Origin of the sequence: Prescottella defluvii, assembly GCF_000738775.1 — a bacterium.
Classification (GTDB): domain Bacteria; phylum Actinomycetota; class Actinomycetes; order Mycobacteriales; family Mycobacteriaceae; genus Prescottella; species Prescottella defluvii.
Genome location: NZ_JPOC01000003.1, coordinates 113,190 through 166,723, shown reverse-complemented (window position 1 = coordinate 166,723; position 53,534 = coordinate 113,190). Strand labels below are relative to the sequence as shown.

Sequence of the window (53,534 nt, the reverse complement as noted above, 5' to 3'; positions counted from 1 at the left end):
GTGCCGGGGATTCCCGTTCGTGCTTCCGGCGGTGGTCCGATAATCGGGGTATGACTCTCACCGTGCGCCGCTCCGGGCCCCAGGACCGCGAGGCGATCCTCGCACTGATGAACGCGTCGCGTGGCGACGGACTGTCCGCCGCGGAGCGCGCCGAGCGCGGCTTCGTGCAGGGGAGCATGGGCGAGGACGACCTGGCCCGCTTCCAGGAGGGCACCGGGGTCTTCGTCGCCGAGGAGGACGGCACCCTCGCCGGGTTCGCGATGACGTCCGAGCCGGGTGCGGCGACGTCGGGTCCGCCGCGGTTGGCGGTCGACGCGGTGGGGGAGGGGAGCGGACGCCTGTTCCTGTACGGGCCCGCTGCAGTCGATCCGAGGTTCCAGGGCCGCGGGGTGCTGACGAAGCTGCTCGCCGCGCTCAGTCGTGAACTCCGCGACCGCTTCGACCTCGGTGTGGCGTTCGTCGAGGCCGCGAACGCGAAGTCGCTTGCCGTGCACCGGCATTACGGGATGACCGAGGCGGCGACGTTCGTCTTCGCCGGCCGGGACTACTTCGTCTTCACGTTCGCCCCTGCTGTGTTCGCGGACCGGGACTGAGGTCAGCAGCCGTCGTCGGCGGTGAGCTTGCCCAGTATCCGGCTGAGCTCGTTGCGGTCGCGCGCGTCGAGCGGGGCGAAGAAGTCCGCGGCCTGGGCGTCGCGGGCGGCGGACATCTCGTCGACCAGTCTGCGGCCGGTCTCGGTGAGCTGCACGCACACGGCGCGGCGGTCGACGCCGTCGGCGACGCGTTCGACGAGGTCGCGCTTCTGCAGTCGGTCCACGACCTCGGTCGCCGAGCGGGGCGCGATGCGCAGGGCCTTCGCGACGTCGCCGAGCCGGGGGCGGCCGTCAGCCTCGCGGTCGATGGCCCGCAGCGCGCGGAACTCGTGCGGGGAGAGTCCCCACGGTTCGAGCGCGGTGAACCAGCGTCGGCGCAGCCCTCGCGACGTGGACATCACGAGGTCACGGAGCTGCTCGGCCGATACGTCCGTCATGCTGTCGGAGCCTACCTCACTTGACAGTTACCTCATGTTGAGGCAACCTCAGTAAAGGCTTGCCCCGACATCTGAGAGGGGTGGTGCAATGACAAGCCCTCCATTCGGCGGACCCGGCGGTGGTCGTCCCACGCGTGCCCGCAAGGTCGATCCCGCCGACCGCGCCCAGCTCGAGGAATCCCCGGTCAGCCTCCGTCGGATCGGCGCGCTGTTCGCGCCGTACCGCTGGCAGATCGGCGTGGTGATGGCGCTCATCGTGGTGTCGTCCACGATCTCGCTGGCCAACCCGTTCCTCGTCCGCGAGGTGATCGACCGCGCGATCCCGGAACAGAACGTGAGCCTGCTGGTGTGGGCCGTGCTCGGCATGCTCGCCATCACGGTCGCCGGGTCGGTGCTGGGCGTGATCCAGACCTGGATCTCGACGACGGTCGGCCAGCGGATCATGCACAACCTCCGCACCCGGGTGTTCACGCACCTGCAGCGGCAGTCGCTCGGCTTCTTCACCCGCACCCGCGGCGGTGAGATCCAGTCGCGGCTCACCAACGACATCGGCGGCATGCAGACCGTCGTGACGTCCACGGCCACGTCGATCGCGTCCAATGTGACCACGGTCGTCGGCACCGCGATCGCGATGGCGGTGCTCAGCTGGCGCCTGTCGCTGCTGTCGCTGATCGTGCTGCCGCCGGCGATCTGGCTCACCCGCAAGGTCGCGCTCATGCGCCGCGAGATCACCGCGCAGCGGCAGAAGGCGCTGGCGGACATGCAGACCCAGATCGACGAGAGCCTCTCGATCAGCGGTATCCAACTGGGCAAGACGCTCGGGGCCGGACCGGCGATGTCGGAGCGGTTCGCCGACACCTCGCACCGGTTGGTGGATCTCGAGGTCCGCTCCCAGCTGTCCGGGCGGTGGCGGATGGCGACGATGAGCATCGTCTTCTCCGCGATTCCCGCATTGCTCTACCTCGCCGCCGGGCTGCCCGCGACGTCCGGTGGGATGACGATCGGCACGCTGGTGGCCTTCACCGGACTGCAGACGACGCTGTTCCGTCCGCTGATGGGACTGCTCGACGTCGGTGTGTCCGTGACCAGTTCACTGGCACTGTTCAGCCGGATCTTCCAGTACCTGGATCTACCGGTGGAGATCGACGAACCGGAGAATCCGGTGCCGATGCCGCGGGAGAGGGTCGACGGCGGTGTGCGTTTCGACGGTGTCGGTTTCCGCTACGGCAGCGCCGACCGTGACGCCCTGGCCGATGTGACGATCGAGGTACCGGCCGGGTCGTCGCTCGCGCTGGTCGGCGAAACCGGCTCCGGCAAGACCACTCTCGCGTCACTCGTGGCGCGACTGCACGATCCGACGTCGGGGCGGGTCACGATCGACGGCGTCGACCTGCGCGACATCTCCCTCGCCGAACTGTCCGAGCTGGTGGGCGTCGTCTCGCAGGAGACGTACCTGCTGCACGCGACGATCCGGGAGAACCTGCGGCACGCGCGCCCCGACGCGAGCGACGCCGAGATCGAGGCCGCGGCGAAGGCCGCGCAGGTGCACGAGCTGATCTCGTCGCTGCCCGACGGCTACGACACCGTCGTCGGCGCGCGCGGGCACCGGTTCTCGGGCGGCGAGAAGCAGCGCATCGCGATCGCACGAACCCTGTTGCGGGATCCGCGGATCCTGGTGCTCGACGAGGCCACCAGCGCGCTGGACAACGAGACCGAGCGGGCCGTGCAGGCCGCGCTCGACGTGGTCAGCCGCGGCCGGACCACGATCACGATCGCGCACCGGCTGTCCACGATCCGGGACGCCGACCGGATCGTGGTTCTCGACCACGGCCGGGTCGCCGAGCGCGGCACCCACGAGGAGTTGCGCGCGCTCGGCGGCCGGTATGCGGCGTTACTCGCCCGGGGTGACGGCGCTGGCGGCGACGCCGGCGCGACGGCCGAAGAAGGTGCCGTCACCGAGCGACGTGCCGCTGATGTAGCCCCACGAGTGCAGGCCCGACGTCGCGCGTCCGGCCGCGAAGAGCCCGGGGATCGCGTCGTCGTCGAGGTCTAGGACCCGGCCGTCGACGGTGGTGCGCAGGCCGCCGATGGTGAACACCTCGGCGCCGCCACCGCCGGTTCCGCCGTCGCCGTACTCCGGCGGGGCCATGCCACGCTGGACGTCGATGGCCGCGAACGGCGACTGCAGCGGACGCAGCCAGCGCGACGACTTGCGGAAGTAGGGGTCCTCGCCGTGCTCGGCGAAGCGGTTGTACTCGCCGACCGTGTTCTGCAGTGCGCCCTCGGGCATTCCGATCTCGCGCTCGAGCTCCTCGAGCGTCTCGGCGACGAAATGCGGCTGCACGCCCCAGCGTTCGTCGACCGGGACCTCCTCGTACGCCTGCTCGTCGAGGATCACCCACACCTGCAGGTTGTGCTTGAACAGTGCCGCCTGCCCGACCAGGCCGGGGTAGACGTCCTCGTTGATGAACCGCTGGCCGACGCTGTTGACGATCATGCCGCGCACCATCATTCCGGGCACCAGCGAGATGCCCACCTGGCCGGCGGACATGTGCTTGACCGCCGCGCCGACGGCCTGCGCCATCACGATGCCGCGTCCGTCGTCGCCGCCGTCGCTGTTGACGCCCAGACCCACCAGCTGCGGCGCGTGCTGCGCGAGCATCTCCTTGTTGTCGGCGAACCCGCCGGTCGTGATGATCACGCCGCGTCGGGCACGGTAGGTGACGGTGTCGTTGAAGTGCCGGGCGACGACGCCGACGACGCGGCCGTCCTCGACGATCAGGCGCAGCGCGGTGGAGTCGGTGTGGACCGCGATGTCGGTTTTCGCGACGGCCTCGCTCAGCACCGCCATGAGCACCTTGCCGCCGAAGCCGTCGGACGTGACGCGGTGCCCGCGCGGGGCCGGTTCGGCGAGCTCGTAGAACGGATAGGCGTTCTCGCCCATCCACATCAGGCCGTCGTCGGTGGGCGGTACCCACGTGGGGGAATCCCACAGCGACGGCTTGAACGGCACGCCGTGGTCGACGAGCCACTGGTAGTGCGCGACGCTCTCGCGGCTGTAGAGGCCCACCTTCTCCTGATCGGCATCCGGGCCGAGCGCGGCGAGTAGGAACTTCTCCATCGCCTCGGCGGTGTCGGCGAAGCCGCACGCCTCCTGGATCGGGGTGCCGCCGCCGAGATACATCTCGCCGCCGGACAGCGCCGACGATCCGCCGCCACCGCTCTGCCGCTCGAGCAGAACCACCTCGGCGCCCGCGGCGTTCGCTTCGAGTGCGGCGGACGCGCCGGCGCAGCCGTAGCCGATGACCAGGACATCGGTCTCGTGGTCGTAGGTGTCGATGTCGGCGGCGTCGATCGGGGCGACGGGTACGCGAGCGCTCATAGGGAGCTCCTGTCCTCGGGGTCGGCTTACTTGTGGTGCCCGTCACACTAGGTTGGATGTTCGTGGCCGGGGAGGTGGTGTCCGGCCAGCGGGAAGATGGCCCCGGATTCCAATTCGGGTGGGCCGCTGAGGGTCTCCACGACTACGATCGGGCCGGTTTCGTCTCGAGCCGCAGGGGCAGGGATCGGTGACGGCGCACGAACAGGCTCGGCACCCAGCGTGCGCCGCCGTCGGCGATCGTGAACGACGTGGTGCGTTCGAGTAGTGCGGTCAGGGCTGCGAGGGCCTCCATTCGCGCCAGTGCCGAGCCGATGCAGAAGTGCACACCCCTGCCGAACGCGAGATGGCCCTTGAGGTTCGGGCGGTCCAGGACGACCGCATCGGGGTTTTCGAACGCGGACGGGTCGCGGTTGGCTGCACCCCACAGCAGCAGGAGGTGACTGCCCGCGGGGAGGTGCACGCCGCCCAGCGTGGTGTCCTCGACCACGTTCCGGTGGTGTCCGCGGAAGGGTGACTCGAGCCGCAGGGCCTCGTCCAGGAAGGGGTCGATCAACGACGGGTCCCGGCGCAGTCGGTCCTGCAGCGCGGGATCGGTGGCGAGGATCCGGGCGCCGTTGGCGATCAGCCCCGCGGTGGACTCGCCGCCGGCGCCGACCAGTTGCACCAGGATCAGCACCGCGACGTCGTCGGTGAGTTCACCCTCGTTGCAGGCATGGGCGAGGACGCCGAGCAGGTCTGTCCGCGGATCACTTCTGGCCGCGGTGAATTCGGTGTGCAGGTAGCCGGCGAGTTCGGCCGCGGAGGTCACCAGCTCGCCCAGTCGGTCGCCGGTGACCACCCCGCCGAGCAGCTCGGTGCTGTCGTACGCCCACGACAGCAGCCGGGGAACATCGCTCTGCGGCAGCCCGATCAGGCTCGCGACGAGTCTGAGCGGCAGGGTGTCGGCCATGTCGCCGGCCCATTCGAAGGCGCCGTCCGGCCCCAGTCCGGTGTCCCACAGTTCGTCCACGAGTGCGCGGACGGAGGGGCCGAGGGTGCGGATGCGCTTGGCGAGGGTGGCGAGGACCAGCGTGCGGTGCGCGGCGTGGGTGGGGTCGTCCGCGGTCGCCAGCACGTGCACGGCCCGTCCGCCGCCGTCCATGTCGAACGTGACGGGTGGGCCGTCCGGTTGCTGCACCAGCGCGCCGGTCAGGTTCGACGAGAAGTGCTCGGGACGGCCCAGCGCCTCGGTCACCAGTGCCCACGACGACACCAGGTGGAAGTCGGTGCCCGGGATCCGGTGGACGGGTGCGTGGGTGCGGAGGTCCCGGTACAGCGAGTACGGGTCGTCGAGGTGTTCGGCGGCGAGGACGTCGATGCCGTCCGGCGGTGTCGTGGTCACGAACCGTCCTTTCGATGGCGTGTGGAACGTGTTGCAGTGATGCCACGGTTCACGGCGTCGCCGGGCACTGTCAAGAGGCCGCCGGAAACTGAGAAAATGACGGTGAACTGCAGATATGCGGTGTCTCAGGTTGCAGTCGGCGGCGCGTTGTCCGCGCAGGTGAGCGCACCGGAAGGGGCGTTCTCGTTGTAGACATCCCAGCAGTTCTGTCTCAAGATGAGACGAAACGACGTCGGCGATCGGTGGGTGGGTGGAGTGACGGAGCGGGACGACTGGCTGACGGGCGGGAACCGTCGCGCACTCGCGGTCGAACGGATCACGGCGGCCGCGACCGAGTTGTTCGTCGAGCGCGGGTTCGATCAGGTCGGGGTCCACGACATCGCCGAGCGCGCCGGCTGCTCGCGCGCAACTCTCTACCGCTACGTCGGCGGCAAGCCCGCACTGGTGTCGGCCGTCGTGGCGTCGGCGGCCGCATCGGTCGCCGAGGAGGTCACCCGTGCCGTGCAGCATCTCGTCGGGCCCGCACGGGTCGTCGAAGCGATCCTGACCGCCGTCGCGGCGGTCCGTGCGGATGCGACGCTGTCGGACTGGTTCGCCCACACCCGTACCGCGGCGGCCGACGACTACCTCGCGTCCTCGCCCGATCTGGGCCGGGTGGCGACCGCCCTGACCGGCACAGCCGAGGACGAGGCGGGCGGGCAGTGGATCGTCCGGGTGGTGCTCACCCTGCTCGCGTGGCCCGCCGCCGACACGCGCATGGAGCGACAGTTGGTACAACGCTTCGTCGCACCGGCATTCGCCACCTAACATCAGCAGGCATGAGCCACTGCGTCTTCTGCGCCATCGTTGCCGGCGAGGCCGAATCGAGTCTCGTGTACGAGGATGCGGACACGCTTGCGTTCATGGACATCCGTCCGTTCACACCAGGTCACCTGCTCGTGGTGCCGAAGAAGCATGCATCGGATCTGGCCGAGTTGGATCCCGAAGACGGAGGACGATTGTTCCAGGTGGGGCAGCAGATGGCGGGGGCGTTGCGGGACAGTTCGGTGGCCGCGGAGGGGGTGAACTTCTTCCTCGCCGACGGTGTGGTGGCAGGTCAGGAGGTGTTCCACGTGCATCTGCATGTCGTGCCGCGGACAGTGGGGGACGGGTTCGGGCTGCGCGGCCGGCCCACGGTGCCGCCCCGGCCCGACCTCGACTACCTCGCCGGATCGATCCGTGGTCGGCTGGGCTCGCGCGATGCCTGACGTGACGACGGCTCCGTTTCTGCATCAGCGTTTTCCCGAACTCGCGGCGTCGCTGCCCCATGTCCGGCTCGGGGAGGTGCCCACCCCGGTCCGCAGGCTCGACGGGCTGGGAACGCGAAACCGGATCTGGGTCAAGGACGACAGCACCTTCGGCTCCGGTGGCTGGGGTGGCAACAAGGTCCGCAAACTCGAGTGGATCATCCCCGACGTCCTGGCTCGGAAGTCGCGGCGGATCGTCACGGTCGGCGGCCTCGGCACCAACTGGGGCCTGGCGACCGCGTTGTATGCCAAGGAGTTCGGCATCGAGACCGCGATCGCACTCATCGATCAGCCCGTCGACGACCATGTGCGGGCCCAACTGGCCAGGCTGCAGCGCTCGGACGCAACCCTGCACTTCACCCGGAACAAGGTCCGGACGCTCGCGTGCGCACCGTGGTTGATGCTCAGGCACATTCGCGGCGGACGGCTGCCGTACTACCTGCCTCCCGGTGGCTCGTCCCCGATCGGTGCACTCGGATACGTCGAGGCCGCACTGGAGTTGGCCGCGCAGGTCGAGGCCGGGGAGATTCCGGAACCGGCTCACATCGTCGCCCCGGTCGGATCGGGCGGCACCGTGGCGGGGCTGCTGTTGGGCCTGCAGTTGGCGGGCCTGCGCACCGGTGTCGTCGGCGTCGTCGTCAACGACACCCTGCCGCTGGGCGCCGCCGAGATCCGGGATCTCGCGGGCCGGGCCGAATCGCTGCTGCGCCGCCGCGGCGCGCAACTGGGTGACGTCGACCTCCGCTCGGCCGGCCTGACCGTGACCCGGGAATACCTCGGTCCCGGTTACGGGTACGCCACCGCGGAGGGGCGGGCCGCGCAGCGCGTCGGGACCGAGTACCGCGTGCCCCTCGATCCGGTGTACACGGCGAAGGCCTTCGCCGGTCTGCTCGAGATCGACGCGAAGACGCGAGTCGACGACGGACCGATCGTCATGCTCGACACTTTCGGGCCGCGTCCGGACTGACCGCTACCGTGGGCGGCATGAGGTGGTGGCTCCTTTCCGGTGCGGTCGTGTGCGAGGTCGTGGCGACGTTGTCGCTGCGTGCCGCGGTCGACCATCCGGCGTGGTACGTCCTGGTGGCAACGGGCTACGTCGCGTCCTTCGGGTTCCTGTCCGCGGTCCTGCGACTCATGCCCGTCGGTGTCGCGTACGGAATCTGGGGTGCCTGCGGCATCACCATCACCGCGGTCGCGGCGGCACTGCTCTTCGGTGACGCGCTGACGGTCCTCATGGGCATCGGCATTGCGCTCGTCATCGCCGGGGTCCTGGTCGTCGAACTCGGCTCCCAGTCGGCGGAGGAGGCGCGTGCGGGCGCCGACGCGGAGGCCCGGGAGTCGGTGCGGTGACCTGGGTTCTGCTCGTCGCGGCGATCGTCGTCGAGGTTGCAGGAACGTTGTGCCTCAAGGTTTCCGACGGTGGCCGGCGCAGGTGGTGGTTGTTGCCGACTGCGGTCGCCTACGTCACCGCGTTCGGCCTCATCGCCGTCGTGCTCGATCGAGGCATGGCGGTCGGTGTCGTGTACGGCATCTGGGTGGCGTGCGGGGTCGCGTTGACCGCGATCCTGGGTCGCCTCATCTTCCGTGACCCGCTCACCCCTCGGATGGGTCTCGGTATCGCGCTCATCATCGCCGGTGTGCTGGCGATCGAACTGGGTGCGGCGTCGGCCGCGTAGTCGCCTGGCCTTCTGTCTCGGTCAAGACCGAGATGCGTGGACACATGTCCGGAAAGTGTCGACCGGCGGCTGTCCGGCGTGGTAGAACATGTTCCAGTTTGTAGCTGGTTCGTGGTGGTGTGGCCGAGTGACGCGTGCTGTGCCGGCCACGCTCACCGAAGGAATTTCATGCACTGGTACACCGGGGACGCCGTCTACGACACCATCCTGACCTGCGCGTTCGCCTTCGCGGCTTTCGTGATCGTCGGCGGGTTCTTCGCGCAGAGCTCGTATGGCCGATTCTCTTCCACCAACCTGGGTTTCAACCTGAACCCGAAGTTGGGGTGGTGGCTCATGGAGATCCCCGCAACCGTCGTCTTCGCGGTCTTCTACCTGAGCGGGCCGAACCGCTTCGAGCCCACCTCGCTGGTGCTGGCCGCGATCTGGTTGCTGCACTACGCGAACCGCGGCTGGTTCTTCCCGCTGTCGATCCGGCAGGTGCCGGGCAAGCGCAGCACGTTCAACGCCTCGGTGATCGTCATGGGCATGATCGTCACCTCGATGCACGGCTACCTCAACGGCGCGTTCTTCAGCCACGACTACATGCACCAGTACGACACCGCGTGGCTCACCGACCCCCGGTTCCTGATCGGCCTGGTCGTCTACCTGTGCGGGTTCGCGCTGCTGGTGAGCTCCGAATCGATCGTCCGCAACCTGCGGGACAAGAGGAACCCGGGCGCCGCGGAGTACCGGATCCCGATGGGCGGCGGCTTCCGATTCGTCTCCAGTCCCGCCTATCTCGGTGAATTGATCGCGTGGGCCGGGTTCGCCCTGCTGACATGGTCGCTCGCGGGAGTCGTCATCTTCCTCATCACCGCCGGCAACCTCATCCCGCGGGCCCTCGCCACGCACAAGTGGTATCGGGACAAGTTCGTCGAGTACCCGGCCGACCGCAAGGCGTTGATTCCGGGCCTCGTCTGATCGCTCGTCCGAGTCGCGTCCGCCGAATTCCTCAGTTCGCGTACAACGCGTCGATCTCGCGGGAGTACTTGGAGTCGATGGGCTTACGCCGCAGCTTCATCGTCGGGGTGAACTCCTCGCCACCCGGTTCCCAGATCATCGGCAGCAGGGTGTACTTCTTGATCTGCTCGACGCGGGAGAGTTTCGCGTTGGCCGCCCCAACCGCGCGGTCGATCTCGGCGCGCACCAGGGGGTTCGACGCGAGATCGCCGGGCGAACCGTTCTCGATGCCGTTACGGGTCGCGAAGGCGGCCGCGGCGTCGGGATCCAGCGTCAGCAGGGCGACGACGTAGGGCCGGTCGTTGCCGATCACCACCGCACCGCCGATCAACGCGCTGGCCGCGCGGACGGCGCCCTCGATGTTCGACGGCGACATGTTCTTGCCGCCGGCATTGATGATCAGTTCCTTCTTCCGGTCCACGATCGTGACGTAGCCGTCGGCGTCGATGGTCCCGATGTCGCCGGTGTGAAGCCAGCCGTCGGCGTCGATGGCTTCGGCCGTCTTGGTGGGGTTGTTCCGATAACCCTTCATGACGACCGGCCCCCTGACCAGGAGTTCGCCGTCCTCCGCCAGTTCGAGCGACGCGCCCTCGACAGCCTGCCCGACGGTGCCGATCCGGACAGCGCCCGGTCGGTTGATCGTGACTGCGCCGGCGGTCTCGGACAGTCCCCACGCCTCCAGGCACGGGATGCCGAGCCCGAGTACGAACTCCAGTGCGTCCGGTGACAACGCGGCAGCCGCCGATATCGCCACGCGTGTCTCGTCCAGTCCGAGTTTCGCGCGGACGGAGCCGAGTACCAGCTTGTCCGCGACGGCATGCTGAATGCGCAGCGACTGCGGGATCGGCGTCCGGTCGGACTCCAGCCGTGCCTTGCGGCGCCCGAGGCCGATGGCCCAGTGCGCCAGACGTCTCTTCGCCGCGCTCGGTTCGTCGGCGAGCGCCTGCTCGATCGCGGCCTTGATCTTGTACCAGATCTGCGGCACGGCGACGAGTACCGTGGGCCGAACCTCCGGTAAGGCCGTCACCGCCTGCTTCGCGTCCTCGAGCGTGGTGATCTGGAGACCGTTGACGAGGTTGGCGTAGTGAAAGAGTCGGTTCGCGATGTGCGCATCGGGCAGGTAGGACACGTATCTGTCTTCCGGCTCCCAATCCACGATAGTTCGCATGGCGTCGTACTCGGCGACGATGTTCGCATGCGTGAGCTCGACGCCCTTCGGTGGCCCGGTGGTGCCGGACGTGTAGATGACGGTGAGCAAGTTGGACGGTTCGACGGCCCGCCACGACGCCTCGAAGTCGAAGTTCGAGTCATCGTTCGCCTCGAGATCCGCCAGGCTCGACGTGCCCAAGGGTGAACCGTCCACGCAGACGATCCGTTCGACGGCGGCACCCTGCGATGCCTCCTGCACGACGGGAAGGAACTTCTTCTCGCAGAACATGATCCGGTTCGCAGCGTTGGTCAGTACGTAGTTCAACTGCTCCGCGGCGAGCGTGTTGTACACCGAGAACGGGGTCGCACCCGCGTGCAATGCGCCGGTGTCGACCAGATGGAACTCGGGCCGGTTGGTCAGCATCAGGCCGACGGTGTCACCATGGCGGACACCCAGTTTAGCCAGGCCCGCGGCGACGCGGCGAACCCGCTCGGCGTACTGGCGCCAGGTGATCGTGACGGCATCGCCGGGGGTGCGGAGCGCGACGGCGTCCGGGTGCCTTGCCGCAGTGGCCTGGAACGCCTCGCACAGGGTCCGCGGTGTCGCTGTCGTACCGGTAGTCATGGTGAGCCTCCTGGATATCGTTGCCGCCGACGGCAACCCGTCTCAGGCCCGGAACATCGTGCGGAGGACCTTGGCTGCCCGGTCGGTGTAGGGCGGGTATGCGAACCGGGGGTCGGGCTTGAACGGTTTGATCAGCACGGCTTTTCGATTGCTCAGTGCCTCGAAGCCCCATTTGCCGTGGTACCGGCCCATCCCGCTGGATCCGACACCACCGAGTGGGAGCTGGGGCGCCAGGACGTGGACGGTGAGATGGTTGACCACCGCGGATCCGGAACTCACTTCGGCGAGCATCCGTCGGCGGGTCCGTGCCGACTTCGTGAACACATAGGCCGCCAAAGGTTTCGGTCGCGCGTTGACGAACGAGATCGCGTCGTCCAGTGAATCGACGGTGAGCACCGGCAGGATCGGCCCGAAGATCTCCTCCTGCATCACCGGTTCCCGGGGATCCGGGTCGACCAACACGGTGGGCTCGATCGTCAGCGTGGCGGGATCGCAGCCGCCCCCGACCGCGATCGTGGCCTCGGTGTTCGCAAGGTATCCCGCCAACCTGTCGAACTGGCGCGAGTTGACGATGCGCAACCCGCGCCACGTCGACTCCGGCCGGAAGTCGTCGAGGCTGTCGATGATTCGCTCGACCAACTCGTCCCGAACAGGGCGTTCGACCAGCACGTAGTCGGCCGCGATGCAGGCCTGGCCCGAGTTGAGCACCTTCGTCCAGGCGATGCGCCGAGCGGTGACCGCGAGGTCCGCGTCGGCCATGACGATCGCCGGGCTCTTGCCGCCGAGTTCCAGGGTCACCGGGGTCAGGGACTGCGCGGCCCCGGCCAGGATCTTCCGGCCGATCTCGGTGCCGCCGGTGAAGACCGCGTGATCGAAGCCCTGGGCGAGCAGGTCCTGAGTGGTGTGTCCGTCACCCTCGACCACCACGACGGCTTCGGCGTCGAGATACTCGGGGAGCAGCCTGGCGAGCAGATGCGACGACGCGGGGGTCAGCTCCGAAGGCTTGACGGCCGCGCAGTTTCCCGCGGACAGCGCGGAGACCAGTGGCCCCAGGGTGACGAGCAGTGGAACGTTCCAGGCTCCGATGACGAGCGCCACTCCGAGCGGCTCGTACTGCACCCAGCCCAGAGCGGGCATCTGATGCAACGGCATCGGACACGGTCGGCTGCGCATCCACCGGCGCACCCGCTTGCGTGCATACCGGGCCTCGATCTTCAGGTCGAGAATGTCGGACATCCAGGATTCGAAGGCGTCACGCCCGAGATCCTGCGCGAGGGCGCCGGTGATCTCGTCCTCGCGCTCGTCCAGCATGCGCTCGATCCCACGCAGTTGCTCGATTCGCCACTGCGCGGTTCTGGTGCGACCGCTCGCGTGAATTTCTCGCAGCCCGGCGACGACTCCGGCGGTGGTATCCGAATCGATGGCGCCGGTCTCTACCCGGTCGGTGGTCATGACGGCCTCAGCTCCGATGTGCGGCGGCACAGCTGTGTCGATGCGGCCGACGCACGACGGGGGTCGGCCGTTTCACGTGGCGCGGTTTCGCCCCACTTGCCTCTGACCAACACTGGTCGCTGATCGAGTGACCGTCAAGCCCTCGAGCTCAGTCGTTGTGCGCGCGATCTGCATGCCCGAGATCCCGGCCCGGCACGACCGCGTCACGCACCAGCTTCTTGAGTGTCACGATGTCGGGGAAGCCGCTGTCGCGCTTGCGATCCCACACCAATCGGTCGCCTGCGGTGATCTGGAAGATACCACCGGTACCGGGAATCATTGCCACCTCGCCCAGTTCGGTGCCGAAGGTGCTCAGCAATTCCTGTGCCATCCATCCGGCGCGGAGCAGCCAGTTGCATTGCGTGCAGTACGTGATGGTGACGCGGGGCGAGGCGAAGGTCATTCCTCCAGGGTCGCAGACGACCGCCGCGCTCCGTGCCACTCGGTGACGGGACGGCCCTCGACGAGATGCTCGTCGACGAATCGATCGACCCGGCCGGCGTGCAGTTCGGAGTACCAGGCGTTGTCCGGATACACCACCGCGACCGGGGCCTGCGAGCACGGGAACAGGCACCCGGTCTGCGTGACGAGGACGTCGTCGTCACTCAGACCGCGGGCCTCGAGCGCGAGGTCCAGTGCCTGCGCCGTCTCCGGTCCGCCGCGGGCCGAGCAGCGCGGGCCACGGCACACCAGCACGTGCCGTGCGAAGCCGGGCACCTCGTCCCATGCGGGTGAGGTCAGGGGAGCGGTGGTCGTGCGGGCCGGGGTGGTGGGTCCCGAGATCGCGGCGTCGAGCAGGTCGGTGTAGTTCGTGGTGTCGGAGAGCGAATTCGCCATCCGCACGTCGGGAATCCGTTCCCCGGACTGCTCGCGCAACCAGTGCCCGACGACGCGGCGGAACCACGCATCGATCTTCCGGTCGAGCACGGTCTGGGCGCTCACCACGACCACCTCGGTCGCGCCGGACGCGGTCGCCTCGTCGAGTGCCGTGGTGACCGATCGCCCCGACCCGCCGAGGACGGCGGTCACGAAGACGGTGTCCGGGTACCGGTCCTGCAGGGCGTGCAGCGCCCCGAGCACCTGGTCGCGCGGATCGGCGCCGCGGTCGGTGGGGGCGGTGACGACCACCCACCGCGCATGTTGGATCGTGTTCATGAGAAAGACCTTTCGGCGGTCGCGTCGACGGTGCCGCACAGCACCACCATCGGACGGCCCGTTCGTGGATGGGGTTGCACCAGGGCGTCGAGGCCGTAGACGTCCGCGAGCAGTTCCGCGGTGAGGACCGACTCGGTCGGGCCCTCGGTGACGACCCGGCCGTCGCGCAGCACCACCAGGTGGTCGCAGTACATCGCGGCCAGGTTCAGGTCGTGCATCGCGGCGACCGTGGTGAGCCCGCGGGCGCGGATCAGTTCGAGCAGTTCCAGTGACGCCGAGACGTCGAGGTGGTTGGTCGGCTCGTCCAGCAGCAGCACGCAGGGCCGTTGCGCGAACGCCCGGGCCAGCTGGGTCTTCTGCTTCTCGCCACCGGACAGGCTCTGCCACAAGCGGTGCCGCAGATGGGTGATGCCGGTGGTCGCGAGGCAGTCGGTGACCAGGTCACCGGTCCCGAGGGCGGCGGGACGTGCCCAGCCCCCGCGGTGCGGGATGGCGCCGAGTGCGACGATCTGCTCCACCGTCAGATCCAGTTCGGTGGCCGAATGCTGCTCCACCAGTGCGACGGTGCGGGCGAACTCGCGGCGGTGCATCGCGGTCGTCACGTCGTCCCCGAGCAGCACCCGCCCGTTGTCCGGGCGCTCGAGTCGGGCGATCGTGGACAGCAGCGACGTCTTGCCCGATCCGTTCGGCCCGATCAGCCCGGTGAACTGCTTCTCCGGTGCCGAGCAGGTCACCCGGTCGAGGATCCGGGCGCCGCCCGCCGACCAGGTGACGTCCTCGACGCGGATCTCGGGGGAGTGGTGGCTCATGCGCGTGCTCCCCGGCGTCGGAGCAGCCACACGAACGCCGGCACCCCGACGACGGCGGTGACGATGCTGATGGGCAGTTCCCGACCGGGCAGGACGGTGCGGGCGACGATGTCGGCCCACACCAGCAGCAGCGCCCCCAGCAGGGCCACCACCGGGAGCAGTCGCGCGTGCAGTGGGCCGACGAGCATCCGGGCGGCGTGCGGCACCACGAGTCCGACGAAGCCGATGACACCGGCCTGCGCCACCAGCGCCGCCGTGCACAGCGACGCCACCGCGTACAGCACCCACCGGGACCGTTCGACGTTGGTGCCGAGGCTCGCGGCGGCACGCTCGCCGAACGCGAACGAGTCGAGCACGCGGCTGTACCCCAGCACGATCGCCAACGTCACCGCGACGACGACCAGGATGCCGACCAGGCCCGACCAGCGCACGCCGGCCACCGACCCGAGGGTCCAGTTCAGTACCCGATGGGCGGCGTCGCGGTCGCCGAGCAGCACCAGCGCCGACGTCAGCGCCGCAGCCAGCTGGCCCACTGCGATGCCGGCGAGAACGAGCCGTCCGGGGAGCAACGCGCCCGACCGCGACGTCGCGATGAGGAACACGAGCAGCAGGCTGGCGAGGGCGCCGACGAACGCAGCCGACGAGACGGCACCGAACCCGAAGGCGCCCACCGCCGTCACACCGGTGGTCAGGGCCAGGACCGCGCCCAGCGACGCGCCCCCGGACATGCCGAGCAGATACGGGTCGGCCAACTGGTTGCCGGTCAGCGACTGCAGCACCGCGCCGCACACGGCCAGTCCCGCGCCGGTGGCCGCTGCCGCCAGCACCCGCGGCATCCGCAGGTCGACGACGATGTGCATCGTGAGCAGGTCGGTGCCCGGGCCGATGCCCAGTCGTCCGGCGATGGCCTCGACGACGGTGCCGATCGACAGATCGGCGGCACCGATCGCGACCCCGGCCGCGCAGCTCGCTGCGAGCAGCGCGACCAGGATCACCGCCCAGCCGGTGCTGGTCGTCGCGGTCGCCCGGGCCGGCGCCCGGGTCGTCGAACTCATGCCCCGCTGCCGCCCAGCTGCCCGGCTACCAGCGCCGCCCCTTCGATCAGTCGGGGACCGGGGGTGCTCGCCGAGAACGGCACCACGACGAACGCGTCGTCACGCACCGCCTTCAGATCCTTCAGCGCGGGGTCGCTGCGGAGGTAGGTCTTCTTCTCCTCGGCCGTGTCCCACGACGCGTCCGCGAGGACGATGATGTCCGGGTTGGCCGCCAGCACCGTCTCCCAGCTGCCGTCGAGCCACGCGCCGTCGGCGTTCGCGAAGACATTGGTGCCGCCGACCGCATCGATGATCAACTGCGGACCGCCCGCATTGCCTCCGACGTACGGGGTGTCGGTGTTGCTGTCGTACCAGAAGATGCTCTTGCCCGTCGCGGGCGCGGCGGACTCGATGCCGGCGAGCGTCTCCCGCATCTGCGCGACGACGGCGTCGGCCTCGGATTCGCGACCGAACAGCGTCCCGTAGTCGGTGATCTCGGTGCCGATCGAATCCCACGACACCGCGGGGCGGGTCGACTTGTCCTTGCAACCGAACGGGGAGACGTAGGTGGCGATACCGAGTTCGTCGAACGACTCGTGGGAGCCGACGGCCTTGTCGTCGAACGCGCTCGAGTACGACGCGAGCACCAGGTCGGGCTTGACCTTGAGCAGCGCCTCCCGGCTGGGGTAGTCCTTCTCGTCGAGCGCCGGGACCTGCGCGTAGGCGGCGGCCCACTGCGGGGCGATGGTGTCGTCGAGGTAGGCCGTGCCGGCCATCCGGTCCTGCGCGCCGATCGACAGGGCGGTCTCGGTGGCACCCTGGTTGAGGGTGACGCCGCGTTCGGCGGGCCCGTCGAGGGTGACGGTGCGCCCGCAGTTCTGCAGGGAGATCGCGGCGGTGTCGGCGTCGGAATCCGACGATCCGCCACACGCGGACAGGATCAGGACGGAGGCGGTGGTGACCGCCGTGGCCGCGAGAACTCGCGGTGAAATATGGGTGCGCAAAGCGACCCGCCTTCCATGACTCGTGGAAAACGTGCAGTTGTGCGTCACGGCCGGTCTCCTGGCTCGGCAGGGATAGCCGTCGGCTACGCCTTCCCGGATGCGTGCGCATCCAGTGGCTGGGGTCGAACCCCTAGTAGTCGACGTACCTGCCCACAGTGGCGAGTACCGCGCCGGCTTCAACCGGACTTCCCGAACACCGTGACAACATCGTGAAGAATAGACGACCGGTCAGGCGGCGTTGTCCGCCTTGTCGGCCTTCTCGGCTCGCGGCATCAGCGCCGACGACACGGCCATCAGGACGGCGATCCCGAACAATCCGAGGAACACCAGGTGGATCGCGTCGGCGAGGTCGCCGGGATCCGGCTCGGCGGTGTCGCCGACCCGCGAGTTGACGAGCGCGCCGAACACCGCGACGCCCACGGCGCTGCCGATGGAACGCGCGAACATGTTGGTCGAGGTCACCACGCCGCGCTCGGACCAGTCGACGCTGGACTGGGCGGCGATCAGCGTGGGCGTGGCGATCAGGCCCATGCCGGAGCCGATGACGAAGCACGTCGCGCCCACGTGCCACACCGGCGAACTGTCCGAGAGCAGCAGCAGCAGCGCGGTGCCGACGATCGCGAGGCCGCTGCCGACCAGCGCGGTCGTGCGGAAACCGACGCGCAGGTACAGCCGCCCGGCCTGGGACGCGGCGATGGGCCAGCCGATGGTGAGTACCGCCAGGGCGAAGCCCGCGACGAGCGCGCCGGTGCCGAGCACGCCCTGCACGAACGTCGGCACGTACGACGTGAGGCCCATCAGGATCGCGCCCACCGACAGCGACACCAGGCTGCTCGCCACCAGCACCCGGCGGGTCAGCATGTGCAGCGGCAGGATCGGATCGGCGACGCGGCGCTCGACGAGCACGAACCCGGCCAGCAGGAGCGCGCCGACCACGAAGACGCCGACACCCATCGGCGACAGCCACTCCCACGCCTGCCCGCCCTCGAGCAGTCCGAGGATCATCAGCGTCGCACCGCCGGTGAGCAGGATCGCGCCGGGGTAGTCGATGCGCCGCCGCACCGCGGTCGTCGTCTCGACGAACTTGCGGTGCAGCATCCATGCCGCGAGTGCGCACAGTGGAATGTTGATGAGGAAGATCCAGCGCCAGGACACGTACTCGGAGAACACGCCGCCCAGCGTCGGGCCGAGGACCGCGGATGCGCCCCACACGCTCGCGATGTAGCCCTGCACCTTCGCGCGTTCGGCGACGGTGTAGATGTCGCCGGCGATCGTGAGGGCCATCGGTTGGACGGCGCCGGCGCCCAGGCCCTGGATCGCGCGGAAGACGATCAGCGCCGGCATGCTCCACGCGACTCCGCACAGCACCGAACCGATCGCGAACAGTGCGATACCGAGCAACATGATCGGTTTGCGGCCGAAGGCGTCGGACAGCTTGCCGTAGATCGGTACCGAGACCGCCTGCGCCAGCAGGTACACCGAGAACAGCCACGGGAACTGCGAGAAGCCGCCGAGATCGCCGACGATCGTGAGGACCGCGGTCGCGATGATCGTGCTGTCGAGCGCGACGAGGGACGTGCTGAGCATCAGTGACAACAGAATCGGGCCGCGTTCCGAGCGCAGTCCCACCGATGTCGTGGCCGTGTCGGTCGTGCCGGTCACCATCACCCTCCCGACGATCGATGCCGGGACGATCCGTCGACGGTGTCCGGGCCCACACTATTTCCGAAACAAGGCTAACGATCCCCGGCGAGTTCGTATGCCCCGGCCCTGGGGAGCACCGCCGCTGCCAGCGCCATCGCGACGGCCGTCCCCAGCGCGACGAGGAATACCAGGTTCATCGCCTCGGCCAGTTCGGCGGTGCCCGGGCTGTCGGTCATCCCCAGGCTCGCGTTGGCGAGCGCACCGAAGACGGCAAGGCCGACCGCGCCGCCGATCGATCCTGCGAACGACACCGTGGAGGTGGCGACGCCGCGCTCGGCCCACTCCACGCTCGACTGCGCGGCGATCAGAGACGGCCCCGACACCAGGCCCATGCCGATTCCGATCACGAAGCACAACCCGGAGACGTGCCACACCGTGGACTGCACGGACAGTTGCGTGGCGATCACGGTGCCGCCGATGACCAGCACCGCACCGGCCAGCACGGTCGCTCGGAATCCGTGCCGCAGGTACAGGCGACTCGATTGCGCGGCGGCGACGGGCCAGCCGAGGGACAGGGCGACCAGTGCGAAACCGGCTATCGAAGCGTCGACGCCGAGGACGCCCTGGGTGAAGGTCGGGATGTACCCGGTCAAGCCGGTCACGAGCGCCCCACCGAACAGCGACACCAGGCACACCGCGACGAGCGTGCGTCGGGTGAGCAATTGCAGCGGCAGGATCGGATCGGCGACGCGCTGCTCCACGAAGACGAACGCGGTGAGCAGAGCCGAGGCACCGGCGAACACCGCGATGCTGACGGGGGAGGTCCACGCCCAGGTGTCCCCGCCCTCGATCAGGCCCAGGATCAGCAGTCCGGCGCCCGTGCTCAGCAGCGCTGCACCGGTGTAGTCGATTCGCCGCCGGGCGGTCGGGGGCCGGTCGGTGAAGTTCCGGACCAACATCCATCCCGCGAGGGCGCACAACGGTACGTTGACGATGAAAATTGCTCGCCAGGAGATGAATTCGGAGAAGAGTCCCCCCATGGTGGGACCGAGTACCGCCGAGACGGCCCACACGCTGCCGAGGTAGCCCTGCACCTTGGCGCGTTCGGCGACCGTGTAGACGTCGCCGGCGATGGTCTTGCCGATCGGCGTGATGGCGCCGGCAGCGATCCCCTGCAGGATCCGGAATGCGACGAGCGCGGACATGCTCCACGCGACTGCGCACAGGACGGAGCTGACGGCCAACAGGCCGATGCCCCACAGCATGACCGGCCGGCGTCCGAGGATATCGGCGAGACGCCCGTAGATGGGAACGGTGATTGCTTGCGCAAGTAGATAACCCGAGAACAGCCACGGTATCTCGGTGAACCCGCCGAGATCGTCGACGATCGTGAGGAACGACGTCGCGAGGATGGTGCCCTCGAGGGCGACCAGCGACGTCGTGAGCATGAGGGATGCCAGGATCGGGCCGCGCTGCGAGCGTAGTCCGACCCCTCCCCGATCAACTGTGGTGGCCATCCACACTCCCGACTGTGTGTATCGATCCGCACTGATTCCTGGGTTGACGAGCCAATTTCGGGAGTATTGCACGGTTTGTGCTGGTCGGCCGGGTAATCATCGGCGGCGCGCATTCGAAACTCGTTGTGCTGCTGCCGGTTCTCGGCCGGCCGGTGCGGATCGATGCGGGCGGCCTCGCGCCGGCACTCCGGTCCGGCTCGCACGGTCGACGCCCGGGTCTTCTCCGCGGCCCGTCCCTGCGTCTCGGGACCCTGGGACGCGGAGTGTCCGGCCGGTACCGACCGGGCGGTCGCGTGCTGTGGGGTGCGCCGATCTGCGGGACCGATAGGGTAGCCAACGTGCGCCCTTCACTCGATTCCTACACCCACTTGGCCGGCGGCAAGGTCCGCGATCTGTACACGATCGACGACGAGCACCTGCTGCTGGTCGCGAGTGACCGGATCTCGGCCTACGACCACGTACTGACCACCCCGATCCCCGACAAGGGACGCGTGCTCACCGCGATGAGCGTGTTCTTCTTCGAGAAGCTCGGTGGCACCAACCACCTGGCGGGCGATCCGCTGGACGAGCGCATCCCCGAGGAGGTCCTCGGGCGTGCCCTCGTGGTCCGCAAGCTGAACATGGTGCCGGTCGAGTGCGTGGCCCGCGGCTACCTCACCGGCTCGGGCCTGGCGGACTACAACGCCACCGGTGCGGTGTGCGGCGTGGCGCTGCCCGAGGGCCTGGTCGAGGCGAGCCAGCTGCCCGAACCCATCTTCACGCCCGCCAGCAAGGCCGACCTCGGTGACCACGACGAGAACATCGACTTCCAGGCTGTCGTCGACAAGGTCGGCCGGGACCTCGCGGTGAAGTTGCGCGAGGACACCCTGGACATCTACTTCCGTGCGGCCAGCTTCGCGCGGGAGCGCGGCATCATCCTCGCCGACACCAAGTTCGAGTTCGGTCTCGACGCCGACCACAACCTCGTCCTCGCCGACGAGGTGCTGACGCCGGATTCGTCGCGGTACTGGCCGGCCGACGGGTACGAGCCGGGCAAGGTGCAGCCGAGCTTCGACAAGCAGTTCGTCCGCAACTGGCTCACCAGTCCCGCGTCGGGTTGGGACCGTGCGTCGGACACCCCGCCCCCGCCGCTGCCGCAGGAGATCGTGGACGCGACCCGCGCCCGCTACATCGAGGCGTACGAGCGCATCTCGGGTCTGTCCTTCGAGGATTGGGTGGGCTGAGATGAGCGCGCTGACTCCGCCGGTCGCCAAGCGGGTGCCCCTCGAACGGACCCATCACGGAGACACGTTCGTCGACAACTACGAGTGGCTGCGGGCCAAGGAGGACCCCGAGGTCATCGCGTACCTCGAGGCGGAGAACGCGTACACCGCGCAGCAGCTCGAGCACCTGGATCCGTTGCGGGAGAAGGTGTTCCAGGAGATCAAGTCACGGACGCAGGAAACCGACATGTCGGTGCCGACGCGGCTGGGCAACTGGTGGTACTACGCGCGGACCGCCGAGGGCAAGCAGTACGGCGTCAACTGCCGGTGCCCCATCTCCGGACCGGACGACTGGACGCCGCCGGAACTGTCGGCCGACACCGCGATGCCGGGCGAACAGGTGCTGCTCGACGGCAACATCGAGGCGGAGGGCCACGAGTTCTTCTCCATCGGCGCCTTCTCGGTGAGCCACGACGGCACGCTGCTGGCGTACTCGGTGGACGTCGTCGGCGACGAGCGCTACACGCTGCGGTTCAAGAATCTCGAGACCGGTGACCTGCTCGCCGACGAGATTCCGAACACCGCGCCCGGTGCGACGTGGGCCATCGACCACCAGCACATCTTCTATCTGACGGTCGACGAGTCGTGGCGACCCGACACCGTGTGGCGGCACAAGCTCGGTACCACGCAGGACCAGGACGTCCAGGTCTTCCACGAGCCTGACGAGCGGTACTGGGTGGCGGTCGGGTCCACGCGCAGCGAGAAGTACCTGATGATCTGGCTCGGGTCCAAGGTGACCACCGAGGGCTGGATCCTCGAGTCGGCGAACCCCGAGGGCGAGTTCCGGGTGATCCTGCCGCGCCGCGAGGGCGTCGAGTACTCCGCCGAGCACGCCGTGGTCGCCGGCGAGGACCGCTTCCTGATCCTGCACAACGACGTGGTCGACGGCCAGAAGGCCGAGAACTTCGTGCTGGCGCAGGCTCCGGTGTCCGATCCCGGCGCGATGGAGATCCTGGTCCCGCACCGTCACGACGTCCGACTCGAGGACATCGACACGTTCGCCGACCACCTCGTGCTCAGCTACCGCCGGGACGTGCTGACCCGGTTGGCGATCTGGCCGCTCAGCGCCGACGGTTACGGCGAGTTGACGGAGATGGAGTTCGACGAGGAACTGTTCTCGGTGGGGCTCGGCTCCAACCCGGAATGGGACCAGCCGACGCTACGCCTGGGATACACGTCGTTCATCACGCCGTCGCGCGTGTACGACTACGAACTGGCGACCGGTGCACTGCTGTTGCGCAAATCGCAGCCCGTGCTCGGCGGGTTCGACCCGGCCGACTACGAGCAGCACCGCGAGTGGGCCGTCGCCGACGACGGCACCCGCATCCCGCTGTCGATCGTGCGGCGCAAGGGGATCGGCGGCGATCCGGCGCCGACGCTGCTGTACGGGTACGGGTCGTACGAGGCCAGCATGGATCCGGCGTTCTCGGTGGCGCGGCTGTCGCTGCTCGACCGCGGCATGGTGTTCGCGGTCGCGCACGTGCGCGGCGGCGGCGAGATGGGCCGGCACTGGTACGAGAACGGCAAGACGCTCACCAAGAAGAACACCTTCACCGACTTCGTCTCGTGCGCACGGCATCTCATCGCAGAAGGTCGTACGACGCCGGCGCAGCTCGTCGCCGACGGCGGCAGCGCGGGTGGTCTGCTGATGGGCGCGGTGGCCAACCTGGCGCCCGAACTGTTCGCGGGCATCCTCGCGAACGTGCCGTTCGTGGATCCGCTCACCTCGATCCTCGACCCGGATCTGCCGCTGACGGTGATCGAGTGGGACGAGTGGGGCAACCCGCTCGAGGATCCGCAGGTGTACGAGTACATGCGCTCCTACAGTCCGTACGAGAACGTCGAGGCCAAGGACTACCCGGCGATCCTCGCGATCACCAGCATCAACGACACCCGCGTGCTGTACGTCGAGCCCGCGAAATGGGTTGCGGCGCTGCGTGCGACGAAGACCGGTGACGCACCGCTGCTGCTCAAGACGGAGATGAGTGCCGGCCACGGTGGCGTCAGCGGACGCTACGAGAAGTGGAAGGAAGTCGCGTTCGAGTACGCGTGGGTGCTCGACACCGCGGGTGCCGCGTAGCGATCGGACATCCCTGCGGGGCGGTCACCGGTAGGTGACCGCCCCGCAGTCGTCTCATACCGGAACGGGCATGGCCAGTGTGGACAGCACGTGCGCAGTCGGGGCCACGACCGCGCAGCGTGCCGCGGCGTAGTCGAGGGCCTGCCGGTGCTCGGCCGCGGAGAAGTCGGCCAGACCGTCCGCGACGAGGAACATCTCGACGTCCTGCATGAAGCCGTCGAGCGCGGTGGTGAGGCAGCCGATGTGCGCGTACACGCCGGTCACGATCAGCTGATCGCGATCGAGGTCCGACAGCCGCTGTCGCAGGTCGGTTTTCGCGAAGGCGCTGTAGCGCCACTTGGTGAGGAGCACGTCCTCCGGTTCGGGGGCCAGCTCGGCGATGATCGCCGTCTCGACGGGATCGGACGACAGGCCCGGACCCCAGAAGTCGCTCAGCAGCGCGCGGTGCTCGGGATCCTGGTCGCCGGGTTGAGCGGTGTACACGATCGGCACACCCGCGGCCCGGCACGCCGTGCGGATCGCGTCGACGTTCGAGATCATGGTGCGCGCCGGATCGGCGGTGCGGTCGAACGCACGGATGAAGTATTCCTGCGCGTCGTGGACCAGCAGGACCGCGCGGTCCGGGTCGATGCGCCACGGGGCCCGGTTCGCGGGCAGTTCGGTGGGCATCGGGTAGGAGACGGAGCGGGGCAGGGACATGGGTGTCCTTAACTGTCGTTGGCGGGCTTCGTGGTGAAGGTCGATTCGAGAGCTCGACGTAGTTCGGTGCGGCTGACCTTGCCGACGCCGGTGACGGGGAAGTCGGTCACGAACGCGAACCCGTCGGGGATCTTGTAGGCGGCGAGGCCGCGCTCGCGCAGGAACGCGCGCAACTCGACGGCACGCGGAGGGGTGGCAGTGTCCTCGCCGTCCTCGCCGACCACGAAAGCGAACGTGCGCTCGCCCAGGTACGCATCGGGTTTCGGGACGACCGCGACGTCGCGCACCGCAGGGTGGGCCAGCAGGTGGTTCTCGATCTCCTCGGCCGCGACCTTCTCGCCGCCGCGGTTGATCTGGTCCTTCGCCCGGCCCTCGACGACGAGGTGCCCGGTCTCGGTGAGCCGCACCCGGTCCCCGGTGCGGTAGAAGCCGTCCGGGGTGAACGACGCCCGATTGTGCTCCGGCGCAGCGTAGTAGCCGCGGATCGTGTACGGGCCTCGGGTGAGCAGGTTCCCGACGGCACCGACCGGGACCGGCCTGTCCTCGTCGTCCACCACCCGGACCTCGTCGTCGGGGCTGATCGGCTGGCCCTGTGTCGTGACCACGACGTCGTCGGGGTCGTCCACTCGGGTGTAGTTGACCAGGCCCTCGGCCATTCCGAAGACCTGCTGCAGCGCGCAGCCGAGTTCGCCCCGCACCCGGCGGGCGGCCTCGGCGCTGAACTTGGCGCCGCCCACCTGCAGCACTTCGAGGCTGGACAGGTCGAACTTCTCGCGGGCGGGCGACGACATCCACGTCAGCGCCAGCGGTGGGACGAGCGACGCGATCGTGATCCGCTCCCGCTCGATCAACTCGAACGACGTCGACGGAGTGGGATCCGGGGCCAGGACCACTCGGCCACCGGAGTGCAGGACGCCGAGGATGCCCGGCGAGCTCATCGGAAAGTTGTGTGCGGCAGGCAGGCTCACGAGCATCCGGGTGTCGGGGGACAGGGCGCAGATCTCGGCAGAGGCGCGCACCGAGTACAGGTAGTCGGCGTGGGTGCGGGGGATCAGCTTGGGCACCCCGGTCGTGCCACCGGACAGCTGCAGGAAGGCGATCGAGTCCGGAGCGGGCGAGAACGGCCGGGGCCGTTCGGTCTCAGTGCGCAGTTCGGCCAGCGGGACGAACCCGGTTCCATCTCCGGCGTCACCGACGACGACCACCACGGGCGGACGCTCGGACCCGGCAACGATCTCGCGGGCCAGGGTCCGGTAGTCGAATCCGGCGTGCCGGTCGGCGATCACGTAGGCGGCGGCGTCGGTGAACTCGCAGAAGTAGCCCACCTCCGCCCGGCGGTGCGCCGGCAGCGCGAACACCGGCAGTGCGCCGATCGTGAAGACCGCGAACAGCAGCTCGACGTACTCCGGCATGTTCGGTATCTGCAGCACCACCCGGTCTCCGGGGCGGATGCCGAGGCGTAGCAGCCCGGCGGCGAGGACGCCGGCGTTGTCGTTAAGTTCGCGGTAGGTGAGGGTGCGACGGACGCCGCCCTCACCGGTACCCGTCACCGCCGTGTGGTCGGGGTACTGCGCGGCCCGGGCCGGAAGGAACCCGGCGAACGTCTCGTCGGTCCAGTACCCGGCGTTCCGGTAGCGCTGGGCGAATTCCGGGGGATACGGTTCGACGCCTGCCAGGGGGGTGCGCCGCAGAGCGGTGGTCAACTCGCTCTCCTTTCGGGTGTCGTGGCCGGTTCGATGCTCACGCGCGGAGCGTGGCCCCGCCGTCCACATAGAGGGCCTGCATGGTGATGTGCCGGGCGCGTTCGGACAGCAGGAACTCGACGGAGTCCGCGATGTCCGCGGCGGCGGCGATGCGCCCGAGGGGGATGCCGACCTTGAATTCCGCGAGGTTGCCCTCGATCGCGCCGCGCGCGCCGGCGTCGTCGGTGGGATCGGGCCACAACCCGCGTTGCATGTCGGTGTCGGTGGAGCCGGGGGCCACCACGTTGACCCGGATGCCGTACTGCGCCAACTCGAGACCGGTGATCCGCGCGATCATCGTTGCGGCGGCCTTGGACGCCCCGTACGCGCCCATCCCGGCGCGCGGGACACCTGCGGCGTTGGAGCCGACGACGACGATCGCACCGCCGTGCCCCTCGCGCATCGACGTGCCCACCGTGCGCAGGACGTTGAGCAGGCCGGTCACGTTGACGTCGAACACCCGCTGCCAACTGTCGGGCGCACTGTCGAGAACCGACCCGGTCTCGAGGACCCCGGCGACGTGGGCGAGGCCGCGCAATGGGCCGTGCTGCGATTCGACCGCGGCGACGGTCTCGGACACCGCGGACGCGTCGCGGATGTCGACGCAGTGGGCCGCCACGCACGCCGGACCCACCAGGGCCCGCGTCTCGGCGGTGGCGTCGGTGTCGCGGTCGAGGAGCGCGACCCGCCAGCCCCGGTCGGCCAGTGTCATCGCGGTGGCGCGGCCGATTCCCCGGCCCGCGCCGGTGACCAGGCACAGGTTCATCGGCCGACTCCCAGGGCGTCCAGGACGGTGGTGAACTTGGTGGTGGTCTCGGCCAGTTCGTCCTCGGCGACGGAGTCGGCGACGATGCCGCCGCCGGCGTACGCGGTCAGTCCGGTGCCGTCGGCGTCGATCCGGGCGCACCGGATGGTCACCATCCATTCGCCGTCGCCGCGTTCGTCGCACCAGCCGACGGCGCCGGCGTAGAAGCCGCGGTCGCTCTCCATCTCGCGGATCACGTCGAACGCGTCGACGGTGGGGGTGCCGCAGATGGCCGGGGTGGGGTGGACAGCGAGGGCGAGATCGAGGGCCGTGATCGACGGATCGCGCAGGACGCCGTGGATCGGGGTGCCGAGATGCCACAGCTGCGGGGTGTGGGTGAGTGTCGGTCGGGTGGGAATGTCGAGGTCGCTGCACAGCGGGTCGAGGCGACCGCGTATCGCGTCCACGACGTACCGGTGTTCGCGCAGGTTCTTGGCGGACGTGCCGAGCGCGCGGCCCGACTCCCAGTCGGCGAGCGGGTCGTCGAGGCGCGGCGCCGATCCGGCGAGGGGATGGCAGCTCACGGCGGATCCCTGCTTGCGGATCAGGACCTCGGGGCTCGAACCGACCAGCCACTGGTCGGAGTGTTCGTCGCCCGCCGCCGACAGGTCCACGCAGTACCCGTTGCCGGCCGGATCGTTCGCGATCAGATTCTGCAACAACCCTTCCGGCTCGAGCGGGCCGTGGGCCCGCAGCCGCAGCGCACGGGCGAGCACGACCTTGAGGAGCGGGTCGTGCTCGTCCCGCAGTCGCGTCAGGGCGGCACGGACACGGGCGACGTGCTCGCCCTCGGCGGGGAGATGCTGTTCGACGCTGCATGCGGGGAGCGCTGCCGCCGACATACTGCGCCAGGGCTTCTCGGTGCGCCACAACAGGGCGGGTTCGACGAGCGCCGACGGCGCGTCGGAGGCGAACGGGATGGCCCCGGTGAGCGCCGACACGTCACCCGCGCGCAGGGCCCGCGCGGCCTCCGTGGCGTCGTCGAACCGACGCAGGACACCTTCCGCGCGGATGCTGCCCTGAGGCCGGGAGAGTGTGAAGGGGGCCGCGGTGGTCCGTCCGGCCCGATACGGCGCGGGAGCTGCGGCGACCGGTGCAGGCATGTGCACTCACCTTTCGGTAGCGGTGGCGGGGATCGATCGGACGTGATGCGCCGACTCGTAAGAACATATACGGTTAGCCTAACCTTTGGTGCTCTTCGGTTGCGGTTGGTCCGATCCGGATGCCGCGTGAAGTGTTACAGCGCAAGTGGATTCGCATCCAGGACAGGAGATCGTCAGTGGCTTCGACCGGCCCGGTGGCCTCGGCATTCCCGTTGACTCGAGCCCAGGCCGGCGTGTGGTTCGCTCAGCAGTTGGACCCCGGCAACGCGATCTTCAACACCGCCGAATGTATCGAACTCCACGGTGACGTGAAGGTCGAGCGCCTCGTGGCCGCCGTTCGGGGTGCCGTCGGGGAGGCCGAAGTACTCACTGCCGCAGTGGAGATCGAGTCCGACGGATCGGTGTTGCTGCGTCCCGGTGCGCACACGCTCGGGCCGGTTCCCGTCGTGGACCTGTGCGATCGCGACGATCCGTGGGGCGCGGCGCAACTCCGCATGTCCGCGGACCACGGCCGGGTCATCGATCCGCGCACCGAATCCTGTGTACGGGCCCAGGTTTTCGTACTGGACGACCGTACAGTCCTGCTGTACCTGTGCATTCACCACCTCGTGATCGACGCGTACGGATTCGGGTTGCTGATGCGCCGGATCGCCGACATCTACACCGCCGAGGTGCGGGGCGAGGGGCGTCCTGCCTGCAAGTTCGCGCCGCTCGGCCCCGTCGTCGCGGAGGAGCGGGCGTACCGGGAATCGGGAGACTTCGAGGTCGACCGGGCGTTCTGGACCGGCTACCTCGACGACGTCGAGAGCGCCGTCACGCTCGCCGAGAGCGGGGCGGGGATCGCCCGCCGATCACGGGGAATCCGCCTGACCCTCGACGCCGACCGGCAGCGCGGGCTGTCCGCCGTCGGCAAGGCCGCCCGGGCGAGCTGGGGAGACGTGATCACCGCCGCGGTGGCCGCCTACCTGCACGGAGCGAGCGGGCGCGGCGACGTCGTCGTCGGCTTCCCGGTGATGAACCGATTGGGCAGCGCGTCGATGGCGGTGCCGATGTCGGCGGTCAACGTCGTGCCCCTGCGGCTCGCGCCGACCCCGGGCCGGACCGTCGCCGACCTCGTCGAGCAGGTGCGGGATGCGATCGGTCTGTGCCGCAGCCACTATCGGTACCGCGGCGAGGACATCCAGACCGATCTGCGGCTGCCCGCGGGATCGGCCGGTGTGGTGGGGCCGTCGATCAACGTCAAGCCCTTCGGCGACCGGTTGCGGTTCGACGACCTGCATGCCGCGGTGCACTCGGTGGCACGTGGACCGCTCCAGGACCTCATGGTGACCGTGCGCCCGCTCGACCACGTGGGCGGACTCGAGGTGTGGGTCGACGTCGACGCCGAGCGCTACACCGAGACCGAACTGGCCGTCCATGCGCGCCGGATCGCGCACCTGATCGAGTCGGTCGCGGGCCTCGCCGAGCCGCGGGTACCGCTCGCGCGACTGCCGATCCTGCTGCCCGACGAGCGGGCCGCGCTGCTCGCCGCCTCGGCGGGGCGGACCCTGCCCGTCCCGGCCGGGGCGACGCTGCCGGACCTGCTGCAGGCCCAGGTCCTGCGCGACCCGCACGCGCCGGCGGTACGCGACGACGTCACGGCGTTCACGTTCGGGGAACTGGCATCCCGGGCCAGGCGGCTGGCCCGGGTCCTGCTGACCCGGGGGCTCGGTCCGCACCGCCGGATCGCCGTTGCGCTGCCGCGCGGCGCAGACACGGTGGTCGCGCTGTTCGCGGTCCTCGAGGCGGGTGGCACGTGCGTCCCGATCGACCCCGACCATCCCGCCGAACGGATCGGGCACGTGCTCGCGGAGACGGCGCCGGGATGCGTCATCACCGGCGGTGCTGTGGCGCAGCGCATTCGATCCGCCGCGTCCGAAGCTGGACTGGACGACGTCCTGCTCCTGGATCGCCTGGATTCGGGCTCGGGGGAGGACGGGCCGCTCACCGCCGCCGAGCGCGGGCACGATCTGCACGACCTCGACGTCGCCTACGTCATCCACACGTCCGGGTCCACGGGCCGGCCCAAGGGAGTGGAGGTGCCACACCGTGGCGCGGTCAACCTCTTCCACAGCCACCGCGACCGGGTGTTCTCGCGGGCCTGCCGGGTGGCGGGCCGGGACCGGCTGCGGGTGGGGCACGCGTGGTCGTTCGCCTTCGACGCGTCGTGGGGCCCGCACCTCTGGATGCTCGGCGGGCACGAACTGCGTGTGGTGGACGAGCCGACGCAACGCGACCCCGAGCGTCTCGCATCGCTCGCGCGGGACGAGGGCTGGCACTTCGTGGAACTGTCGCCGTCGCAGCTCGAGTACATCGTCGACGCGGACCTGCTGCCCGGCGACACCGTCCCGACACTCGGCTTCGGCGGCGACGCGGTGAGTGCGAACCTGTGGCGGCGGCTACGGGAACGCGGTGGCACCGCCTTCAACTTCTACGGCCCCACCGAGGGCACGGTCGACGTGGTGGTCGCGGAGATCTCCGACGCGGCCGACCCGGTGATCGGCACACCCGTCGCGAACCTGTCTGCCTACGTGCTCGATACGGGTCTGAACCCGGTGCCGGACGGGGTGGACGGCGAACTGTACGTGGCCGGTCCCGGTGTGGTGCGCGGCTACCTCGGTGCCCCGGGACCGACGGCGTCGCGGTTCGTCGCGAACCCGTTCCGTACCGGCCCCGGCGACGACGGCCGGATGTACCGGACCGGGGACGTGGTGCGCCGGACGCGCGACGGGCAGATCGTCTACCGCGGCCGCAGCGACCACCAGGTCAAGATCCGTGGCTTCCGGGTGGAACTCGGTGAGGTGGAGGCGGCACTGACACGTCTGCCCGGCGTGACCCGAGCCGTCGCGGTGACCCGGCCCGACCCGTCGGGATCGGCGCAGCTGGTGGCGTACGTCGTCGGCGGCGACGGCGATCATGCGGCCGCCCGGACCCGGGTCGCGGACTGGCTTCCGTCGTACATGGTGCCGGCCGCGTTCGTGTTCCTCGATGCACTGCCCCTGACATCCAACGGCAAGCTGGACCGGAAGCTGCTGCCGGAACCGGACTTCGGCGCCCACGCCTCCACCCGCGGTCCGTCCACCGAACTCGAGCGGGTGCTGTGCGCGCTGATCGCGGACGTGCTCGGACTCGACACCGTCGGAGTCGACGACGACTTCTTCCTGTTCGGCGGTCACTCGCTCGCGGCAGCGAAACTGATCGCACGGGTGCGCGATGCGGTCGGTGTGGAGCTGCCGATCCGCGTGGTCTTCGACAACCCGACCGCCGCCGGCCTCGCGGGGCACTGCGGCGTCGCCGCTGGTCGGACTCGACGTCCCGCGGTGCACCGCGCCCCGCGCGGCCCGCTGTCGCCGCTGTCGGCGGCACAGCAGCGACTGTGGTTCCAGTTCCGGCTCGAGGGACCGAGTTCCACCTACAACATTCCGGTCGCGCTGCGGCTGCGTGGTGTCCCGGACGTCGATGCCCTGCGCGCTGCGACCGGTGCGGTGCTGCGCCGGCACGAGGTGCTGCGCACCGTGCTCGAGGACATCGACGGGGTGGGCATGCAGCGGGTGTGCCGTGTGCCGGAGACGGTTCCGTTCGACGTGGAACACGTCCCCGCCGACCGCCTGGACGCCGTCCTCGCCGATGCCGCACGGTACCCGTTCGATCTGGACCGGGAATTCCCGATCCGGTTGCGACTGCTGGTGACCGGCGACCACTCGGTGCTGCTGGTGCTGGCGCACCACATCGCGAGCGACGAGTTGTCGACGCCGCTGCTGATGCGCGACCTCGGTGCCGCGTACGGAGCCGCCCGCACGGGGCGGCCACTCGACCGGGTCGACCTGCCGGTGCAGTACGCGGACTTCGCGGTGTGGCAACGTGAACTGCTCGGCGCCGCCGACGACCCCGAGAGCGTGGCCTCCGTCCAGCACGGCTACTGGAGCGCGCGCCTGGCGGGCATGCCGGAGGAGCTGGCGCTGCCCACGGACCGGCGCCGACCGTCGACGTCGACGTTCGCAGGTGGACTCGTGGAACGCAGCGTGTCCGCCGGTACGGGCCGCGGGCTGCGTGAGGCGGCACGGTCGGCGGGCGGATCGATGTTCATGTTGACGCACACCGCGGTCGCGGTGGCACTCGCCGGCAGCGGCGCCGGCGAGGACGTCGTGCTGGGCACGCCCACCGCAGGCCGGCCCGCCGCCGAACTCGACGAGTCGGTGGGATTCTTCGTCAACCTGGTGGTCCTGCGCACTGACCTGTCGGGCGATCCGACGCTCGCCGAACTGGTCGCACGGGTGCGTTCGGGTGATCTCGAAGCGTATGCGCACCAAGACCTTCCGTTCGACCGTCTGGTGGACGCGCTCAACCCGGAGCGTTCGGCGGCCCGGCACCCGCTGTTCCAGGCGCTGGTGCAGCACCGGATGCCGCCGGTGGTGACCGAGTTCGCGGAGCACGACCCGAGCGTCGTCACGATCGACACGGGCGCCGCGATGTTGGATCTGACCTTCGACGTGATCGAGGCGCCGGACGGGGGTCTGCGCGTGCGGATCGAGTTCGCACACGACCTGTTCGACGCCGCCACCGTGGACGCGCTCGCCGCTCGCGTGGTCCGGGTGTTCGAGATGCTCGCCGGTGATCTCGACACCCGACTGTCCGCGGTGGATCTGCTCGGCCCGGACGAACGCCGTCGGCTGAGCGCCGGTGGGCTGGTCCCCGTCTCCGCCCCCGGACTCGACGATCTCGCGACGACGGCGGAGGCGTTCATCCGTCAGGTGACGCTGACACCGGATGCGGTCGCCCTCGCCGACGGGGACGACCGGATCACGTTCGCGGACCTGCGGCGCCGGGTCGACCGGTTGGCCCGGCATCTGATCGCCCGGGGCGTCCGCCCCGAATCGGTCGTGGCCCTGCGGCTTCCGCGAGGCACCGACATCGTGGTCGCGGCGCTGGCGGTGTGGCAGGCGGGCGGGGCCTACCTGCCTATCGACCCGGCCTACCCGCCGGAACGCATCGCGCACATGCTCGCTGACGCCGCACCGGTCCTGGTCCTCGACGAGGCCGGGCTGGCCGCCGTCGATCCCACGCTGCCCGACGGCCCGATCACGGCCGGCGAGCGACGCGGAATTCCCCGCCCCGACAACGCCGCGTACGTCATCTACACCTCCGGGTCGACGGGCACGCCCAAGGGCGTCGTGGTGCCGCACCGCGGTGTGCTGAATCTGATGGCGACGCAGCGTCGCCGGACGTTCGGTGCCGCCGACGAGCGCCCGCTGCGGGTCCTGCTGACTTACGCGCTCGCGTTCGACTCCGCGATCGACCCGCTGCTGTCGATGCTCGCCGGGCACACCCTCCACGTGCTCGATGCCGACCTGGCCGCGGACGCGGCCGGCATCGTCGACTACGTGCGCCGCCACCGCATCGACGCGGTCGACTGTGTGCCACTGCTGATGTCGGAACTGCTCACCGCGGGTCTGCTCGATCCGGCGTCCGCGCATCGACCGTGCCTGCTGTCCGTCGGCGGCGAGGCCGTCTCGGCCGAGCTGTGGGCGTCGCTCGCGGCGTCGGGCGAGGCCCGCGCCACCAACATGTACGGGCCCACCGAGTGCACGGTGGACGCGACGATCGGCGACATCGGCGGCCCGAAGGTGCACATCGGCGGTCCCGTCGACGGTGCCCGCGTCCACGTGCTGGATTCCCGAATGCGCTTGGTGCCGAGTGGTGTTCCCGGCGAACTCTACGTCGGTGGACCCGGCGTCACCCGGGGGTATCTCGACCGTCCCGGACTGAGCTCCGGTCGATTCGTCGCCGATCCGTTCGGGTATCCGGGCGAACGGTTGTACCGCACCGGGGACCGGGTGCGCTGGATCGCCGACGCCTCCGGACCGGTCCTGGAATACCTCGGCCGCACCGACGACCAGGTGAAGATCCGCGGCTTCCGGATCGAACTGGGCGAGGTGGAGGCGGCGCTCGCGTCCCACCCGGCGGTGGTGGCCGCCACCGCCGTCGTCCGCGAGGACGACCCCGGCCGTCGGCGGCTGGTCGGCTATGTCGCGGTCTCCGGGACCGTGGACGGGGAGGGCCTGCGCGCCCACTTGGCGTCGCGACTGCCCGAGCACATGGTCCCGGCCGCCGTCGTGGTGCTCGACGCGTTGCCCGTCACCCCCAACGGCAAGGTGGATCGCCGGGCGCTGCCGCCACCGGACTTCACGGCGTCCGGCAGTGCGCGCGATGCCGCCGGCGACCTGGAACGTCGCCTGTGCGCGGTGGTCTCCGACGTCCTCGGGCTCGACGACGTCGGCCCCGACGACGACTTCTTCTCCCTGGGTGGCGATTCGATCGTCTCGATCCAGCTGGTGTCGCGGGCCCGTGCGGCGGGCGTGCGCTTCACGGCGCGGGACGTATTCGAGCACCGGACCGTCGCGGGACTGGCACGGGTCGCCGAGATCGAGTCCGATGCCACCCCGATCGACCCCGCCGCCGGGTGGGGGACGGTGCCGGCCTCGCCGATCGTGCACGATCTGCTGGACCGAGGCGGGCCGTACGCGCGCTTCGCGCAGTCCCGGCTGCTGCGCGCGCCGTCCGGGCTCACGGTGCACACCCTGACCGAGGCGGTCCAGGTGCTCCTGGACACCCACGACGCGCTGCGCGCCTCGTTCGACGATCGGGAGAGGACGTTCGAGATCCCCGGTCCGGGAACGGTGGCCGCCGCGGGGGTGGTGTCCCGAGTTGACATCTCCGGGCTGGTCGGCGAGGACCGTCGCCGGGCGGTGCACGACGCGACCGAGGAACTGTACGGCGCGCTCGATCCGTCCGCCGGCGCGATGGTGCGCGTGGTGCTGTTCGACGACGGCGACACCGACCCGTTGGTGGCGGTGGTGATCCACCACCTCGTGGTGGACGGCGTGTCCTGGCGGATCCTGGTGCCGGACCTCGCCGACGCGTGCGCGGGCAAGCCCCTCACCGCGGTGGGGACGCCGCTACGCACGTGGTCCCGCGGGCTCGTCGACGCCGTGGCCGACCGCCGCGGAGAACTGCCGCTGTGGCGCACCGCGGTCCGGGCGCCGGAGCGGGTGACGATCGGCACCCGGCCGGTGGACCGGCTGCGCGACACCATGTCCCGAACGGCGACCGTCGAGGTGTCGGTGCACACCGAGGTCACGGAGGCGCTGCTGACGACGGTGCCGGAACGCTTCAACGCCCGGGTCGACGATGTCCTGCTCACCGCGCTCGGCCTGGCCGTGGCCCGGGTGTACGGCCGCGGTTCGCTCCCGGTTCACCTCGAGGGGCACGGTCGGGAGGAGCAGGCGGTGTCCGGGGCGGACCTCGCGCGGACCGTCGGGTGGTTCACCACGCTGTACCCGGTGCTGGTCGACGTCTCCGACGTGGACGTGGTGGCGGCGTTCAGCGGTGACGGTGAGGCCGGGGCGGCGCTGAAAACGGTCAAGGAGCAACTCCGCGCAATCCCGGACAGCGGAATAGGTTTCGGGATGCTGCGTCATCTCGATCCGGAGTCGGCGGCGGAGCTGGGTGGTACCGAGCCCGAGATCGGCTTCAACTACCTGGGGCGCTTCACACTCGGTGAGGACGCCGGCGGCGTGTGGACCAGCGCGCCGGAGGCGGGCGCCTTGGGGGCTGCATCGGACGGTGCGATGCCGGTCAGTCACGCCGTCGAGATCGGTGCCGTCACCGAGGACACGGCGGACGGCCCCGTGCTGCGGGCCACGTGGGGCTACAGCCCCGACGTGGTTCCGGCTTCGACCGTGGACGCGTTGGCGACGGCGTGGGCCGAGGCGCTGCACGCGCTCACCGGCCACGCCGCGACGGTGGACGCGGGCGGGTTGACGCCGTCGGATCTGACGCTCGCCGACATCGATCAAACCGAGATCGACGAGTTCGAGATGGAATTCCTGTGATTCCGCCCCGCGAGCACGCCCTTGGAACGACGCAGAACTTCGGTTAGCCTAACCAACTAATCTGAGCGACCGCTCGGCACGACGAAGCTATTCGAGTACGTAGGAGTCACTGATGCAGGTGAAGACGCGCTGGACACACCGCGCCGCCACGATCGGCGCCGCGGCGCTGCTGTCGACCGGACTGGTGGCATGCGGCAGCGGCGGCGACACGAACTCGGGGAACGAGTCCACCGGGGCCGGGACGACCCGCACGTTCCAGGCCGCCAACGGTGCGATCGAGATCCCGGCTGATCCGAAGAGCATCGTGGCGTGCGGCTACGCCGTCCTGCCGCTGATCCAGTCGGGTGCCGACCTCTCCGGCATCTGCGAGTGGACGCGCGAGGACGACAACATGGACGACGCCACCAGGAAGGCCTACGACGCGATCCCGAAGGTCGGTCCCGACGGCGCGATCAGCGAACTGAACTACGAGGCCGTCACCGCCGCGAACCCGGACCTGATCATCCTGGGTGTCCCGGCCCGCGCGCAGTCGGAGGTCGACATGGCCAAACTGCAGGCCATCGCGCCCGTGGTCTTCCTCGGGCCCACCACCCCCGCCGAGTGGCGCACGCTCGGCGAGCAGTTCGCCGCGGCCGCGAACGTCAGTGACTCCTACGGCCAGTCCATCGAGCAGTACGATGCGCGCGCCCAGGAGATCTCGGACAAGTACCGCGACAAGCTCGGAAGCCTGAAGTTCGCGGGTGTCTGCAACATCTGCGGCACCGAGCCGGGCGAGTTCGTGCGGGAGTACGAGTCCTCGTACGTCACCAACCTGTTCGACGACCTGGGGCTGCAGTTCCCCGGTACGCCGGACGACCCCGCGGACAAGCACGCCGAGTACGTGTCGAACGAGAAGATCATGGCGAAGCTCGGTGACGCCGACGTCATCGTCTACGGCGTCGAGCTCGACGGCTCGCTCAGCCCCGAACTGCAGGACCTGATGGCGTCGCCGCTGTGGCAGGCCCTGCCCGCCGTGAAGGCCGGAAACCTCGTCCCGGTCAAGCATTCGCACGCCGCGACGCACCAGACCGCCCTGCTCGCGCTCGACTCGATCGACGAGGGACTCGGCGCGCTGCCCGCAGCCAAGCAGTAGTACCCCTGGCCGCGATCTCGGCCCCGACGTCCCTGCTCGGGGACCGAGATCGTCTCTGTACCGCTCGACCGGAAGTGGATGCCCCGCATGTCCAAGCTCGAAGACGTCGTCCCGCTCTCACCGCTGCAGCAGGGGCTGCACTTCCTCAGTACCTCGGCTGCACCCGCGGACGCGGACAGTGCTGCGGTGCAGACGGATCCGGATGCCTACACGGTCCAGTCGGTGCTGCGACTGACGGGGGACGTGGACGTCGAGCGCATGCACCTCTCCGCGCAGGCGCTGCTCGACCGGCACGCCGCACTGCGCACCTGCTTCCGTCCCCGGAAGGACGGCCGGATCGCCGGGCTGGTCGTCAAGGACATCGAGGTGGCATGGCGGAACGTCGATCTGAGCAGCGAAGCGGACCCCGATGCCGCCCTGACCGACCTGCTCGACGCGGACCTGCGCACGTGGTTCGATCTCACCGCGCCGCCGTTGGTGCGGTGGACCCTCATCCGCGCCGGTGCCGGTGACATCCGGTTGCTGCTCACCGCGCACCACACCGTCGTGGACGGATGGTCCACACCGATTCTCGTGCGGGAGCTGCTCGAGATCTACGCGGCCGGAGGCACCGCCGCCGGGCTGCCGCCCGTCCGCCCCTACCGCGACTACCTGGCGTGGCTCGGCCGTCAGGATCACGACGGTGCCCGCGCCCTGTGGCGTGAATCCCTCGACGGGCTCACCGAACCCACGCTGGTGACCCCGCCCGGAACCACGCGCGACGCGCAGTCCGCCGCCGCGATCACCGTCGACATCCCCGACGGACTCACCGCCCGGCTCACCGGGCTGGCGCGCGAGTGCGGGGTCACGCTCAACACCGTCCTGCAGACCGGATGGGCACTGCTGCTCTCCGGCCTGGTCGGCCGCGACGACATCGTCTTCGGTGCAACGGTTTCCGGCCGGCCCGCGGAGCTTCCCGGTGTCGAGACGATGGTGGGGCTGTTCATCAACACCGTGCCGGTCCGGGTCCGGCTCGACCCCCGGAGCAATGTCGCCGACCTGCTGCGCCGGGTCCAGTCCGAGCAGTCCCGCACCCTCGACCACCAGTACATCGGCCTGTCCGAGGTCCAGCGTGAGGTCGGTCTCGGCGAACTCTTCGACACCCTCACCATCTTCGAGTCGTACCCGGTGGACCGGGACGCCCTCGAGCGTGCGCAGCGCGCCGGCGGGGTCGGGATCGCCGGGGTCGACGCCGTCGACGCGACCAACTATCCGCTGGTCCTCACCGCCGGTGTCGCGGACACCCTCGTCGTCGCGCTCGACTACCGGCCGTCCCTGTTCACCGAGAGCGACGCCGAGGCACTCGGGACCCGGTTGGTCGCCATCCTCGAGGCGCTCGCCGACGGCCCGCAGGTGCCGGTGGCGCATCTCGACGTTCTGCCCGCCCCCGAGCGCGCCCGGGTGATCGGTGCCTGGTCGGCAAGGCCGTCGGCCCCACCGGCCTCGGCCGCCGTCTCCGATCTCCTTGCCGGGCACGACCCCGACCGCATCGCGGTGGTGCACCACGGGGAGCGGCGCACCTTCGGTGAACTGTCCGCAGCATCGGCGCGCCTGGCGCGGATGCTGATCTCGCGTGGAGTCGGACCCGACGACCGGGTGGGACTGGCGCTGCCGCGGTCGGCGGTCACGGTCGAGGCGATCGCCGCGGTCCTCGCGGCCGGAGGCGCGTACCTGCCGCTGGATCCCACCTATCCGGCGGATCGGTTGGCGCACATGGTCGCCGATGCCCGGCCCCGGATCGTGCTCACCACCACCGAGGTGGCGGGCTCGCTCGAAGGCGTGCTCGCGGACGTCGAGGTGCTGGTCCTCGACGACCCCCGCGTGTGCACCGAGCTGGCGCGGCAGGCGACGGAGCCGGTGACCGACGCGGACCGGCTCGCGCCGCTGCGCCCGGGCCACGCCGCCTACGTCATCTACACGTCGGGATCGACCGGGCTACCCAAGGGCGTCGTCGTCACCCACGCCAATCTGTCGGATCTGCATGCCGCGCAGCGCGAGACGATGATGCCGACCGGCCGGGTCGCGGCCCCGCGACAGGTGCTGCTGACGTACCCGTTCGCCTTCGACTCCGCGGTGGCGGCCCTCACGTCGCTCTTCGACGGCCACACCCTGCACGTGCTCGCGGACGAACACCGCGCCGACACCGAGTTCATCGTCGACTACGTGCGCGCACACCGCATCGACTCCGTCGACTGCGTGCCAGTCCTCATGAACCAGCTCCTCGACGCCGGTCTGCTCGACCCGTCCGGCCACATCCCGGCGCAGCTCACCGTCGGCGGCGAAGCCGTCTCCCCGGGCCTGTGGCGCAGGCTCGCCGCCGCCCGGGACACGCTCGGCGTCGCGACCTTCAACTGCTACGGACCCACCGAGACCACCGTCGACGCCACCTACGCCCCGATCTCCGGCGAACGCATCGTCATCGGCGGTCCGGCACCCGGGACCCGGGTGTACGTGCTGGACGCCTGGCTGCGTCCCACCGCGCCCGGTGTGGCCGGTGAGCTGTACGTCGCCGGTGCCGGCGTGACACGGGGCTACCTGGGCCGACCCGATCTCACGGGCGCCCGTTTCGTCGCGGACCCGTTCGGCGCGGTGGGGGAACGGATGTACCGCACCGGCGACGTCGTCCGCTGGATCGCGGACGGGCGGCTCGAATACGTCGGCCGCGGCGACGACCAGGTCAAGGTTCGTGGCTACCGGGTGGAACTCGGTGAGATCGAGACGGTGCTCGCGGCCGCTCCGGGCGTCGTCGGAGAGACCGTCGTGCTGGCGCACCGCGATTCCCGGGGGATGACACGGCTGGTCGGCTACGTCACCGGCGATGTCGATCCCGGGTCGGTTCGCGCCGCGGCGGCCGAGGCCCTGCCCGACTACATGGTGCCCGCGGTGGTGCTGGCGGTCCCGCGGTTCCCGATCACCGCGAACGGAAAGATCGACCGGAAGGCGCTGCCCGAACCGGACTTCGGTGCCCTCGTCGGCTCGGGTGAGCCGCGGACGGAGACCGAGGCCGCGTTGGCGGCGGTGGTCGCCGAGGTCCTGGACCTCGAGCGGGTCGGTGTCGACGACGACTTCTTCACCCTGGGCGGCGATTCCATCGTCTCGATCCAACTCGTCACCCGTGCCCGCGCGGCCGACATCCGGATCACGGCCCGGCAGGTGTTCGAACTGCGCACCGTCACGGGTCTCGCCGCCGCCCACGACATGCGTGACGCGGACGACGCGGCGGCCGCACAGACGCGTCCGAAGGTCGCACCCACCGGGGCGGTGCCGCCGACGCCGATCGTGTGGGACACCGTCGAACACGGAGCCGACATCGACCGCTTCTCGCAGTCACGTCTGCTGATCGCACCCGCCGGGCTGTCGATGCCGGTACTGGGGCGCGCGCTGGCAGCCCTGCTCGGTACACACCACATGCTGCGGTCGCGATTCGTCGTCTCCGGCGGAGTCCCGGACTGGACGGTGCCGGAACAGGTTCCGGACCCGGTAGGGATGATTCGCCGGGTGGAGGTCGCCGGGGCCTCCGAGTCGCCGACGGACGAGTGGGCCGAACTGTTCGCCGCCGAGCGTGAGAAGGCTTACGCGGCACTGAGTCCCGAATCCGGTCGAATGCTGCAGGTCGTGTGGTTCGACTTCGGTGCGGGACGGCAGGGACGACTCTTCGTCGCCGCGCATCATCTCGTCGTGGACGGCGTGTCGTGGCGGATCCTGACCCCGGACCTCGCGACCGCCGTCGACCAGGCGCGGCGCGACGTCCCGGTGACCCTCGACGGGAGCGGTACCTCGTTCCGCGACTGGGCCGTCGGCCTCGGCGAGGCCGCCGCGTCGGACCGCGTGGCCGCGACACTGCCGCTGTGGCGCAACATCGCCGACCTCGCGGAACCCGCGCTGGGCTCGCGTCCGCTGGACCCCGCCCTCGACACGGTCGGCGCCGCGCGCTCGCTCGAGATGCGGGTGCCGGCCGACATCACCGAGCGGGTGCTGACCACCGTGCCGGCGGCCTACGGCGCCGGTGTCGCCGACGTGCTGCTGACGGCGCTCGCACTCGCGGTGGCGTCGGTGCGCGGCGGTGACGCGGTGCGCGTGCACCTCGAGGGCCACGGACGGGAGGAACAGGTCGTGCCCGGCGCGGACCTGTCCCGAACCGTCGGCTGGTTCACGTCGCTGTATCCGGCGGTCCTCGAACTCGCCGGAGTCGACGTCGATGCGGCCCTGGCCGGTGGGACGGACGTGGGTGTCGCATTGGCGCAGGTGAAGGACGCGCTGCGCCGGATCCCGGACAGCGGCATCGGATTCGGCCTGCTGCGCCGGTCCGCCGACACCGCCGGCCACTTCGCCGGGTACCGCCCACCCGAGGTCATGTTCAACTATCTCGGCCGGATGACGCTGGGAGAGGTCGCGGGAGGCGACTGGTCGGCGGCGCCCGAGGCCGGCGCGCTCGGTGGTGCCGTCGATCCGGCGACGCCGCTCGAGCACGTGCTCGACGTCAACGCGGTCACCGAGGACACCGAGCGCGGTCCGGAACTGGTGTGCGAGTTCACCGCCGCCGCGGAGGTGCTGGGCCCCGACGTCGTGACGCGCATCGCCGAGTCGTGGGTCCGGGCGCTCGGCGCGCTCGTGCGGCACACCGAGTCGGCGGCCCCGGTCGGTCCGACGGCGTCCGACCTGACCCATCGCGTCCTGAGCTACGCCGAACTGCGTTCACTGCGAGACGAGCTCGGCACGATCGAGGACGTGGTGCCGCTGACGCCGCTGCAGCGCGGGCTCTTCTTCCTCGCCGAACTGGACGCTGACAGAGACGTGTACGCGATGCAGACGGTGCTCGACATCGGCGGGGACCTCGACCCCGACACGATGCGCCGCGGCGTGCGCGCCCTGCTGACCCGGCACGCCACGTTGCGCACCGGCTTCCGGACCACCGAGGCCGGCGAGCCGATCGGTGTGGTCCTCGCCGACCCCGAGGTGCCCTGGACCGAAGTGGATCTCACCGGTCTCACCGTGTCCGACGCCGGGCACCTCAGTGCCGAGTTGGTGGACCGGGACCGGAACACCCGGTTCGACGTCGGTACGGCACCCCTGGTGCGGTTCACCCTGATCCGTCTCGGCCCGGACCGGCACCGGCTGGTGTTCGCGGCGCACCACCTGCTGCTCGACGGGTGGTCGTCGCCGCTGCTGATGCGGGAGTTGTTCACGCTGTACGGCTCCGGAGCCGACCTCGGTGTGCTCCCGCCGGTCCGGCCGTTCACCGAGTATCTGGCCTGGCTGTCCGAACAGGACACCGACGCCGCGCTGCGGCGCTGGGTCGAACTGCTGGACGGGGTGAGCGAGCCGACGCTGCTGACTCCCGCCGGGTCGTCCCTGCGCACGGATCTACCGGCGGAGCACTCGATCTCGGTGCCGAGCGGGCTGGCCGCCACCCTGCAGCGCCGCAGCCGCGAGCTCGGCGTCACCGTCAACACCGTCGTCCAGGCCGCGTGGGGGCTGCTGCTGGGCACCCGGCTCGATCGCGACGACGTCGTGTTCGGCGCGGTGGTCTCGGGACGCGTGCCACAGGTGCCGGGCATCGAGACGATGATCGGCCTGTTCATCAACACCGTTGCGGTGCGGGTGAACCTGCGCCCGGGCGAAAGAGCCGACGAGTTCCTGCGCCGGACCCAGGCCGAGCAGAACCGGGTGCTCGACGACCAGTACGTGGGCCTCGCCGACGTCCAGCGCAGCATCGGGATCGGTGAACTGTTCGACACCCTGGTGGTTTTCGAGAGCTACCCGATCGACACCGACGCTCTCGCTCGGGCCCAGCGGTCGGGCGGGCTCGAGGTGAGCGACGTCCGCGGTCACGACGCCACCAATTTCCCGCTCGTACTCGTCGCGGCACTCGACGACGAACTCGCCCTCACCCTGGAATATCAGCAGTCGCTGTTCACCGGTGACGAGGTCGACGTGCTGGGGCGGCGCCTCGTGCGACTGCTCGAGCAACTGTCGTCCGACGGTGCACCCACGATCGCCGGGATCGACGTCCTCGACGCCGACGAGCGGGACCGAGCGGTGGGGGAGTGGGCCGCGACCCCGTCGGCTCCGGTCACCGGGTGCGCCACCGTGGCCGACCTGCTCGCCGTACCGATCGCGCAGACTCCGGGCGCCGATGCGGTCGTGTTCGGGGACACCACGCTCACGTTCGCCGAGTTCGGGGCCGCGTCCGCGCGGCTGGCGCGGCTGCTGATCGGCTCCGGCATCGGACCCGACGTCGTCGTCGGTCTGGCGCTGCCGCGCTCGGAACGGATGCTGGTGGCGATTGCCGCCGTGATCGCTGCGGGCGGCACCTACGTGCCGATGGACCCGTCGTACCCGGCGGATCGTCTGGCGCACATGGTGTCCGACGCGGCGCCCACCGTGGTCGTCACCGACAGCGTCGTCGCGGAGGCACTCGCGCCGGTGCTGCGCGGCACCGCGGTCACGGTGCTCGACGACCCCACCGTCGTCGCGACGCTGGCCGCGCTGCCGGCCGGCCCGGTCACCGACGTCGACCGGATCGCCCCGCTGAGGCCGGACAACACCGTGTACGTCATCTACACGTCCGGATCGACGGGCCTGCCCAAGGGCGTCGCCGTCACCCACGCGAACCTGCTCAACCTGTTCGAGAGCCACCGCGCCGACCTGTACCGGCCGACGGTGGCGGCCACCGGCCGGAACTCGATCGGGGTGGGTCACGCATGGTCGTTCAGCTTCGATGCGTCGTGGCAGCCCACACTGTGGCTGTTCGACGGGCACACCGTCCACGTGTTCGACGACGACACCATGCGCGACCCCGAGGCGATGACCGACTACGTCGTCGAGCACGGCTTGGACTTCCTCGAGGTCACACCGTCGTTCCTCGATCGGATGCTCGCAGCGGGGCTCTTCGACCGCGGACATCGCCCGGCCACAGTCGGTTTCGGTGGCGAGGCGGTCAATCCCTCCTCGTGGCGGCGGTTGCGCGAGCTCACCGACGGGCGCGCGTTCAACCTGTACGGGCCCACCGAGTGCACCGTCGACGCGCTGGTCGGCCAGGTCACCGAGGCCGACGAGCCGTGCCTGGGGCGTGCGGTGCACGGCGGTCGCGCGTACGTGCTGGACCGGATGCTCCGGCCGGTCCCCGCCGGCGGCACCGGTGAGTTGTACCTCGCCGGGGCGGGCGTGGCCCGTGGCTACCTGGGACGTCCGGATCTGACCGGTGGGCGATTCGTCGCCGATCCGTTCGGCGCGGTGGGGCAGCGGATGTACCGGACCGGCGACACGGTTCGACGCGGCGCGACCGGAACCCTCGAGTTCCTGGGCCGTGGAGACGACCAGGTGAAGATCCGCGGCTTCCGGGTGGAACTCGGCGAGGTGGGCGCCGCGCTGGCCGCGGTCGACGGCGTGCGGGACGCCGTGGTGATCGCGCACACCGACGCTCGCGGGGTGAAACGGCTCGTCGGGTACGTCGTCGCGGACGGTGCTCTCGACCCGGCAGCGGCCCGCGCCGCCGTCGCCGAGCAACTGCCCGACTACATGGTGCCCGCGGCGGTGACGGTGCTCGCCGAGTTCCCGCTGACCGCGAACGGGAAGACCGACCGGAAGGCGTTGCCGGAACCGGACTTCGGCGCCCTCGTTGGATCGGACGAGCCGCGCACGGAGACCGAGGCGACGCTCGCGGCGGTGGTCGCCGACATCCTGGGTCTGGACCGGGTCGGCATCGACGACGACTTCTTCGCGTTGGGCGGCGATTCGATCGTGTCCATCCAGCTCGTCTCGCGCGCTCGCGCCGCGGGCCTGCGGGTGACCGCGCGTCAGGTGTTCGAGCTGCGGACGGTCGCCGAGCTGGCCGCGGTGTCGGACGCGGGGCCGGACGGGATGCTCGACGCGGCGGCACGCGCGCTCGCGGAGACGCCGGCGAGCGGCGACGTGCTGCCGACCCCGATCGTGTGGGAGGCACTGAACTGGGGGACCGATCTCGGGCGCTTCTCGCAGGCGCGGCTGCTGGTCGCGCCGGAGGGGCTGTCCGTCCCGGTGCTGGCGCGCGCCGTCGCGGGCCTGCTCGCGGCGCACCCGATGCTGCGGTCACGCTTCTCGTCGGCCGGTGGAACGATCGAATGGACTGTGCCGGAGCAGATCCCGGACACCGCGGCCCTGGTGCGCCGCGTGGACGTCTCCGCTGTCCCCGATGCCGAGTGGCCCGCCGTGTTCGCCCAGGAACGGGCGAAGGTGTACGCGGCGCTGCGTCCCGAGATCGGCGTGATGGTGCAGGTGGTGTGGTTCGACTTCGGGCTCGGCCGCGAGGACCGAGTTTTCGTCGCGGTCAACCACCTGGTGGTCGACGGCGTCTCGTGGCGAATCCTGGTCCCGGACCTCGCTGCCGCTGTCGAGCAGGCGCTGCACGGACACGATGTGGCACTGCCCGATTCGGGCACGTCGTTCCGTGCCTGGACCCGCGGGCTCGCCGACGCTGCCCGCTCGGATCGGATCACCGCCACGTCGTCGGCCTGGGAACGGGTCGTCGGTCTCGGAGAACCGGCGTTGGGGTCGCGTCCGCTGGACCGGACCGTGGACACGGTCTCGGCCGTGCGATCGGTGCGCTGCCGGATCCCGGCGGCGGTCACGGCGCGAGTGCTCGGTGGGCGGGTCGACGAGACTGCCCTCGCCGCCCTCGCCCTCGCGGTCGCGTCGGTGCGGGGCGGGGACGCGGTCCGCGTCGAACTCGAGGGCCACGGACGCGAGGAACAGATCGTGCCGGGCGCCGACGTCACCCGTACCGTCGGCTGGTTCACATCGATGTTCCCGGTCGCCTTCGACCTCGGCGGCGTCGACGTCGCCGGCGTGCTGCACGGCGACCGTCCGGCGGCGGACGTCGAGGCCCGGGTGTCGAAGGCACTGGGCGAGATCGCCGACAACGGAATCGGATTCGGGCTGCTGCGCCGACTGGCGCCCGAGTTCGCCGACCGCCTCGCATCCGGTACCCGCCCGCAGATCGTCTTCAACTACCTCGGCCGGATGACGCTGGGGGAGGAGAGCAGCGGCCCGTGGGCCGGTGCACCGGAAGGGGTGGCGCTCGGCGGCTCGGTGGACCCGGCGACCCCGCTCGACCACGTCCTGCAGGTGGACGCTGTTGTCGAGGACGCGGGGGACGGACCGGTCCTCGACTGTGAATTCGCCGCACCGCCCGGCGTGCTCGACACGGACACGCTCTCGGAGATCGCACGGGCGTGGGAGTGCGCCGTCCACGTCCTCGCCGATGCCGGAACAGCTCAGTAACAAGGGAGATCGAAATATGTCCGACACAGCCGGAGCCCCGTTGAGCCGAGAAACGATTCTCGCCGACACGGCGCAGATCCTCGACGTCGAGGTCACCGAGATCGACACCACCGTGAGCCTGGTCGACCAGGGCCTCGACTCGGTACGCCTGATGGCACTCGTCGAACGCTGGCGCGACACCGGCGTCGACGTCGACTTCGTGTCGCTGGCGTCCGAACCCGACCTCGAGCAGTGGTTCGCGCTGCTCGACCCGCGGTGACCACGACGTGGCACTTCTGGACAAACTGACGCTGGACCTGGATCCGCTGCGGACCAGCCGCGAGTTCCGGTACATCTTCACCGCGCGGGTGGTGTCGCTGTTCGGGCTGGGGTTCCTGATCGTCGCGGTGCCGCTGCAGGTCTACCAGTTGACCGACTCCACCGCGCACGTCGCGGCGGTGTCGACGGTGCTCGGCCTGACGACGTTCTTCGCGACGTTCGCCGGAGGCATCCTGGCGGACCGGTTCGACCGCCGGACGGTGATCGCGATCGCCCGCGGGTGCGCGGGCATCGCCTTCGCGATTCTCGCGGTCAACGCGTTCCTGCCCGACCCGATGCTGTCGGTGGTCTACGTCGCCGCGGTCGTCGACGGCGTCTGCGGCGGGATCTCGGCGACGGTCCTGATGGCCGTGACACCGACCCTGTTGCCGCGGAACAAGATGGCGGCAGCGGGCGCCCTGATGGCACTCACCGGCGACCTCGGCGCGATGCTCGGGCCCGCTCTGGGGGGTGTCGTCATCGCATCCGGCGGGGTGGGACTGGCGTTCGCGCTGGCCGCGGCCACCACCGCGGTCACGACGTTCTGCATCACCCGGTTGCCGTCCCTGCCGCCCACCCACTCGGGAGACGAATCGCCGCTGCAGGCGGTGGCCGGTGGATTCCGCTTCGCCGTGCGGCACCGGGTGATCGGCGGTGTGCTCGTGTGCGGCTTCGTGACGATGCTGCTCGCCGGGTGGGCCGTCCTGATCCCGGAGTATGCCGCCGACGTACTGCACGTCGGGGCGTCCATGACGGGGCTGCTGTACGCCGCGCCGGCGGTGGGTGCGGTCCTGGGCTCGCTCACCAGCGGCTGGACCGGCACCGTCCGCTGGTCGGGCCGCGCGGTGTTCGCGGGCATGCTGCTCTCGGCGGCCGGACTGGTCGGTGCCGGCGTCACCGGAGTCGTCGCGGTCACCGTGATCGGTTTGGTGGCACACGGATTCGGTGAGGCCGTCGCCGACATCGTCCGCTACGCCATCGTCCAGAAGCACACCCCCGACGAGTTCGGGGCCCGGATCGCCGGCGTGTGGTCGGCGCAGGTCACCGCGGGCGCATCGGTGGGCGCCGTCGTGGCCGGCCTGGTTGCGGCGCTGGTGCCGATCGAAGCCGCCCTCGCCGTGTACGGCGGCACCGGACTCGTCGCGGTTGCGGTCCTGTTCACGGTGCTGCGCCGACTGCGGCAGTTCGACGAGCACGCCGGGTCGGTGGGCGCGGCCCGGGTGTAGCGGCGGCCCCGCACCGCAGGGGGCGACCGATGTGCAAGACGAGTACGGATTCCACGAGAGAGAGGTCCATTCGATGGCAGCGACGGTCCGTGAGGTCGAGGTCTTTCCGATCTGCATACGAGAAGTCGACGTCCTCCGGGTCGAGGACGTCACCCCGGGGATGCGGCGGGTGACGGTCGGCGGCCCCGCGATGGACAGCCACGTTCGCGACGGTGTCCTGCTGCCCGCGGTGCGCACCAACGGCTTCGACGACGACATCAAACTCCTGCCGGCCGACCCGCGGACCGGTGTCCTGCCGTTCGAGGTCCCGCGGAACACCGACAACGGCACCGTCGACTGGCCCGCGGGTGCGTTCCAGTACAGCCGCACCTACACCGTGCGCCACTTCGACGCGGAAACCCGCGAGATGGCAATCGATTTCGCGGAGCACGAGGGCGGACTGGCGTCGGACTGGGCGTATCGCGTGCGCCCGGGCGAGAAGATCCTCATGGCCGGACCGAAGCATTCCTCGAGCCTGCCCCGTGAGGCTGAATGGATGCTCGTCGCGGGTGACCAGACGGCCCTGCCTGCGATCGCACGCTGTCTCGAGACCCTCCCCGCCGATCTGCCCGCAACGGTGGTCATCGAGGTCGCCGAGCCGACGCACCGTCAGGACCTGAAGTCGGATGCACCGGTGGACATCACGTGGCTGTTCCGGTCCGAGAACAACGGTGCGTCGCGGCTTGCCGAGACCGTGCAGGCCGTCGAGTGGCGGCCGGGGCAGCCGTACCTGTGGGTCGCGGGCGAGGCACTGGCGATCAAACCGCTGCGCCGCTGGGCGAAGCAGGACAAGGCGATCCCGAAGGAGTTCGTCGAGATCGCCGGCTACTGGCGGCACCGCGAAGGCCCCCACACCGCCGGGGTTCCCGCGGCCGTCGACGTGACCGCCGAGGGCGACGCCGAACAGCTGCTGCACGAGATGTCGGAGCTGCTGCCGCCGCTGGCGATCCGGACCGCGGTCACCGTCGGGCTGTTCGCCGCGATCGACGGTGGCGCCGAGACCGCGGAGGCCGTCGCGGACGAGTGCGGCACCCACCCGGCCGCCACGCAGAAGCTGCTGCGCCATCTCGTGCTCATGGGCCTCCTGACGGTGGACGGCGATCGCTACGCACTCACCGACACGGGGTCGATCCTCGCCGACCCGGACACGTACTCCAGTCAGGTCCTGCACTTCGAGAAGATCCACACCAGGCTCGACATGGCGTTTCTGGGGCTGCTCGAGTCGGTCCGGACGGGCGCCCCGGCGGTCGGCCACGGTTTCGCGGACCGGCAGCAGGAACCCGGCTTCGCGGACGACTTCCACGACGAGGCTGCGGCGGGCGCCGTCTACCGGGCGCCCGCGCTACCCGAATCGGTCGACCTCGAGGACGTGCACACGGTCGCGCTCTACGGGGAGGGCGCCGGGGTGTACGCCGACACCCTCGCACGCCTGCGACCCGACCTCGAGATCTCCCTGGTGGGACTGCCCGCGCTGAACGCCAGAAATCTGGGCGATGTGGCGCACTCGCGCCGCGAACGGATCGAGCGCGTCGACGGCAGCGAGTTCGCCACCCTCGCGACGCCCGTCGACCTGATCGTCGCGGTCGACCTGATCGACAGCCATCCCGACCCCGACGCGCGCATGCTGCTCGGCGCGCTGGGCGCCTCCGCTCGCCGGGTCGTACTCGTCACCGATCTGCTCGATCCCGAGACCACCGACGACCACGACACCGAGGCGGATCTGCTGAAGCTGTGCCTCCACGGATCGGGCCGGCGCACGGAGGCCGAGCTGTCCGCACTCGTAGCGGAATCCGGCTGCGGAACAACACGAGTCGGTGCTCTCGGCTGGGGGTCGACGGTCGTCGAGTTCGACGGTACGCGCTGAGCGCCGCGGGTCATCGAGACGTGCTCGCCCAGTCGTAACGCACCTGGGGTCGCCCGGCCCGGCCGTACTCGGTCTGCCGGGCGACGACGCCGTCGTCGGCGAGGCGTTCGAGGTAGCGCCAGGCCGTCACCCGCGACACCCCCACAGCGGCGGCGACCTCCGCTGCCGTCATCGGCCGGGCGGCACCGCGGACGCACTCCCCGATGAGGTCCGCAGTCTGCGGCGCAACACCTTTCGGTGTGGTGGCCCGCTCGTCCGCGGTACGCAGCACCGCCATCGCACGGTCGATGTCGCGTTGGCTGGTGGCGGCGCCGCCCCGCGACAGCGCCGCCCGGAACTCCCGGTAGTGCTCGAGTTTGTCGCGCAGCGCGGCGAACGTGAACGGCTTGAGCAGGTAGAGCACCACACCGCGGGCCACCGCGGTGCGCACCACCTCGAGATCCCGGGCGGAGGTGACGGCGATGATGTCCGGGCTCGGACGCAGCCCGCCCAGCGCGCCGGCGAGATCGAGACCGCTCGCGTCGGGCAGTCCGATGTCGAGCAGGATCAGGTCGATCGGGTCGTCGCCCGCGGCTGCCTCCCGGACAGCGCGCATCGCGGCGTTCGCGGTGTGCACGACGCCGTGGACCGAGAAACCTTCCATCCGTTCGACATACGAGCGGTGGGCCTCCGCGATCAGCGGCTCGTCCTCGACGATCAGGACCCGGATCATCGCGCACCACCGTCGGCCGCGGGCCCCTGCAGCGGGATCTCGACCACCAGCATGCCGGCCAGCGACGGCTCGGTGCGCAGCCGTCCGCCGTGCCGGGCCACGACCTGCGCCACGAGCGCCAACCCCAGACCGCGCTGCATCGCCGGCCGGCCGTCGACCTGCTTGGTCGAGTACCCCCGCGTCAGGGCCCGCGACAGCGCGTCGGGATCCAGGCCCGGGCCGCTGTCCGCGACGCGGATCACCAGCATCGAATCCGCCGTCGCTACGGTCACTTCCACCCACGGGGCACCGTCGGACGTCTCGGTGGATCGGGCGGCGTCGATCGCATTGTCGAGGAGGTTGCCCACCACCGTCACCAGTTCCAGCGGCGTCAGCGTGGTCAGCGGACCCAGTGCCGTCTCCTCGGTGACGGTCAGTTCCACCCCGTGCTGAGCCGCCTCGTTGACCTTGCCCAGCAGCAGTGCTGCCAGCGCCGGTTCGTGCACCGCCGCGATGAGCCGGTCGATCAACTGCTGCGACGTCGCCAACTCGGCGGTGGTGAAGGCGACAGCCTCGTCGTGGTGGCCCAGTTCCACCATCGTCACGATCGTGTGCAACCGGTTGGCGTACTCGTGGGCCTGCATGCGCAGCGACTCGGCGACGCTGCGCGCGGAGTCGAGTTCGCCGAGTGCGCTCTGCAGTTCGGTGTGGTCGCGCAGCGTCACGACCGTGCCGATCCGTCGGCCCTCCCACAGCACCGGTGCCCGGCCCACGACCAGGACACGGTCGGCCGTCACATGCACCTCGTCCTGCTCCTCGTCGGCGTCCGGGCCGATCCGCCGCAGCGTCTCCGGCAACTGGTCGAGCGTGATCGGCCCGTCCGGCAGCCACAGCAGTCGGCGGGCCTCGTCGTTGACGACGTCCACCCGGGTCTTCCCGTCACGGTCCCGCCCGAACACGATCAGGCCCTCGCCGATCGAACGGAGCACCGCCTCGTGATGCTCGTACAGTCGGCGCAACTGGTCGGGATCGAGCCCCAACGTCTGACGCCGGAGCCGGTTGCTCACCAACGTCGCGCCGAGCGCGGCGAGTCCGACGGCGATCGCGACGATCCCCAGCAGCGACGGCAGGCCCCGCACGAACTCCTCCCCGATCCGGTCGCGGGTGACGCCCACCGAGACCAGCCCGATCACGTCATCACCATCGCGCACCGGCGCGACGGCCCGAATCGACGGCCCCAACGAACCGGTGTACGTCTCCGTGAACGTCTCGCCCGCGAGGGCCCGCTCGGTGTGACCGGCGAACCTCTGCCCGATCAGTGTCGGGTCGGGATGCGTGTAGCGGGTGCTGTCCGGTGCCATCACGACGATGAAATCGGTGTCGGTGGCGTCGCGGATCCGTTCGATCCCCGGCTGCAACAGTGCGCTCGGGTCGGGACTGTGCAGTGCATCGATCGTCGAAGAGGACAACGCGACGGTCTCCGCGATGCCCGTCACCTCCCGGCGCGCCGCATCGTCCGAATCGGCTCGCTGGTCCAGGATCGCGAGCGCCGAGAGCGCGCCGACGACCACCGCCAACACGACGAGCTGCAGGATCAGCAGCCGCCGCGCGACGCTCATCGGCTTGCGGGACACGGCCCCGGACACGTCCGTCCTCTCATGAAACTAATGAACACAAACTTCACCGGCGCCCCGATCGCGACCAGCATTCTCTGACGAGCCCGGCGTGACCGCGATCACTCGAAGATCATTCGCCCCGGCTCGTCGAGAAACCATCCGAGCAAGAGGACACCTCATGAGCACGAGTGCAACAGGGAAACCAGGCGCCGCGCAACTGACGCCGCGACCGGCCGACAAGCAGACGACGCGCGACCGCACCCACTGGCTGTACGTCGGCGTCGTCGTCGCCGTGATCGCCGGCATCCTGGTCGGATGGCTCGTGCCGGACGTCGGTCGGTCGTTCGGTGTGCTCGGCACTATGTTCGTGGACCTGATCAAGATGATGATCAGCCCCGTCATTTTCTGCACCATCGTCCTCGGCATCGGATCGGTCCGCGCCGCGGCGAGCGTCGGCAAGGTCGGCGGGCTCGCCCTCGCCTACTTCATCGGCATGTCCACCGTCGCGCTCGGCATCGGACTGGTCGTCGGCAACCTGCTCAACCCTGGCACCGGCCTCGACATCACCGCAGACAGCGCGAGCAGTGGCGCGGCGCTCGCCGAACAGGCCCACGCCGCGGGCGGCACCATGGACTTCATCGCGTCGATCATCCCGACGTCGCTGCTGTCGGCACTGACCGAGGGCAGCGTGCTGCAGACCCTGTTCGTCGCGCTGCTCGTCGGATTCGGCCTGCAGGCGATGGGCAAGCAGGGCGAGCCGGTGCTGCGCGGCATCGGGTACGCGCAGAAGCTGGTGTTCAAGATCCTGTCGATGATCCTGTGGCTCGCGCCGATCGGTGCATTCGGCGCGATCGCGAACGTCGTGGGGCAGACCGGTCTGGGCGCCGTTGTCCAGCTCGGCGCGCTCATGCTCGGCTTCTACCTGACGTGCCTGATCTTCGTCTTCGGCGTGCTCGGCAGCATCCTGCGCGCCGTCGCCGGGGTCTCCATCTTCAAGCTCGTGCGCTACCTCGCACGGGAGTACCTGCTGATCTTCGCGACGTCGTCGTCGGAATCCGCCCTGCCGCGGCTTATCGCGAAGATGGAGCACGTGGGAGTCGACCGCACCACCGTCGGCGTCGTCGTGCCCACCGGCTACTCGTTCAACCTCGACGGCACCGCGATCTATCTGACGATGGCATCGATCTTCATCGCCGACGCGATGGGGCAGCCGCTGGCACTGACCGAACAGCTCTCACTGCTGGTCTTCATGATCATCGCCTCGAAGGGCGCCGCCGGCGTGACCGGTGCCGGACTGGCGACCCTCGCCGGTGGTCTGCAGAGCCACCGCCCCGAACTGCTCGACGGCGTCGGCCTGATCGTCGGCATCGACCGGTTCATGTCCGAGGCACGAGCGGTCACCAACTTCTCCGGCAACGCCGTCGCGACACTGCTGGTCGGCACCTGGACCAAGTCCGTCGACACCGAACGCGTCCACGCCGTGCTGTCGGGCGAACTGCCGTTCGACGAGGACAGCATGGACGACGACGGTCACGGCGAGCAGTCGGCGGCCCCCGCCCCCGACC

General features: G+C 70.0%; 34 protein-coding genes, 1 pseudogene and 1 riboswitch (1 of these 36 only partly in view). Of the genes and pseudogenes, 17 read left to right on the top strand and 18 right to left on the bottom strand.

Translation table 11 applies throughout. The annotated features are described in order from the left end of the window. Positions 1–50 precede the first annotated feature (50 nt). Complete coding sequence (locus IJ15_RS25210; protein ID WP_051918428.1) at positions 51–593, top strand: GNAT family N-acetyltransferase; 543 nt, start codon at positions 51–53, stop codon at positions 591–593. A 2-nt stretch (positions 594–595) separates the two neighbouring features. On the opposite strand, the gene IJ15_RS0101110 is transcribed toward IJ15_RS25210, so the two are convergent. Further along, on the bottom strand, positions 596–1,030 hold the full coding sequence (locus IJ15_RS0101110; protein WP_031936509.1) for a MarR family winged helix-turn-helix transcriptional regulator: 435 nt from the start codon (positions 1,028–1,030) through the stop codon (positions 596–598). Between the two features lie 88 nt (positions 1,031–1,118). On the opposite strand from IJ15_RS0101110, the gene IJ15_RS0101105 reads away from it, so the two are divergent. Then, positions 1,119–3,083, top strand: a complete 1,965-nt coding sequence (locus tag IJ15_RS0101105) for an ABC transporter ATP-binding protein (protein ID WP_331281002.1) — start codon at positions 1,119–1,121, stop codon at positions 3,081–3,083. Here the strand turns inward: IJ15_RS0101105 and IJ15_RS0101100 are convergent. Both IJ15_RS0101100 and IJ15_RS0101095 read right to left on the bottom strand, forming a co-directional pair. Beyond that, positions 3,000–4,412, bottom strand: a pseudogene (locus tag IJ15_RS0101100) (FAD-dependent oxidoreductase); the annotation flags it as partial. The gene IJ15_RS0101105 and the pseudogene IJ15_RS0101100 sit on opposite strands and share 84 nt — an antisense overlap. Before the next feature lie 142 nt (positions 4,413–4,554). Then, a complete protein-coding gene (locus IJ15_RS0101095; protein WP_051918426.1) occupies positions 4,555–5,793 on the bottom strand; it encodes a cytochrome P450 in 1,239 nt (412 codons plus the stop codon). 216 nt (positions 5,794–6,009) lie between these two features. Here IJ15_RS0101095 and IJ15_RS0101090 point away from each other — a divergent pair, with 216 nt between their 5' ends. The 6 genes from IJ15_RS0101090 (at position 6,010) to IJ15_RS0101065 (ending at position 9,715) form a co-directional block, all read left to right on the top strand. After that, positions 6,010–6,600: a TetR/AcrR family transcriptional regulator gene (locus IJ15_RS0101090; RefSeq protein ID WP_051918425.1), complete on the top strand. Its 591-nt coding sequence runs from the start codon at positions 6,010–6,012 to the stop codon at positions 6,598–6,600. Positions 6,601–6,611: 11 nt separating this feature from the next. Beyond that, complete coding sequence (locus IJ15_RS0101085; RefSeq protein WP_031936504.1) at positions 6,612–7,040, top strand: HIT family protein; 429 nt, start codon at positions 6,612–6,614, stop codon at positions 7,038–7,040. Beyond that, complete coding sequence (locus IJ15_RS0101080) at positions 7,033–8,046, top strand: 1-aminocyclopropane-1-carboxylate deaminase/D-cysteine desulfhydrase (RefSeq protein ID WP_031936503.1); 1,014 nt, start codon at positions 7,033–7,035, stop codon at positions 8,044–8,046. The genes IJ15_RS0101085 and IJ15_RS0101080 overlap by 8 nt, the downstream gene beginning before the upstream one ends. A gap of 17 nt (positions 8,047–8,063) precedes the next feature. Further along, the gene (locus IJ15_RS0101075; protein ID WP_031936502.1) at positions 8,064–8,429 is read left to right on the top strand and encodes a DMT family transporter; all 366 of its coding nucleotides are present in this window, start codon (positions 8,064–8,066) and stop codon (positions 8,427–8,429) included. Continuing rightward, entirely contained in the window at positions 8,426–8,755 is a 330-nt protein-coding gene (locus tag IJ15_RS0101070; protein WP_031936501.1) for a DMT family transporter, read from the top strand. Before IJ15_RS0101075 ends, IJ15_RS0101070 begins: the two co-directional genes overlap by 4 nt. Before the next feature lie 168 nt (positions 8,756–8,923). Further along, a complete protein-coding gene (locus IJ15_RS0101065; protein WP_031936500.1) occupies positions 8,924–9,715 on the top strand; it encodes a phosphatidylethanolamine N-methyltransferase family domain-containing protein in 792 nt (263 codons plus the stop codon). 31 nt (positions 9,716–9,746) lie between these two features. On the opposite strand, the gene IJ15_RS0101060 is transcribed toward IJ15_RS0101065, so the two are convergent. The 9 genes from IJ15_RS0101060 to IJ15_RS0101020 form a co-directional block, all read right to left on the bottom strand. Then, positions 9,747–11,528, bottom strand: a complete 1,782-nt coding sequence (locus tag IJ15_RS0101060) for an AMP-dependent synthetase/ligase (RefSeq protein WP_031936499.1) — start codon at positions 11,526–11,528, stop codon at positions 9,747–9,749. Positions 11,529–11,570: 42 nt separating this feature from the next. Further along, entirely contained in the window at positions 11,571–12,980 is a 1,410-nt protein-coding gene (locus tag IJ15_RS0101055) for an aldehyde dehydrogenase family protein (protein WP_051918432.1), read from the bottom strand. Positions 12,981–13,128: 148 nt separating this feature from the next. Beyond that, positions 13,129–13,422, bottom strand: coding sequence for a SelT/SelW/SelH family protein (locus IJ15_RS0101050; protein WP_031936497.1), 294 nt, complete (start codon positions 13,420–13,422; stop codon positions 13,129–13,131). Further along, positions 13,419–14,174, bottom strand: a complete 756-nt coding sequence (locus IJ15_RS0101045) for a (2Fe-2S) ferredoxin domain-containing protein (protein WP_031936496.1) — start codon at positions 14,172–14,174, stop codon at positions 13,419–13,421. The genes IJ15_RS0101050 and IJ15_RS0101045 overlap by 4 nt, the downstream gene beginning before the upstream one ends. Further along, complete coding sequence (locus IJ15_RS0101040; RefSeq protein WP_031936495.1) at positions 14,171–14,983, bottom strand: ABC transporter ATP-binding protein; 813 nt, start codon at positions 14,981–14,983, stop codon at positions 14,171–14,173. The genes IJ15_RS0101045 and IJ15_RS0101040 overlap by 4 nt, the downstream gene beginning before the upstream one ends. Further along, entirely contained in the window at positions 14,980–16,038 is a 1,059-nt protein-coding gene (locus tag IJ15_RS0101035; RefSeq protein ID WP_031936494.1) for a FecCD family ABC transporter permease, read from the bottom strand. Before IJ15_RS0101035 ends, IJ15_RS0101040 begins: the two co-directional genes overlap by 4 nt. After that, positions 16,035–17,021: an ABC transporter substrate-binding protein gene (locus IJ15_RS0101030; protein ID WP_051918424.1), complete on the bottom strand. Its 987-nt coding sequence runs from the start codon at positions 17,019–17,021 to the stop codon at positions 16,035–16,037. The genes IJ15_RS0101035 and IJ15_RS0101030 overlap by 4 nt, the downstream gene beginning before the upstream one ends. 31 nt (positions 17,022–17,052) lie before the next feature. After that, a riboswitch (cobalamin riboswitch) is annotated at positions 17,053–17,237 on the bottom strand. Between the two features lie 12 nt (positions 17,238–17,249). Further along, positions 17,250–18,683 carry an MDR family MFS transporter gene (locus IJ15_RS0101025; RefSeq protein WP_231569378.1) on the bottom strand — a complete coding sequence of 478 codons (1,434 nt, stop codon included), beginning with the start codon at positions 18,681–18,683 and terminating at the stop codon, positions 17,250–17,252. 74 nt (positions 18,684–18,757) lie between these two features. Next, positions 18,758–20,182 carry an MFS transporter gene (locus IJ15_RS0101020; protein WP_031936491.1) on the bottom strand — a complete coding sequence of 475 codons (1,425 nt, stop codon included), beginning with the start codon at positions 20,180–20,182 and terminating at the stop codon, positions 18,758–18,760. Positions 20,183–20,520: 338 nt separating this feature from the next. Here IJ15_RS0101020 and IJ15_RS0101015 point away from each other — a divergent pair, with 338 nt between their 5' ends. Continuing rightward, positions 20,521–21,405 (top strand): phosphoribosylaminoimidazolesuccinocarboxamide synthase, encoded by an 885-nt coding sequence (locus IJ15_RS0101015; RefSeq protein WP_031936490.1) that lies wholly within the window; start codon positions 20,521–20,523, stop codon positions 21,403–21,405. Position 21,406: 1 nt separating this feature from the next. After that, positions 21,407–23,524, top strand: a complete 2,118-nt coding sequence (locus tag IJ15_RS0101010; protein ID WP_031936489.1) for a S9 family peptidase — start codon at positions 21,407–21,409, stop codon at positions 23,522–23,524. Between the two features lie 54 nt (positions 23,525–23,578). Here IJ15_RS0101010 and IJ15_RS0101005 read toward each other — a convergent pair whose 3' ends face one another. The 4 genes from IJ15_RS0101005 to IJ15_RS0100990 are packed head-to-tail and all read right to left on the bottom strand — an operon-like array spanning position 23,579 to position 27,873. Next, positions 23,579–24,223 carry an isochorismatase family protein gene (locus tag IJ15_RS0101005; protein WP_031936488.1) on the bottom strand — a complete coding sequence of 215 codons (645 nt, stop codon included), beginning with the start codon at positions 24,221–24,223 and terminating at the stop codon, positions 23,579–23,581. An 8-nt stretch (positions 24,224–24,231) separates the two neighbouring features. Further along, positions 24,232–25,926 carry a (2,3-dihydroxybenzoyl)adenylate synthase gene (locus IJ15_RS0101000; RefSeq protein WP_031936487.1) on the bottom strand — a complete coding sequence of 565 codons (1,695 nt, stop codon included), beginning with the start codon at positions 25,924–25,926 and terminating at the stop codon, positions 24,232–24,234. A gap of 37 nt (positions 25,927–25,963) precedes the next feature. Then, positions 25,964–26,731 carry an SDR family oxidoreductase gene (locus IJ15_RS0100995; RefSeq protein ID WP_031936486.1) on the bottom strand — a complete coding sequence of 256 codons (768 nt, stop codon included), beginning with the start codon at positions 26,729–26,731 and terminating at the stop codon, positions 25,964–25,966. Beyond that, the gene (locus IJ15_RS0100990; protein WP_031936485.1) at positions 26,728–27,873 is read right to left on the bottom strand and encodes an isochorismate synthase; all 1,146 of its coding nucleotides are present in this window, start codon (positions 27,871–27,873) and stop codon (positions 26,728–26,730) included. The genes IJ15_RS0100995 and IJ15_RS0100990 overlap by 4 nt, the downstream gene beginning before the upstream one ends. A gap of 176 nt (positions 27,874–28,049) precedes the next feature. Here IJ15_RS0100990 and IJ15_RS0100985 point away from each other — a divergent pair, with 176 nt between their 5' ends. The 6 genes from IJ15_RS0100985 (at position 28,050) to IJ15_RS0100960 (ending at position 49,662) form a co-directional block, all read left to right on the top strand. Then, positions 28,050–35,804 carry a non-ribosomal peptide synthetase gene (locus IJ15_RS0100985; RefSeq protein WP_031936484.1) on the top strand — a complete coding sequence of 2,585 codons (7,755 nt, stop codon included), beginning with the start codon at positions 28,050–28,052 and terminating at the stop codon, positions 35,802–35,804. Between the two features lie 112 nt (positions 35,805–35,916). Then, positions 35,917–36,936, top strand: a complete 1,020-nt coding sequence (locus tag IJ15_RS0100980; protein ID WP_031936483.1) for an ABC transporter substrate-binding protein — start codon at positions 35,917–35,919, stop codon at positions 36,934–36,936. A gap of 78 nt (positions 36,937–37,014) precedes the next feature. After that, positions 37,015–46,236, top strand: coding sequence for a non-ribosomal peptide synthetase (locus tag IJ15_RS0100975; protein WP_197059705.1), 9,222 nt, complete (start codon positions 37,015–37,017; stop codon positions 46,234–46,236). Positions 46,237–46,252: 16 nt separating this feature from the next. Continuing rightward, positions 46,253–46,495 (top strand): phosphopantetheine-binding protein, encoded by a 243-nt coding sequence (locus tag IJ15_RS0100970; protein ID WP_031936481.1) that lies wholly within the window; start codon positions 46,253–46,255, stop codon positions 46,493–46,495. Positions 46,496–46,502: 7 nt separating this feature from the next. After that, the gene (gene entS / locus IJ15_RS0100965) at positions 46,503–47,759 is read left to right on the top strand and encodes an enterobactin transporter EntS (protein WP_031936480.1); all 1,257 of its coding nucleotides are present in this window, start codon (positions 46,503–46,505) and stop codon (positions 47,757–47,759) included. Positions 47,760–47,832: 73 nt separating this feature from the next. Next, positions 47,833–49,662, top strand: a complete 1,830-nt coding sequence (locus IJ15_RS0100960; RefSeq protein ID WP_031936479.1) for an SIP domain-containing protein — start codon at positions 47,833–47,835, stop codon at positions 49,660–49,662. 10 nt (positions 49,663–49,672) lie between these two features. On the opposite strand, the gene IJ15_RS0100955 is transcribed toward IJ15_RS0100960, so the two are convergent. Both IJ15_RS0100955 and IJ15_RS0100950 read right to left on the bottom strand, forming a co-directional pair. Then, a complete protein-coding gene (locus IJ15_RS0100955) occupies positions 49,673–50,374 on the bottom strand; it encodes a response regulator (protein WP_031936478.1) in 702 nt (233 codons plus the stop codon). Then, complete coding sequence (locus tag IJ15_RS0100950; protein WP_031936477.1) at positions 50,371–51,972, bottom strand: sensor histidine kinase; 1,602 nt, start codon at positions 51,970–51,972, stop codon at positions 50,371–50,373. The genes IJ15_RS0100955 and IJ15_RS0100950 overlap by 4 nt, the downstream gene beginning before the upstream one ends. Before the next feature lie 175 nt (positions 51,973–52,147). Here IJ15_RS0100950 and IJ15_RS0100945 point away from each other — a divergent pair, with 175 nt between their 5' ends. Further along, a protein-coding gene (locus tag IJ15_RS0100945) for a cation:dicarboxylate symporter family transporter (RefSeq protein ID WP_031936476.1) crosses the window boundary here: on the top strand, positions 52,148–53,534 show its 5' portion. Its footprint extends 29 nt past the window's final position; 1,387 of the gene's 1,416 nt are visible here — the first part of the coding sequence; the start codon lies at positions 52,148–52,150; its stop codon lies off the right edge, out of view.

What these genes read in the sequence shown, in the direction of transcription:
- IJ15_RS25210 (WP_051918428.1), top strand. Translation starts at nt 51, where the DNA reads ATGACTCTCACCGTGCGCCGCTCCGGGCCCCAGGACCGCGAGGCGATC.
- IJ15_RS0101110 (WP_031936509.1), bottom strand. Translation starts at nt 1,030, where the DNA reads ATGACGGACGTATCGGCCGAGCAGCTCCGTGACCTCGTGATGTCCACG.
- IJ15_RS0101105 (WP_331281002.1), top strand. Translation starts at nt 1,119, where the DNA reads ATGACAAGCCCTCCATTCGGCGGACCCGGCGGTGGTCGTCCCACGCGT.
- IJ15_RS0101090 (WP_051918425.1), top strand. Translation starts at nt 6,010, where the DNA reads ATGAGACGAAACGACGTCGGCGATCGGTGGGTGGGTGGAGTGACGGAG.
- IJ15_RS0101085 (WP_031936504.1), top strand. Translation starts at nt 6,612, where the DNA reads ATGAGCCACTGCGTCTTCTGCGCCATCGTTGCCGGCGAGGCCGAATCG.
- IJ15_RS0101080 (WP_031936503.1), top strand. Translation starts at nt 7,033, where the DNA reads ATGCCTGACGTGACGACGGCTCCGTTTCTGCATCAGCGTTTTCCCGAA.
- IJ15_RS0101075 (WP_031936502.1), top strand. Translation starts at nt 8,064, where the DNA reads ATGAGGTGGTGGCTCCTTTCCGGTGCGGTCGTGTGCGAGGTCGTGGCG.
- IJ15_RS0101065 (WP_031936500.1), top strand. Translation starts at nt 8,924, where the DNA reads ATGCACTGGTACACCGGGGACGCCGTCTACGACACCATCCTGACCTGC.
- IJ15_RS0101060 (WP_031936499.1), bottom strand. Translation starts at nt 11,528, where the DNA reads ATGACTACCGGTACGACAGCGACACCGCGGACCCTGTGCGAGGCGTTC.
- IJ15_RS0101055 (WP_051918432.1), bottom strand. Translation starts at nt 12,980, where the DNA reads ATGACCACCGACCGGGTAGAGACCGGCGCCATCGATTCGGATACCACC.
- IJ15_RS0101050 (WP_031936497.1), bottom strand. Translation starts at nt 13,422, where the DNA reads ATGACCTTCGCCTCGCCCCGCGTCACCATCACGTACTGCACGCAATGC.
- IJ15_RS0101045 (WP_031936496.1), bottom strand. Translation starts at nt 14,174, where the DNA reads ATGAACACGATCCAACATGCGCGGTGGGTGGTCGTCACCGCCCCCACC.
- IJ15_RS0101040 (WP_031936495.1), bottom strand. Translation starts at nt 14,983, where the DNA reads ATGAGCCACCACTCCCCCGAGATCCGCGTCGAGGACGTCACCTGGTCG.
- IJ15_RS0101035 (WP_031936494.1), bottom strand. Translation starts at nt 16,038, where the DNA reads ATGAGTTCGACGACCCGGGCGCCGGCCCGGGCGACCGCGACGACCAGC.
- IJ15_RS0101020 (WP_031936491.1), bottom strand. Translation starts at nt 20,182, where the DNA reads ATGGCCACCACAGTTGATCGGGGAGGGGTCGGACTACGCTCGCAGCGC.
- IJ15_RS0101010 (WP_031936489.1), top strand. Translation starts at nt 21,407, where the DNA reads ATGAGCGCGCTGACTCCGCCGGTCGCCAAGCGGGTGCCCCTCGAACGG.
- IJ15_RS0101005 (WP_031936488.1), bottom strand. Translation starts at nt 24,223, where the DNA reads ATGTCCCTGCCCCGCTCCGTCTCCTACCCGATGCCCACCGAACTGCCC.
- IJ15_RS0100995 (WP_031936486.1), bottom strand. Translation starts at nt 26,731, where the DNA reads ATGAACCTGTGCCTGGTCACCGGCGCGGGCCGGGGAATCGGCCGCGCC.
- IJ15_RS0100990 (WP_031936485.1), bottom strand. Translation starts at nt 27,873, where the DNA reads ATGCCTGCACCGGTCGCCGCAGCTCCCGCGCCGTATCGGGCCGGACGG.
- IJ15_RS0100980 (WP_031936483.1), top strand. Translation starts at nt 35,917, where the DNA reads ATGCAGGTGAAGACGCGCTGGACACACCGCGCCGCCACGATCGGCGCC.
- IJ15_RS0100975 (WP_197059705.1), top strand. Translation starts at nt 37,015, where the DNA reads ATGCCCCGCATGTCCAAGCTCGAAGACGTCGTCCCGCTCTCACCGCTG.
- IJ15_RS0100970 (WP_031936481.1), top strand. Translation starts at nt 46,253, where the DNA reads ATGTCCGACACAGCCGGAGCCCCGTTGAGCCGAGAAACGATTCTCGCC.
- IJ15_RS0100960 (WP_031936479.1), top strand. Translation starts at nt 47,833, where the DNA reads ATGGCAGCGACGGTCCGTGAGGTCGAGGTCTTTCCGATCTGCATACGA.
- IJ15_RS0100955 (WP_031936478.1), bottom strand. Translation starts at nt 50,374, where the DNA reads ATGATCCGGGTCCTGATCGTCGAGGACGAGCCGCTGATCGCGGAGGCC.
- IJ15_RS0100950 (WP_031936477.1), bottom strand. Translation starts at nt 51,972, where the DNA reads ATGAGCGTCGCGCGGCGGCTGCTGATCCTGCAGCTCGTCGTGTTGGCG.